This window comes from Microbacterium sp. TPD7012 (assembly GCF_003075395.1).
GTDB lineage: Bacteria > Actinomycetota > Actinomycetes > Actinomycetales > Microbacteriaceae > Microbacterium.
In genome coordinates, this window is record NZ_QDFV01000003.1 from 225999 (window position 1) to 280536 (window position 54538).

Genomic DNA, 54538 nt, shown 5'->3' on the forward strand with positions numbered 1-54538 from the left:
CATCCCTGCGCCTCTCCCCCGCCCGGGTCCTCCGCGAGATCGACGCGCTGCAGATCCCGGAACGGCACGGCGCGCTCACGGTGCTCACCCCGCCCCTCCTGCGTGCCGCGCACCGCTCCGGCGTCGAGGTGCACGTCTGGACGGTCAACGATCCGGCGGAGATGCAGCGCCTCGTGAGTCTCGGCGTCGACGGCGTCGTCTCCGATCGCGCCGACGTCGCCCTGGCCGCTCTCCACCCCGCCGAAGGCTCTCGACGCGCTCTATAACCTCCTCCGCTGGGATTACGCTGTGAATCCCGCCGGGAAACCGCCCGCGTGGAGCAGGCGCACAGGCTGGAGCGTTATACCTGACAGCGACGAGAGGACCACAAAATGGCAGATCGCAGCCTGCGCGGCATCCGACTCGGCGCCCAGAGCCTACAGAGCGAAGAGGGCGTCGTTTTCATGGAACGCCGCGAGACCCAATACTCCTGTGACACGTGCGGACACGTCACGAACCTGATGTTCGCGGCCGACGCCGAGCCGCCGCAGACCTGGGAATGCCGCTCCTGCGGAGCGGACGCCCGCCTGAACGTCGACGGCCAGGCCGTCACGCTTGAGGTCACCGACGAGAAGGCCGCTCGCACCCACTGGGACATGCTGATGGAGCGCCGCACCCGCGCCGAACTCGAGGAGCTCCTCGAGGAGCGTCTGGCCTTCATCCGTGCCCGCCGCGGTGCCGGCGAAGACCCGACCCGCGAGAAGATCGGGGCCTGACGGCCTGACTCACGAAGCAGCAGGGCTCGAACGAGTCCTGCTGCTTCTGTGTGTGAGGCGCGTGCGGGTCACACCTGTTGGTCGCGCCTCCGCGCGCGCCACCACGCCACGAGGAGCGCGACCAGCCCGCCCCAGACCAGAAGCTGCTGCACCCAGGGGCCCAGGACGACACCGGCGGTCAACCCGGTGCGCAACGAGACGTCCTCGAGCATCGCGCCCGCTTCTCCGGCATCCAGGCTCGTCATGGTCGATCCGTCGGGGCGGATGATCTGGCTCGTGCCGACCGTCGAGATGTTCACGACGCTGCGACCGGTCTCGATCGCACGCATCCGCGCGAAGGCCAGCTGCTGCAGATTCTCGTCGGTGCCGCGGAAGTCGGCGTTGTTCGTCTGGAACACCAGGACCTGAGCTCCGGCGTTGACCCCCTCGGTGATCACGTCGTCGTAGATCACGTCGAAGCAGATCGCGAGCCCGACGGCGACCCCGTCGACGTCGATGACAGGCGGATTCTCTCCGGGTGTGTACTCCCGTTGGATGAGCCCGATCAGGTCGGGGGCCAGGGCGTTGAAGAAGGCTCGATCCGGCACGTACTCGCCGAAGGGCACCGGATGACGCTTGTCGTGGAGCTGCGTCGCTCCCCCGGCATCCGTCCACAGCATCGACGTGTTGAAGTAGCGCTCATTCCGCCCGGTCGCCGCGTTCGCGAGCAGCGGCGCATCGATCCGGGTCGTGATGAGCGTCATCCGTCGGGCCAGCGCCTCGTTCTGGAACGGATCGGTGTCGAGCGACCCCTCCGGCCAGACCAGCAGGTCGACGTCCTCGCCGTAGAGCGGTGTGGTGGCATCGGTCTGCGCGTCGATCACCGAGAAGGGCTCGCGTTGATCGAAGTAGCCCGTGGGCCCGTTCCCCTGCACGGCGGCGATGCGCATCGAGCCGGCATCCGTCGTCGGGAAGAGCGGAGTGAAGAAGAGGACGATCACGAGCGCGGCTGGCACGAGGAGTCGGAGCGGAGTCCGCCATGCCCGCAGCCGCACGATCTCGACCAGCATCGCCACCAGGAGCACCATGAGGAATCCGAGGCCGCTGACGCCGAGCCACGACGACAGCGGGGCCAGCGGGCTCTCCGCCTGGCTCATGCCGATGCGGGCCCACGGGAAGCCTCCGTAGGGGAAGGACCCGACGAAGACCTCGCGGCCGACCCAGAGGGCAGCGACCACCACCGGGACGCCCACCAGGCGTCCCGCGGTCCCCGGGAACGCTCGGGGCATCCAGCGGTACGCCAGCGCCGTCAGGATCAGGGCCACCGCCGTGAGCCCTCCCTCGACCACGCTCAGCGCCGCCCAGGGTATCGGACCCAGATAGCGCGAGGTGAAGGACACCAGGAGACCGAACAGCACGATCCCGTAGACGAGGCCGACCAGCAGGGCTCCTCCGGGACGCCGGCCGATGAGTGCGACGAGCAGAAGAGCAGTGGCAGGGAACGCGAGGGTCCAGATCGCGGTCTCCGGGTAGGCCAGATTCATCAGGAACGCCGAGAGCGCCGCAGCGATCACAGCCACCCAGAGCGGCAGGAGAGGGCGCTGACGCGCAGGGGATTCAGACATCCCTCTCATTCTCACATCGACGAGTAGGCGACGATTCCGCGCCGGACGCCGTCGAGCGCCGTGCGGGCCGTCCGTGCGAGCGCGCCGTCCTCCGCGACGATCGACAGCTGGTCGAGAAGATCGATCGTCTGCTTCGCCCAGCGCACGAAGTCGCCGGCCGCCATGTCGGCATCGACGAGCACCCGATCGAGCATTCCGCCGCGGGCCCAGGAGTGCATCGCGCCGGCGAGGCCGGCGGCAAGAGGTTCCGAACCGGGCAGGTGATGATCCTTCTCGAGATCGTTGAGTTCAGCCCAGAGCGTCGTGGTCTTCTCATACGCCGCGCGGAACGCACCGCGTGGCAGTCCCCGCTCCCCCGAGTTCGCCTCGTCGCGTCGGGGCTCGTACACCAGGCAGCAGGCCATGGCGGCGAGCGAAGGGGCGTCGAGTCCGTTCCACAGCCCCTGGCGCAGCGACTCGGCGACGAGCAGATCGCGCTCCCCGTAAATGCGCCGCATCGTGCGCCCGGCCTCGGTCAACGCAGTCTCCCCGGATTCCTCGGAGAGGTAGTCCAGTGTCTCGAGAACCTCCACTACGCGGTCGAACACGCGCGCGACGGTCCCGGTGCGCGTCTCGATCTGACGCCGGATGCGGTCGGTCTGGCGCTTGAGCTTCCAATAGCGCTCGGCCCAGCGGGCGTGCGCCTCCCGATCGGGGCAGCGGTGGCAGGGATGCCGCTGCATGACGGTGCGCAGCGACTGGATGCGCTTCATCCGCTTGTCGCGGGAGGCACGCGGTGCACCGGAGTCCTGACGGTTCTTCTTCTCGAGGTCGCTGAGCTCGCGCCGGATCGCCGCATACTCGGGGAAATCTCCGTGCTCGCACGCCATCGACTTCTGATACCCGGCGAGGGAATCCTCGGCTTCCCGCACCTGACGTGCCAACCCGACGACCGAGCGGTCGGCCTGGAACTGGGCGAACGACGACTCGAGGATCTGCCGAGCGCGCGCTTTGCCGAACAGGTCGATCAGGTTGACCGCCATGTTGTACGTCGGGCGGAAGCTGGAGTTCAGCGGGTACGTACGACGCGATGCCAGAGCCGCCACGGCCTGGGGATCCATGCCCTCGGTCCACTGGACGACCGCGTGGCCCTCGACGTCGATCCCGCGACGGCCGGCGCGTCCGGTGAGCTGCGTGTACTCGCCCGAGGTGATCGCGACACGGGCCTCGCCATTGAACTTCTCCATCTTCTCAAGCACCACGGTGCGCGCGGGCATGTTGATGCCCAGCGCCAGCGTCTCCGTGGCGAAGACGACCTTGACGAGCTTGAGACGGTAGAGCTCCTCGACGACCTCCTTGAAGGCAGGCAGGAGTCCGGCGTGGTGGGCGGCGACGCCCCGCTCCAGGTTCTCCAGCCAGTCCCAGTAGCCGAGGACGCCGAGATCCTCTTCCTGCAGCGACCGGGTGCGCTCCTCGACGATGGCGCGGATCTCCGCCTTCTCCTCCGGCGAGGTCAGCCGGATGCCCGATCGGCGCACCTGCTGCACCGCGGCGTCGCAGCCCACGCGGCTGAAGATGAAGAAGATCGCGGGCAGCAGGTTCGCCCGCTCGAGGAGCTTGATCACATCGGGGCGATCCATCCGCTCGATGCGGCGGACGTTCGAGGGACGCACCGGGCGCTGGCCGCCACGCGGCGGTCGCTTCGCCTGTCGACCGGCATGCCTGTTGCTGACGTACGCCTGCGTCCGGCGATTGTTCTCGTAGTTCGAACCCGTGAAGGAGCGGATCCGCATCAGCTCCTGATTCACCTGCGCGGTCGCGATACCCGCGCGATCGTCGAAGAGCGGCAGCAGATCGTCCCGGACGAGCACGTGCTGTTCGAGCGGGACGGGCCGGATCTCCGAGACGATCACCTCGGTGTCGCCGCGCACGGTGTCGAGCCAGTCGCCGAACTCCTCGGCGTTCGACACCGTGGCGCTCAGCGAGACGAGCCGCACATGCTGCGGCAGGTGGATGATGACCTCTTCCCACACCGCGCCGCGGAACCGGTCGGCGAGATAGTGGACTTCGTCCATCACGACGTAGCGCAGATCGCGGAGCGCCGCCGAGTCGGCGTAGATCATGTTGCGGAGCACTTCGGTGGTCATCACCACGATGCGAGCGTTGCCGTTGATGTTCGTGTCACCGGTGAGCAGGCCGACCTCGTCGGGGCCGTACACCTCGACGAGCTCTCGGAACTTCTGGTTCGACAGCGCCTTCATCGGCGTCGTGTAGAACGCCTTGTCGCTCGGCGTCTGCATCGCGAGGTGGATCGCGAACTCGCCGACGATGGTCTTCCCCGCGCCGGTCGGCGCCGCGACGAGCACGCTGCGGCCGGCCTCCAGAGCATGACAGCCGGCGACCTGGAACGGGTCAAGCTCGAACCTCTGACGCGCGGCGAACGCGTTCGTCGCCGGGTGCTCAGCGGCCTCTCGTGCGGCCGCGTAACGCTCGGACGGCGAACTCATACCGGGTCCGGCAGAAGCCCCGCTGCGGCGTCGCGCTTGCGCTTTCGGCGATCGAAGAGCAGGGAGAGCCCCGCGGCCGCGAAGAACAGGACGATGAGGATGCCGGCCAGCATCAGCATGCTGATCACGTCGGCTGCCGGAGTCGCCAGCGCCGCGAAGACCGTCGCGATGATGATCGCGATGCGCCATCCCTTGAGGATGGCTCGCCCGGACATCACACCGGCGAAGTTCAGCGCGACCAGGAAGACCGGGAGCACGAACGAGACGCCGATCACGATCATCAGCTTGAAGATGAAGTCGTAGTACTCCTGCGCCTGGTAGAAATTCGTGCCGCCCTCGGGCGTGAATCCCCACATCAGCTCGATCACGTGCGGCATGATCACGATGCCGAGGTAGCACCCGGCGAAGAAGAGCGGTACGGCGGCGGCGATGAAGCCGATCGTGTACTTGATCTCCTTGCGGGTGAGCCCGGGCATGATGAACGCCCAGATCTGCCACAGCCACACGGGCGCGGAGATGAACAGGCCGATCGAGAAGGCGATCCGCATGCGCATGTCGAAAGCGGCGGTCACGGTGCCGAAGTTCAGCGCGCTGAAGTTGTCACCGCGCTTGTCCATGATGACGCGGATGGGTTCCGTGATCAGATGGATGACCGGATCGGCGATGATGAACGCGACCACCATGCCGACGACGAGCGCGAGCGCCGCGTACATCAGACGCTTGCGCAGTTCGACGAGATGTGCGCCCAGCGACATCCGCCGATCCCGATCCGCCTTCTGCTTCACGGTCGGTTCGATGGTTGCCACGGTCGGTCAGGCGCGAGGCGGAGTCTCAGGGTCGACGCCGGAGTCCTTCACCGTGGTGGGCTCGGCGACGACGGCGTCGGTGCGCGTCGCGTCCTCGTCCTTCATGGCCTTCATCTCGCCCTTGAAGACGCGGGCCGACTGGCCCATGCTCTTCGCGAGCGCCGGCAGCTTCGCAGCACCGAACAGAAGGAGGATCACGGCGAGCACGATGAGCAGGTGCCAGCCTTGCATTCCAGCGAACATGTCAGGATTCCCGTCTTCGGTAAGCTTTCGCCCCAGTCTACAGATCAATCCTCGTGATCGGGGCGGTGATAGAGCGCGAGTCCGGATGCCGCCCATTCGCGGGTCGACGACCGTGCCACTCCGGGTTCCAGAACCTCCATGGCGCCGCCGAACCGTGCGGCGAGGCGCTTGATGCCACGCGGATCGGCCAGATGCACGTGCGCGGTGACCGAGCCGTCGACGGCTTCGAGCGTCGTGGCAGGCAGGAATCCGTTGAGCAGCGGGGCGAACCTCTCGGAGACGCGCACCGTCACCTCGCGCTCGTCGTCGAGACCGGCGAAGGGCTCGGGAACCTGATCCCCGCCGTGGGTGATCGGGATATCCGTGAGCTGGGGCTCGCTCACGCGATCCAGGTGGAACGTGCGCATCGCCTGGCGCAGATGGCACCAGCCCTGCAGGTACCACTGCGCGTTGGTGATCAGGATCTGCACCGGATCGACCGTGCGCGTCGTCGGCGCCGCATCCGGCGCCTGGTACGTGAACGAGATGGCGACGCCGTCCTGCAGCCCGCGTGCCACGACCTCACGCACCTCGTCGACCGCGCTCGGGGCCACCACGACATCGGCGGGCGCGTCGGCTGCGCCGCGCGACAGCTTGGAGATCAGCCCTGCGACGAGCCCGGAGTCGGAGACCGCGGGAACGGCCGCGACCATCTGCAGCCCGGCGAGCAGCGCCGCGGCCTCGCGCGCCGTGAATCGGGGCACCCGGCGGAGCGCGACATCGTTCGTGATCTCGATGACGTCCTCGAGATCGAGGAGGTCCCAGTTGATGTCGAACATCTCCTGCGGCTGCTGCCAGTATCCGGATTCGCCGGGCAGTCCGATGACCGTGAGCTTCTCGACCATGCCGCGCATCTCCTGCGGCGTGACGCCGAACTCCTCCGATGCCTCGGCGAGCGACACCTGGCCGTGCTCGAGCAGGTAGGGCACGAGGGTCAGGTAGAGCCGCACGCGATCAGCGGCGAGCAGGGGCTTGGGCTGGGCGCTCATCGTGCCTCCTCGCGATCGGCGTGGGCGTCGACGACGGCCTGAAGACGCGCGATGACGGCATCCCGCAGCGTCGCCGGCTCGACCACGCGCACCTCGGGCCCGTACGAGGCGAGCTCGTCGGCGAGGATGTGCAGGTCGACGAACGGCACCGTGATGCCCTGCGCAGCCGGCGTCGCACGCCGACCGAGCCGCAGGGCGGCCTCGGTGCCCGGCGTGACCTCCAGCAGCGCGGCGTTCTCCGCCGCGACACGGTCGAGTCCCGCGAGCGCACGCTCCCCCGCACCGTCGCGCAGCGACGGGTCGAAGGTGGTCGTCGTCACCTTCACATCGCCGACGATGCGGCTGAGCAGGAACATCCGGTCCTCGTCGATGTCGACATCCACGCCGAAGACGTGCCAGCGCGCTTCGTAGTCGACGAGCGCCAGCGGACGGATGCTGCGCCGACGCGGCACCGCCTCACCGGGCTTGAGGTAGTCGAAGACGACGACCCTGCTCTTCTCGATGGCGTCCTGCAGCGGCGCGAAGGCCGCATCGCGGGCGGTGATCCGAGGTGCGAACCCGATGATCGGCTCATCACCGTCGATGCCCAGTGCCCGGATCTTGCGCACGCCGGACTGCGCGTCACCGGACGCGGACTCGGCGCTCCAGACACTGCCCGCGAGACGGAGGACGGCCAGTTCGGCCGGGGTGAACTCGATGTCGGCGGGCAGATCGTATTCCGCCTGCGGAATGCGATAGCGCGCCTCGCGGAGGTCGTTCGGGTCGGCGGCGTCGCCGATCGTCTCGATCGGCACCCCGAGTGAACGCAGCTCCTCCTTGTCGCGCTCGAACATCTTCTCGAGGGCGTCCGACCGCGTGCCGGCATCGGCGCGCTGACGGTATCCCGAGACGTTGTCGAGGATCTGCTGCTTCGTGAGCCCGATCTCCGTGGCCATCAGCGCCACGACGAGATTCGTCAGGCGCTCCTCCGCGGGGATCCGGGCGGCCATCACTGCGTGGGCGCCGTCACTGCGCCCAGGATGTCGATGACGTAGACGATGGCCGCTGCACCCTCGGCGCCCGGGGTCACCACGAGGAGCTGGGAGCCGACGGTCTTGCCGACGAGCTCCTCGGCGACGGTCGGCACCGTTGATGCGAGGTCGCCGCTCGGGCCCTGTCCCCATGTGCTGTTGACGACGCTCTTGTCGTCCCAGTTCACCGCGGTCACGTTGACGAGCGGGATCTGATCGGCACCGACCTTCTCGCCGTCGCCCTTGATGAGGGTCTGCACGACCTGCTCCTTCGGCGCCGCGCTGTCGGGGACGATGATCCCCGGAGTGCCGTCGGCGGCGCGGACCACGGTCGGCATGCCCTGGGCGTCGTTGAACTGGAGCGAACCCTCGGCCTTGGACAGGAACACGTCGAGCACGTCGATGACGAACACCATGTTGTCGTCGTCGGACAGGCCGAGGCCGGACAGCGCCTCCTTGCCGAAGTCCTCCGGCGTGAGACCGGCGACGATGCGCGAACCCTCGGTCGCGCACTCGAATGCCTTGGCGAGCCCGGGCGACTGCGATGCCCAGTAGTCGGCGTTGGAGACCTGGCCCTTGTCCTCGTCGTAAGCGGTCGCGTAGACCTTCTCGCCGGTCTCCCCGCTGAAGATCGAGAGCTCGACGGTGAGGGCCTGCTGGCCGTTGACGATCGTGCGGCCGTCTCCGACGGTGATGTCGGCGTAGGACGACTTCTTCAGGTGCAGCGGCGAGAAGACAGAGACGTCGGGGGCCGCGCCGAAGTCGCCTTCGACGGTGACCGCGTCCTGGATGTCGTTCGCGTCGGCGCTGCGATCGCACGCAGCGCCGTCGTAGGAGGCCGACGCGGTGCAGCCCGTCAGGGCGAGGACGGCGAGGCTGAGGGAGGCCAGAACGGCGGACGTTTTACGCACGCGCTCCAGTCTATTCCGTCGCGTGCTCCGATTCGCGCGCAGCAGCAGCAAGGCGCGCCCCCTCGGCCGCCTTGCCCGCCTCTCTGGCGCGCTTGCGCAGATTCTTGTCGTTGATCTCGCGGTCGCCGACGGCACCAGGGGTCCAGGCCTCCACGTCGTGGTCGCCGTAGCTGCTCTTCGACGCGCGGCGCTTGACCGACGGGGCCACCGCGCCGGGAGCGAGACGGCGGGCGGTCAGCAGGAAGCCGGTGTGCGCGACCATCCGGTGGTCCGGGCGCACCGCGAGCCCTTCGACGTGCCAGCCGCGCACCATGGTCTCGGACGCATCGGGGTCGGTGAAGAGCCCGGTTCCCCGGATGTACTCGGCGACGCGCGAGAGCTGGGTGGCCGTCGCGATGTAGCAGAGCACGACGCCACCGGGCGTCAGCGCCTCCGCCACGGCGTCGATGCACTCCCAGGGGGCGAGCATGTCGAGCACGACGCGGTCGACGGTTCCCGCCGGGGCCTCGGCGGGCAGTGATTCCACGAGGTCGCCGACGACGACGCGCCAGGTGTCGGGATGCTCGCCGAAGAACGTCTCGACATTGCCGCGGGCGACGTCGGCGAAGTCGTCGCGTCGCTCGAACGAGATCAGCTGCCCGACCGGCCCGATCGCGCGGAGGAGCGACAGCGACAGCGCCCCGGAGCCGACCCCGGCCTCGACGACCGTGGCGCCGGGGAAGATGTCCGCCTGCATGACGATCTGCGCGGCATCCTTCGGATACACGATCGCGGCGCCGCGCGGCATCGACATCGCGAAGTCCCGCAGCAGCGGACGCAGGGCGAGATAGTCGTGCCCCGAGCTGTTCGCCACCACCGAGCCGTCCGGAAGACCGATGAGATCACGGTGACGGAGCACACCCTGGTGCGTGTGCAGCTCGCCGTCCTCGCGGAGGGTCACGGTGTGGAGACGGCCCTTCGGACCCGTCAGCTGGACGCGATCACCCACGCGGAAGGGCCCACTCGGTCGCTGGGCAGCGGAATCCGTCATCGGGTGACCTCCGTCATCGCGCTCTTGGCGTCGAACAGGTCGCCGAGGTCCGACACGCCTCGCCCGGCGAGCGTCGGCCAGAGCTCGTGGGCTCCGAGATCGTCCAGCGGGACGATGTGCGGCACGCCGAGCGTCACGGCGCCGGAGGCGAGGCCCGCGCGCACTCCCGTCGGAGAATCCTCGATCACGACGACCTCGGTGATGTCGACGTCGAGAAGGGCGGCGGCCTGCAGGTACGGCTCGGGGTGCGGCTTGGGATTGTCGACGTCGTCTCCGGCGACGACGATGTCGAACGCCTCGAAGTCGATCAGGTCGACGACGTTCAGCGCCATCCTGCGGAGGGACATCGTGACCAGCCCGGTGGGGATGCCGGCGTCCCTGAGCTCAGCGAGAAGCTCGCGCGCGCCCGGTCGGAACGGGACGCCCTGGGTGCGCAGCGACTCCTGCACCACATCGGTCAGATGAGCGACGATCGCCTCCGGCTCCATCGCGACGCCCGCGTTCTGCAGGATGATCGCGCTGTCGATGAGGCCGCTTCCCACCAGTTGCAGAGCATCTTCATGGGTCCACGACCCGCCGAAGGACTCCACCAGCGACGTCTCCGCCGCCATCCAGTACGGCTCGGTGTCGACCAGTGTTCCATCCATGTCCCAGAGGACTGCGCGGGGCTTTCTGCTCACTGAACCCATGCTAGCCCGGTGCCGCCCACATCCCGCCGCCGCGGACTAGCCTGGAGGGATACGTCCTCGATCTCGAAGGGAGCCCATGATGGATGTTCTCGGTTCACGCATCGTCATCGCCGCCTTCGACGGCTGGAACGACGCGGGCGAAGCAGCCAGTGGCGCCGTCGAGGCGCTGCGTTCGTCGTCGGAGTACGAGCTCGTGCATTCCGTCGACCCCGAGCTGTATTTCGACTACCAGTACACGCGACCGTCGACGCAGATGGATGCGGAGGGGCGCCGACAGCTCAAGTGGCCGGAGGCCGGCCTCTGGCGGCCGCGCGACCCCGGCCCCGGTCCCGAGTTCTGGCTGCTCACCGGCGTGGAGCCGGCGCGCACATGGCAGGCGTTCGCCTCGGAGTTCATCGACATCGCCCTGCGCGACGACATCACCGGACTCGTGACAATGGGCGCCATGCTGGCGGATGTTCCGCACACCCGCCCGATCTCGATCTTCGCCTCGAGCCAGAACGAGCAGGTGCGGGAGGCTCATGGCCTCGAGCGCTCGCTCTACGAGGGGCCGGTCGGCATCCTCAGCGTCTTCGAGCACTTCGCCGAGAGCGCGGGAATCCCGACCGCTGGTCTGTGGGCGAGCGTGCCCCACTACGTCGCCTCGGCCACGCCCTCCCCCAAGGTCACCCTCGCGCTCCTCGATCGCCTCGAGGAGCTCACCGGCGTCGACGTCGACCGACAGCACCTGCGCACGGAGGCGGCCACGTGGGAGGCGTCGATCGATGCCGCCGCATCCGAGGACGAGGACATGGCCGAGTACATCCGCCAGCTCGAGCGCACCCGCGACACCTGGGACTCCCCCGAGGCATCCGGCGATGCGATCGCGCAGGCGTTCGAACGCTACCTGCGCCGCCGGGGCGACGCCCCCGGCGATCACAAGCGCTGACGCGGCTCAGGCCGCGATCACCCCGGTGCCGAGCAGGATCAGCAGCACCGTGCCGAGCAGGATCCGGTAGATCACGAACGGCAGGAAGCTGCGCTTCGAGATGAAGTTCATGAAGAACGCGATGACGCCGAGCGCGACGACGAACGCGATGCCGGTCGCGGCCAGCGTGTCGCCGAACGAGAAGAACGAGGGCTCTCCCCAGCTCTTGAACACCTGATAGAAGCCGCTGCCGAAGACCGCCGGGATCGCGAGCAGGAAGGCGTATCGAGCCGCTGCGGCGCGCTCGTATCCGAGGAAGAGTCCCATCGTGATCGTGCCGCCGGAGCGGGAGACGCCGGGGATCAGAGCGAGAGCCTGCGCGAATCCGAACGCGATGCCGTGCGGGTAGGTCAGGTCGCCGAGCTTGCGACGCTTGGCCCCGACGTGGTCGGCGACGCCGAGCAGGATGCCGAACACGATGAGCATGATCGCCACGATCCAGAGCGAGCGGAACACGGTCTCGATCTGATCCTGGAAGAACAGGCCGAGCACGACGATCGGGATGCTGCCGATGATGATCATCCAGCCCATCCGCGCGTCCGGGTCGCTGCGCGGAACGCGTCCCGCGAGCGAGCGGAACCACTGCGAGATGATGCGCACGATGTCACGCCAGAAGAAGACCACGACGGCTGCCTCGGTGCCGATCTGGGTGATCGCGGTGAACGCCGCCCCCGGGTCCTCCCCCGACGGCAGGAACGTGCCGAGGATGCGCAGGTGGGCGCTGGAGGAGATGGGCAGGAACTCGGTGAGTCCCTGGACGATGCCGAGGATGAGGGCTTCGAGCAGGTGCATGGAGGGCCTTCTGGTGAGGGGAGGGCGCGGAAGCGGGCGGGCTGCGGTCAGTACGTGCGCAGCAGATCGGCCAGCACCCGCTGGCCGAAGACAAGCGATTCTACGGGCACACGCTCGTCGACGCCGTGGAACATGCCCGTGAAGTCGAGGTCGGCCGGCAGCTTCAGCGGAGCGAACCCGTATCCCGTGATGCCGAGGTAGGCCAGCGCCTTGTTGTCGGTTCCGGCCCCCAGCAGATACGGGATCACGGGGACGCCGGGGTCGTGGCGGCCGATGCTCGCGACCATGGCCTCGACGAGCTCGCCCTCGAAGGGCGTCTCCATGCCGATGTCGCGCACGACCGTCTCGATGACAATCTCGTCGCCGACGATCTGCTGCAGCTCGGCCAGGACGTCGTCCTCGGTGCCGGGGATCACGCGCACGTCGATCAGCGCCTCGGCGCGCTCGGGGATCACGTTGTGCTTGTACCCCGCCGTCAGGGCCGTGGGGTTGGACGTGGTCCGGAAGGACGAGCGCAGGAAGGCCTCGGCGGGCCCGGCGGCGGCCGCGAGGGCATCCGGGTCCTCGGCGCTGCGGCCCGTCAGGGCGCTGAGACCCGCGAGGAGAGCCTCGGTCGTCGGTGTGAGGCGGAGAGGCCACCGTGTGCGTCCGATGGCGGCGACCGCCTCGGCGAGCTTCGTGACCGCGTTGTCGTCGTGCAGACGGCTGCCGTGCCCCGCACGCCCCTTGGCCACAAGGCGAATCCAGATGAGGGCCTTCTCCCCCACCTGCAGCAGATAGGCGCGGCGGTCGTCGACCGTGATCGAGTAGCCACCGACCTCGCTGATGGCCGTGGTGGCGCCTTCGAACCACTCCGGACGGTTCTGCACGACCAGGGCCGACCCCTCGACGCCGCCGTTCTCCTCGTCGGCGAAGAACGCCAGCACGAGATCGCGCTCCGGCCGCTCCCCCGCTCGCAGGATGTCGGCGACGGCCGTGAGGATCATCGCGTTCATGTTCTTCATGTCGACGGCACCTCGGCCCCACAGCATCCCGTCCTGCACGAGGCCGGCGAACGGATCGACGCTCCAGTCCTCGGCCATCGCGGGAACGACGTCCAGGTGACCGTGCACGACCAGGGCGGGCTTGCTGCTGTCGCGGCCCGGCACCCGCGCCATGACGTTGGTGCGGCGCGGGATCGGCTCGTAGTACTCGACCTCCAGCCCCAGAGCCTGGAGGTACGCGCCGACGTACTCCGCCGCCTCCCGCTCCCCCTTGGCGTTGCCGCCGCCGAAGTTCGACGTGTCGAACCGGATCAGGTCGCTCGCGATGCGGACGACCTCGGGCAGAGAGGGATCGGTCATGACTCCCAGGCTACCGAAACGGCGAGCCACGCCCGGGCGTACGGCTCGGTTCGAAGCGCGCCGGATTACGTGCTAATCTCATTCTTCGGTCGGCAACGATCATCCAAAACCTGCGCGGGTGGCGGAATGGTAGACGCGCTACGTTGAGGTCGTAGTGCCCGTAAGGGCGTGGGGGTTCAAGTCCCCCTCCGCGCACAGGTAAGAAGAAGGCCCCTGATCCACGGATCAGGGGCCTTCTTCGCATCCCGGGGACGGGCAGGACGGCGTCACACCGCCCCGACGCCGAACACGAGCCCGAGGATGTACGTGACCGCTGCGGCGCCGAAGCCGATCGCCAGCTGACGCAGCGCGCGGCGCAGCGGCGGGCCGCCGGAGAGGACGCCGACCATGGCGCCCGTGCTCAGCAGGGCGATGCCCACGAGCACCAGGGCGAGGATGACGGCTGCGGCACCCTGCAGCCCGAAGATCCACGGCAGCACCGGGATGATCGCGCCGGATGCGAAGAGCAGGAAGCTCGAGATCGCGGCCGTCCAGTCGCTGCCGACGATCTCGTGGTCGCTCCCCGGCACGCGCACGGGCCCTGTCGCCGCGCGACGAGCGCCGGCTTTCGCTGCCTCGACGATGCGATGCGCACGGACCAGTGCCTCCTCCTGCTCCATGCCGCGTGCTCGGTAGACGAGCGCCAGCTCGTTCTCGTCGATGTCGAGATCGCCTGCGGCATCCGCTGCGTCCTCGTTGGCCTCGGTCGCGGCCAGCAGCTCGCGCTGGGACCGCACCGACACGAACTCCCCCGCACCCATCGAGAGCGCGCCGGCGAGCAGACCTGCGATTCCGCTGAAGAGCACGAATCCGGAGCTCACCCCGGTCGCGCCGATGCCGAGCACGAGGGCGAGATTGCTGACCAGGCCGTCGTTGGCGCCGAAGACCGCGGCACGGAACGAGCCGGACAGACGTCGACGTCCTCGAGCGGCAAGCCCACGCACCACCTCGTAGTGGATCTTCTCGTCGGCGCGCATCGCGGGAGTCGCGTACTGCTCGGAGTCGTACGGCGACCGGGCTTCCGCGCTCTGCGCGAGGGCGAGCACGAAGATCGAGCCGAAGCGACCCGCCATCCAGCCCAGGAGGCGGGAGCGGATGCCGGCATGCGGCAGCCGCTTCGGCTCACCACCGAGAAGGTCGAGCCAGTGCTGCTCATGGCGCCGCTCGGCATCCGCGAGCCGGAGCAGGATCTCCTGTTCCTCTCCCGTGCGACGGGCGGCGAGCTTCTGGTACACCGCCCCCTCGGCGCGCTCCTCGACGAGGTAGCGCGCCCATCGGCGGTGATCAGCGGGTGTCGGCTCTGCGGCGGCAGGCGCTGTCATGGATCCTCCAGGCGTCACGAAGCCCGAGTGCGCGGGCAACCGTTCCACGCTAGCCGCGCGGGTGCGCGCGAACCCTGCTGAGACGAGGATTGCCAGCATTTCGGGGATCCGAACCCTTCGACAGGCTCAGGGACCGCCCTTCGACAGGCTCAGGGACCGCCCTCGACAGGCTCAGGGACCGCGGGGCGATCAGGAGCGGACGCGCTTGCGCAGCACGTCGATGCGCGACTGCAGCTGGGTCACCGTGGCCTGCGCGACGGCGGGGCCACCGCAGATGCGGCGGAGCTCGGCATGCACGGCGCCGTGGGGCTCCCCCTTCTGCCGCGCGTACAGCCCGACGAGGCTGTTCAGAAGCTGGCGCTGCTCCTTGAGCGTGCGGTGGAGAGGGGCGGGGAGCGTCGTCGTCTCGGTGGGGCCCGCAGCGGCCTCACGAGCCTCGCGCAGGCGGGACTGGCGGCTCTGACGCTGCATGAGGAGCTCGTGCACGTGCTCGGGCTCGAGGAGACCGGGGAACCCGATGAACTCCTCCTCCTCCGGGGTACCGGGCTCGGCGAGCTGACCGAACTCCTGGCCCTCGAACACCACGCGGTCGAAGTGGGCGACCGAGGAGAGCGCCTGGTAGCTGAACTCCTGGGCCAGAGCTTCCGAGGCCTCGTCCTCGCGATTGGCGCTCTCGAGCAGGGAGTCCTCGAGCCCGTCGTCGTCCTTCGACTGGCGGTCGAGAGCGTGGTCCCGCTCCTTGTCCATCTCGCCGGCGAGCCCCATGAGCACAGGGACCTGCGGAAGGAAGACGCTCGCCGCCTCACCCCGACGACGCGCTCGCACGAAACGTCCGATGGCCTGGGCGAAGAAGAGCGGGGTCGACGACGAGGTGGCGTACACGCCGACGGCGAGCCGCGGCACGTCGACGCCCTCGGACACCATGCGCACCGCGACCATCCAGCGCTGGTCGCCCGCGCTGAACTTCTCGATGCGCTCCGACGCGGTCGCGTCGTCGGAGAGGACGACGGTCGGCTGCTGCCCGGTGATGCTGTGGAGGATCTTCGCGTAGGCGCGCGCCACGGTCTGATCCGTCGCGAGCACGAGACCGCCGGCATCCGGCACGTGGTGTCGGATCTCCGTGAGGCGCCGGTCCGCCGCCGACAGCACCGCCGGCATCCACTCCCCTTCGGGATCGAGCGCCGTGCGCCACGCCTGCGAGGTGACGTCCTTGGTGTTGTCCTGGCCGAGGTGGGTCTCGAGCTCGTCGCCCGACGTCGTCCGCCAGCGCATCTTGCCGGCGTACATGTGGAACAGCACCGGACGCACGACGCCGTCGGCGAGGGCGCGTCCGTAGCCGTAGTTGTAGTCGGTGCGGGAGATGCGCGCTCCGGACTCGTCGGGGTGGTATTCGACGAACGGGATGGGCGCGGTGTCGCTGCGGAACGGCGTCCCCGACAGCAGCAGCCGTCGCTTCGCCGGCCCGTACGCGTCGCGGATCGCGTCCCCCCAGCTGAGCGCGTCGCCACCGTGATGCACCTCGTCGAGGATCACGAGCGTCTTCGCGTCTTCGGTCAGGTGTCGATGCACCGACGACTTCGCCGCGACCTGCGCATACGTCACCACGGCGCCGTGATAGTGCCGCGCCGGCGCCCAGTCGCTGTTGCGGAACCGGGGGTCGAGGCGGATGTGCACGCGCGCGGCCGCGTCGGCCCACTGCGTCTTGAGATGCTCGGTGGGGGCGACCACGATGATGCGGTTGACCTCGCCCATGCGCATCATCTCGACTGCGAGGGTCAGGGCGAATGTCGTCTTGCCGGCGCCGGGTGTCGCGGCGACGAGGAAGTCGCGCTGGTCGGCTTCGAAGTACTGCTCCAGGGCCTCCTGCTGCCACGCCCGCAGCTTGTTCGCCGTTCCCCACGGGGCGCGCTGAGGAAAGGACGGAGAGAGCATCGAGTCCACGATAATCGCTCCCGCCGACACTGCGGCGCACGGGGCGCGCCGCTCCCGTCACCCCTGCCGCGACGCGCCGTCGCCGGGTAGGCTCGTTCACTGCGCTGCGGCCACCGCCCGGCGCACCCGTTCGCGAAGGAGAGCTGGATGACCGACCAGGATTCGACTCGGACCCCCTACGTCCCCAACGAGAGCGTGCACCCCTGGCGACGGTTCGTGGCCGTGGGCGACTCGTTCACCGAGGGCATCGGCGACCCCGACCCGAGCGCACCGGGCGGCCACCGCGGGTGGGCCGATCGGGTCGCCGAGGTGCTCGGCCAGCAGGTCGACGACTTCGCCTACGCGAACCTCGCGGTTCGGGGGAAGCTCATCGCGCAGATCGTCGCCGACCAGATCGAACCCGCCGTCGCCCTGCACCCCGATCTCGTCTCCATCTGCGCCGGCGGGAACGACGTCATCCGTCCGGGAACCGATCCTGACGCGATCGCCGCGCAGTTGGAGGATGCCGTCGCGCGGCTATCCTCCACGGGCGCCGCGGTGCTCCTGTTCACCGGCATCGACACCGGATTCACCCCCGTGTTCCGCGCGTTCCGCGGCAAGGTCGCGATCTACAACGAGAACGTGCGGGCAATCGCCGAGCGGCACGACTGCATCGTCGCGGACCAGTGGGCGCTCAAGGTCGTCCAGGACATGCGTTTCTTCGACGACGATCGTCTGCACTACAACGCGCTCGGCCACCACGAGGTCGCGCGCATGGCCCTGCGCGCACTGAACGTGCCGAACGAGCTCGAGGCCATGCAGCCCGAGCCTCTGCCGGTGCGGACATGGCGGGAGGCCCGCTCCGAGGACTTCGGCTGGGCGCGCGAGCACTTCGTGCCCTGGGTCCTTCGACGGCTGCGTCACCAGTCCTCCGGCGATCACGTCGCGGCGAAGCGTCCCGAGGCGGCGCCGATGATCCGGCTCGATCAGGACTGATCCGCGGGCGGACTCAGCGTCGCAGGGCCCAGAGCGCGACCGCCGCGGCGGAGGCGACGTTGAGCGAGTCCACTCCCCCGCTCATCGGGATCGTCACGACGTGATCGGCGCTGGCGATCGCGGTGCGGGAGAGGCCGTCGCCCTCGGCCCCCATCACGACGGCGACGCGCTCCGGATGGATGTCGACGTACGCGTCCAGTGTGATGGCGTCGTCTTCGAGTGCCAGGGCGGCGATATCGAAGCCTTCTGAATGCAGGTCCGTCACGGTCTGCGCCCAGTCCGTCATCCGGGTCCAGGGCACCTGGAAGACCGTCCCCATGCTCACCCGCACGCTGCGGCGATACAGCGGGTCGGCGCCGCCGGGCGACACCAGCACGGCGTCGGCGCCCAGGCCGGCCGCCGCACGGAACGCGGCGCCGACGTTCGTGTGGTCGCCGATGTTCTCGAGGATCAGCACGAGACCGGCGCCCTGGATGACCTCGCGGACGGTCGGAAGCTGCGGGCGGTGCATCGACGCGATCGTCCCGCGGTGCACGGCGAACCCGGTGACCGCTTCGGCCACCTCATCCGGCACGACGTAGACCGGCACATCGAGGGCGCCGACGATGCCTCGGATGTCGTCGATCCGGCGTTCCTGCACGAGAACGGAACGGGGGCGATGGCCGGCCGCGACCGCGCGGGCGATGACCTTCGTCGACTCGGCGATGTACAGCCCGTCCGGCGGTTCCCGCAGCGCGCGGAGAGCCGTGTCGGTGAGACCCCGGTAGTCGTCGAGTCGGGGGTCTGCGGCGTCGGCCACGGAGATGAGTTCCACGAGAGCCACTCTGCCACCCGACGGACGACTCGCGGCACGACCGACCCCTGCGACACGTCGTAGACTCGCTCGGGGAGGTCCTGTGAGCGCATCGAGCACTGCCGAGCTGTCGGCGACACTCGCCCAGGCGGCCGGGCTGCTCCGGGGCAGGCGGATCGCTCTCCTGACCGGTGCGGGTATCTCCACGGACTCCGGCATCCCCGCCTACCGCGGCGAAGGCGCCAGGACCCGCAACGATCCGATGACCATCCAGACGTACCTCGGCGACGAGGCGGCCCGGCGACGCTACTGGGTCGGCGGCCACCTCGGATGGCGCGCATTCGCACGCGCGACACCCAACCCGGGGCACGTCGCCCTCGCCGAACTGGAGTCCGCGGGAATCGTGTCGGGCGTCATCACGCAGAACGTCGATGGACTGCACCTGCGCGCCGGCAGCTCGCACGTCATCGAGGTGCACGGCACCATGCGTCGCGTGCTCTGCCTGCACTGCGGCCAGGTCTTCGACCGCCGCGACGTGGCGGTGCAGATCGAGGAGCTGAATCCCTGGATCACGGTGCCCGAGAACGTCGCGCTCGCCCCCGACGGCGACGTGCTCCCGGAGAGCACGGAGGGCTTCGTCATCCCGACCTGCACCGTGTGCGATGGGATGCTGAAGCCCGATGTCGTCTTCTTCGGCGAGTACGTTCCGCAGGATCGCTTCCGCGCAGCGGAGTCCCTGCTGCGCTCCAGCTCGGCGCTCATCGTGGCGGGCTCCTCGCTTGTGGTGAACTCGGGGGTCCGTCTCATCGAGCGTGCCCGCCGCCGCAGCATCCCTCTGATCATCGTCAATCGCGAGCCGACCCGCGCGGACGCCTGGGCCGATCTCACGATCGCCGCCGGCACCAGCGACGTGCTCCCCGCCCTTCAGGAACTTCTCTCGTGACCTTCATCACCCTCATCCGCCACGGCCAGACGGACTGGAATCTCGCCCGGCGCATCCAGGGCTCGACCGACATCCCGCTGAACGAGAAGGGGCGCGCTGACGCGCACCGGGCGGCCGGTCATCTCGCAGCGACGCCGCACCACGCGATCTACTCGAGCCCGCTGCTCCGGGCGAAGGGGACGGCCGAGATCATCGCCGCAGAGCTCGGTCTGGAGTTCGCCGGGGTCGTCCCCGACGTGCGGGAGCGCGAGTTCGGCGAGGGCGAGGGGATGCTGGTCTCCGAGTACATCTCGAAGTACGGCGACTGGCACGCCGAGGTTCCTGGCGCGGAGTCCCTGCACGAGGTCGGCGTGCGAGCCATCGCGGCCCTCCACGCGATCGCGCGCGAGTCGCGGCGCAGGTCTGCCCCACTGGCCGAATCCGTGCTGGTGGTGGCGCACGGCGGCGTCATCCGGTCGGTGATCGATCAGGTCTCCGGCGGCACGCTGCCGCGAGAGGGAGAGGTCATCGCGAACGGCTCGGCGCACCGCTTCGAGGCGTCGCCGGGTTCCCTCCGACTCCTCGAGGAGTCGCTGGTCATCTGATCAGCGGACGCGGCCCACGACGGACCGCGCGTGCCGCAGCACGGGCTCGTCCACCATCCGGCCCTCGAAGCGGAAGACACCGCGTTCGCTCTCCGCGGCGAGCAGGACTGCTCTCGCCCACGTGACGGTCGCCTCATCCGGGAGGTACGCCGCGCGGATCACGGCGACCTGGTTCGGATGGATGCACGCCGTGGCACGGAACCCGGAGGCCGCGGCATCCGTCGCCTCCTCCTCGAGGCCCTGCACGTCGTCGATGTCGATGTGCACCGCGTCGATCGCCGCCTTGCCGTGCGCGCCCGACTCGAGGAGCACGCGCGAGCGGGCGTAGCGGGCGATCTCGCGGTAGGCGCCGCCCACCGTGCGAGAGGAAGTGCCGCCGAGCGAGGCCACGAGGTCCTCCGCCCCCCACATCATCGCCGAGACGAGCGGATGCGCGGCGATCTCGGCGGCCGCGTGGATGCCGAGAGCCGTCTCGCACAGCGCGACGAGCGAGAACCGGTCGTCGAACGCGGACAGGCCGTCGGCGCCCTCGGTCTTCGCCACCATGACGGTGCGGAAGTCGGTGCGCTCGAGAGCCTCGAGGTCGGCGGCGAAGTGCTCGCTGTTCGGTGCATTCACCCGCACGATCACACGATCGGGATCGATCGCGGCGCTGATTAGGTTGGTGCGCGCCGCCGCCTTCGCGTCAGGGAGCACGGCATCCTCGAGGTCGAGGATCACCGCGTCCGCCCTCTCCAGCGCGGTGCGGAAGCGCTCGGGGCGGTCGGCGGGGCAGAACAGCAGCGCCGGGCCCAGGTCGAACGTCGTCATGCGGACGCCTCCGGCCGGCAGTGCACGAGGGCGCTTCTCGTGGCCGTGGCGACCACGGTGCCGTCCTGATTGCGTCCGGTGTGCGCGATCTGCACGATGCCCTGCCCCGGTCGTGACGACGACAGCCGCTTGTCGACGATCACGCTCTCGGTGTAGAGCGTGTCGCCCGCGAACAGCGGATGAGGGAACGTGATGTCGCCGAAGCCGAGCTGAGCCACCAGCGTGCCCTGCGTCAGCTGAGCGACGGATGCGCCGACCATCGTCGACAGCGTCCACATGGAGTTCATCAGCCGTGCGTGAAACGGAGCCTGGGCGTCGGCGAACGCCGCATCGAGGTGCAGCGCCTGCGTGTTCATGGTCAGCGTCGTGAAGAGCACGTTGTCGGCCTCGGTCGCCGTGCGTCCCGGTCGGTGCAGATACCGGGCGTCCGTCACGAACTCCTCGTAGTAGAGGCCGCGTTGGATGATGTCCTCTGGCATGTCGCCCACGCTACCCGGCGAGACCGAGCCCGCGGGCGATGACGAGGAGCTGCACCTCGGTGGTGCCCTCGCCGATCTCGAGGATCTTCGAGTCGCGGTAGTGCCGTGCCACGGGGAACTCGTTCATGAATCCGTTCCCGCCGAAGATCTGGGTGGCGTCCCTGGCGTTGTCCATCGCGGCTTCGCCCGCGACGAGCTTGGCGATCGCGGCGGCCTCGGCGAACGGCTTGTCGGCGTCGCGCAGTCGCGCCGCGTGATGCCAGGCGAGTCGTGCCGTGTGCACCCGCGCACGCATCCGTGCCAGCGTGAACTGCGCGTTCTGACGAGTGCTCAGCGCGCTGCCGAAGATCGTGCGGCTCTTCGCGTAGTCGACCGCGGCTTCCAGGCACCCTTCCGCGGCACCCGTGGACAGAGCGGCGATCGCGATGCGCCCCTCGTCGAGGATGCTGAGGAAGTTCTTGAATCCGCGTCCGCGTTCGCCCAGCAGGTTCGCTGCCGGGACTCGTGCGCCCTGGAAGCTCAGCGGGTGCGTGTCGGACGCGTTCCAGCCGACCTTGTCATAGGGCGGCTCGACGGTGAACCCTGGCGTGCCGTTGGGAACGATGATCGTCGAGATCTCCTTGCGGCCGTTCTCGACGCCGGTGACCGCGGTCACGGTCACGAACCGCGTGATCGGCGTGCCGGAGTTCGTGATGAACTGCTTGGAGCCCTCGATCACCCATTCGTCGCCCTCCAGCCGGGCCGTGGTGCGCGTCGCCCCCGCGTCGCTGCCGGCTTCCGGCTCGGTGAGACCGAAGCCCGCGAGAGCACGACCGGCGAGGAGGTCGGGAAGCAGCTCCTGGCGCTGCTCCTCGGTGCCGAAGCGGAAGATCGGCATGGCGCCGAGGCTGACCCCCGCCTCGAGCGTGATGGCGATGGACTGGTCGACCCGGCCGAGCGCTTCGATCGCGATGCCGAGTGCCATGTAGTCGCCGCCCTGGCCGCCGTACTCCTCGGGGAACGGCAGGCCGAACAGGCCGAGGTCGCCCATCTGCGCCACGACGTCCATCGACAGGGTGTGCGTGCGGTCCGCCTCGTACGACTGGGGCGCGACGACGGTCTCGGCGAACTCGCGCACCATGGCGGCGAGCTCGCGCTCCTCTTCGGACAGGTCTTCCATCTTCAGCTCTCTTCTGTCGTCACTCGCGCGACCGGCTGGTCGCGTCGAACCTGATCGCCCACGGCGACCAGCAGCTGCACCGCGCCGTCGTGCGGCGCGAGCACGGGGTGCTCCATCTTCATCGCCTCGATGGCGATCAGCGGGGTGCCCGCGGAGACGGACGCGCCGTCCTCCACGTGCACGGCGACGACGCTCCCCGGCATCGGCGCGCGCGCCTCCGGCTCGGTCGCCGCAGCGCCACGATCGTGCGCGGCGTGCCGACGTCGCATCCGCTGACGTCGGTCGAGCGGACGCAGACGAGCGGTCCTGCCGTCTTCCGAGACCCAGACGGCCCCGTCGGCATCGACAGCAGCGCGTGCCGTCGTCCCGGGTGTCACGTCGTCGCCGGCCGGCACCTCGATGAGCTCGTCGTCGTCGGTGAGCAGCGCGAAGGTCGCGTGCGCAGCAGGTCCCGCCCCCAGACGCCAGCCGGGGAGCTCGCGCCAGAGCGCGCTCGTCCTGACGGGCTCCGCCGCCGTCGGTGCCGCGGCACGGGCGGCCGAGAGCATCGCCGCCGACGGCGCCTCCGCGCTCACCGGCAGCAGCGTGTCGATGAGCCCGGTGTCGAGATCGCCGGCGATGACGCGGGCGTCGTTGCAGAGCTGACGCAGGAACGCGATGTTCGTGTCGACGCCCAGCACTACCGTCTTCGCCAGCGCCTCGTCGAGGCGTCGCAGTGCCGTCGTGCGGTCCTCGGCGAACGCGATGATCTTCGCGATCATGGGGTCGTAGAACCCCGTCACCTCGCTGCCGGTCGCGATCGCCGCGTCCACGCGGACGCCCGTGGGAGGGTCGAAGAGCAGCACGGTCCCCGTCGAGGGAAGGAAGCCGCGTTCCGGAGACTCCGCGTACACGCGCGCTTCGACGGCGTGACCGCTGATCGTCGGCGTGACATCCAGCGGCAGACCGGCGGCGGCGCGCAGCTGCAGCGCGACCAGGTCGAGCCCGGTGACCTCCTCGGTGACCGGATGCTCCACCTGCAGCCGCGTGTTCATCTCGATGAAGAAGACGTCCTCCGGCGAATCCGCGTCGACGAGGAACTCGACGGTCCCGGCACCGACGTAGGACACGCTCTCGCCGGCGTGGACGGCGGCGGAGAGGAGTCGCTCCCTCGTCTCCGCTGGGATCCCGGCCGAGGGCGCTTCTTCGATCACCTTCTGGTGTCGGCGCTGCAGCGTGCACTCGCGCTCGCCGAGCGCGACCACGGTTCCGTGGGCATCTCCGAAGACCTGCACCTCGATGTGCCGAGGGCGCCGGATCAGTCGCTCGAGGATCAGGGAGTCGTCGCCGAACGCGGCTGCCGCGACGCGTCGAGCCGACGCCAGCGCGCCGCCGAGGCCGGCCGCATCCGCGACGACCTCCATGCCCTTCCCGCCCCCACCTGCGCTGGGCTTGACCAGCAGCGGGAAGCCGACGCGGTGCGCCTCCTCTGCGATCTCGCCGTCGGAGAGCCCTCTGGCGTCGAAGCCCGGCACGACCGGCACGCCGTAGCGCATGACGTGGTCGCGCGCCCGCGCCTTGTCTCCCATGATCTGCAGGGCCTCGACGGACGGTCCGATGAAGACGATCCCGCTCTCCGCACAGGCTTCCGCGAGGCCCACGCTCTCCGAGAGGAAGCCGTAGCCGGGATGGATGGCCTGGGCACCCGTGGCACGAGCCGCGGCGATGACGGCATCGATGTCGAGATAGGACTCCGCGGCCGGCGCCGGTCCGATGCGCACAGCGGCGTCCGCCTCGCGGACATGCGGCGCGTCGGCATCGGCGTCGCTGTAGACCGCGACGCTGCGGATGCCGAGATCACGCAGCGTGCGGATCACGCGGCGCGCGATCTCTCCACGGTTCGCGACGAGGACGGTGTCGTAGTACATGGCACTCACATCCGGAAGACGCCGAAGCGCGGTTCGGGCAGCGGACTGCGGGCGACGACGTCGAGGGCGAGGCCCAGGAGGTCACGGGTCTGTGCCGGGTCGACGATGCCGTCGTCCCAGATGCGGGCGGTCGCGTAGTACGGCTCGCCCTGCTGCTCGTACTGCTCGCGGATCGGCGCCTCGAACGACGCTCGGTCCTCGGGGGTCCATTCGTCGCCGCGCGCGGAGAGCTGATCCTCTTTGACGGTCGCGAGGACGGATGCCGCCTGTGCACCGCCCATGACCGAGATGCGGCTGGCCGGCCACGTCCACAGGAAGCGGGGCGAGTAGGCGCGACCGCACATGGAGTAGTTGCCGGCACCGAAGGATCCGCCGATGATGACCGTGAGCTTGGGGACGCGGGTGCTGGCGACGGCGGTGACCATCTTGGCCCCGTCCTTCGCGATGCCGCCGGCCTCGGCATCCGATCCGACCATGAATCCGGTGATGTTCTGCAGGAAGAGCAGCGGGATGCCGCGCTGGTCGCACAGTTCGATGAAGTGCGCGCCCTTGAGTGCGGACTCGCTGAACAGCACGCCGTTGTTGGCGACGATCCCGATCGGATGCCCGTGCAGCCGGGCGAAGCCGGTCACCAGGGTCGTGCCGTACTCGGCCTTGAACTCGCGGAAGCTGTCGCCGTCGACCAGCCGGGAGATGACCTCGCGGACGTCGTACGCCGCGTTCACGTCGACGGGGACGACGTCGTAGAGGGAGGACAGCTCGGACGGCGGCCGGCTGTCGTGCACCTCCCAGGCGGGTGCCTGCGACGGGGGCAGCGTGGCGACGATGTCACGAAGGATCTCGAGAGCGTGCTCGTCGTCCTCCGCGAGATGGTCGACGACGCCGCTGCGGCGGGCGTGCAGCTCCCCGCCGCCCAGCTCCTCCGCCGTCACGATCTCGCCGATCGCGGCCTTCACGAGGGGCGGACCGCCAAGGAAGATCGTGCCCTGACCGCGGACGATGACCGTCTCATCGCTCATCGCGGGGACGTAGGCGCCGCCTGCCGTGCAGGAGCCGAGGACGGCGGCGAGCTGCGGGATCCGCTCCGCGGACATCCGCGCCTGGTTGAAGAAGATCCGCCCGAAGTGCTCGCGGTCGGGGAACACCTCGTCCTGCTTCGGCAGGAATGCGCCGCCCGAATCGACGAGGTAGAGGCACGGCAGCCGGTTCTCGAGGGCGATCTCCTGGGCGCGGAGGTGCTTCTTCACCGTCAGGGGGAAGTACGTGCCGCCTTTGACCGTCGCGTCGTTGCAGACCACCATCACGTGACGGCCGTGGACGAGCCCGATCCCCGCGATGACGCCGGCGCCCGGCGCCTCTCCCCCGTACAGTCCGTCGGCCGCGAGCGGGGCGACCTCGAGGAACGGGCTGCCCTCGTCGAGGAGCCGCGCCACGCGGTCCCGCGGGAGCAGCTTCCCTCGCGCCAGATGACGTTCGCGCGAGGCCTCGGGGCCTCCGCGCGCCGCCGTCGCAAGGCGCTCCCGCAGCTCGTCGGCGAGCGACTCCTGGGTTGCCGGCATCGTGATGTCCTCCTCGACCCACGTCGCGCCCGTCGATGACCCTGGCGCGGTGCATGCATTCTCGGTTAGTGTTCACTAACCCGTTGATTCAGGTTAGCGAGGATTAACTGAGATGACAAGCCCGGTCACCGCCCGAGACCGCGCCAAGGCCGAGCGCTCCGACGCGATCCTTCACGCCGCCGCTCGGCTCTTCGCCGAGCGCGGCTACACCGGCGTGAGCCTCGAGGACATCGGTGCCGCGGTCGGCGTGTCAGGACCGGCGGTCTATCGCCATTTCGCCGGCAAGCAGGCGCTGCTCGGGGCGGTCCTGGTGAAGGTCAGCCAGTACCTGATCCACGGCGGCCAGCGGGTCGCGGACGGCGCGGAGACACCCGATGAGCGGATGCAGACGCTGATCCGCTTCCACGTGGACTTCGCGCTCGGGAACGCCGAGGTGATCCAGGTGCAGGATCGCGATGTCGCCCACCTCTCCGAGACGGATCGGGCTGAGGTCCGACGACTCCAGCGCGCCTACATCGAACTCTGGATGGACGTGCTGGAGCCGCTCCATCCCACCCGCGACGACTCCCCCGCTCACCGGGATGAGCTCCGGCTCCGCGTGCAGGCCTGCTTCGGCCTGATCAACTCGACGCCGCACAGCACTCGTGCCGCCGCGCGGCGGCATGCCGCCACCGCGAGCGTTCTCGTCGCGATGGCGGATGCCGCTCTGCGAGCCGCTATCTGAAGAGCATCGCGCGGCCGGGCTCCTGAAGGACGTCGGCGACGTCCTTCAGGAATCGCGCACCCTCCGCCCCGTCGACCAGCCGGTGGTCGAACGAAAGGCTGAGCGTCATCATCTGACGCAGCGCGATCTCACCGCGGTACTCCCACGGCTGCCGGCGCACCGCACCGACGGCGAGGATGCCGGACTGACCCGGCGGGAGGATGGGCGTACCCGCGTCGACGCCGAACACGCCGATGTTGGAGATCGAGAACGTGCCGCCGGCGAGCTCCGCGGGTGACGTCTTGCCCGCGCGTGCCGTCTCGGCGAGAGCCTTCAGCGCCCCCGCCAGTCCCGTGAGGCTCAGCTGATCCGCGTCGCGGATGTTCGGGACGATGAGGCCGCGATCCGTCGCTGCCGCGATGCCGAGGTCGACGAAGTTGTACTGGACGATCTCGCCCGCCGCCTCGTCCCAGCGCGAGTTGAGGCCCGGTGCACGGCCGAGCGCGAGGCAGACCGCCTTCGCGATGACCGCGAGCGGGCCGATGCGATGCTCGGCGAGAGACCGGTCTTCACGGAGACTCGACAGGAGGTCCATGGTCGCCGTCACGTCGACCGTGTGGAAGACGGTGACGTGCGGCGCGGTGAAGGCGCTCTGCACCATGGCGGCCGCGGTGTGCTTGCGGACGCCGCGGATGGGGATGCGGGTCTCGCGCTCCTCGTGCTGCGCCGTCGCGAACAGCGCGGCGGGCGTGACAGGCGCGGCATCGACGGGCGACGCTGTCGCGGTGGTCGGGGCGGGGACTGCTCCGACACGCTCGGCGTAGGCGTCGACATCGTTGCGGGTGATCAGCCGATCCCCCACCTCTGCCGCGACCAGGACCAGATCGATGCCGAGACGCTTGGCGTGCGCACGGACAGGCGGGGTGGACCGAGGGCGCTCGATCACCGTGCGGGGGCTCGCCGTGGGTGTGGCGTCATGCGGCGCCGCCTCGAGAACGGCGGTGTCCGAGACCGCCGCGGCTGCGCTCGCGCGACGCGCGCGACGAGCAGGACGACCCGCCGTCGTCGGCGCCGCGCCGTAGCCGACGAGGTTCGGCTGCGCCTTCTCCCCCGGGTCGTCCGTCGGGATCGGGTCTTCCTCGCCCTCCACGTCGAAGGCGATCAGCGGTGCGCCGACGGCGACGGTCTCTCCCGCCTCCGCGTGCAGCGTCGAGACGGTCCCCTCGTAGGGCGATGGCAGCTCGACGATGGCCTTGGCCGTCTCGACCTCGGCGAGAGTCTGGTTCAGAGCGACCACGTCTCCCGGCGCGACGAGCCACTGCACGACCTCTGCCTCGGTGAGACCTTCACCGAGGTCCGGCAGGCGGAACTCCGCATTCATGCGTCTGCTCCCGTCAGGCTGTTGGGTCGGTCCAGCACGCGATCCACCGCGTCGAGGAGCCGGTCGAGATCCGGCAGGTGGTACTTCTCGAGCTTCGCGGGCGGATAGGGGATGTCGTGCCCGGTGACGCGCAGAGGCGCGGACTCGAGGTATTCGAAGCAGCGCTCGGTGATGCTGGCGATCACCTCGGCGGCGACCCCCGCTTCGCGCGAGGCCTCGTGCGCGACCACGACCCGTCCGGTCTTGCGCACCGACGCGGCGACCGAGTCGTAGTCGATCGGAGACAGCGAGCGCAGGTCGATGACCTCGAGCGAGATCCCCTCGTCCTCGGCGGCGTCGGCCGCCTGGAGGGCCGTGGACACCATGGCCCCGTATGTGATGAGCGTGGCATCGGTACCGGTCCGCATGACACGGGCGAGCCCCATCGGCGACGCATCGGCGAGAGGCGCCGCGAGGTCGACCTCGCCCTTGTGGTGGTACAGCCGCTTGGGCTCGAAGAAGATCACGGGGTCATCGCTGGCGATGGCCTGACGCAGGCTGCGGTAGGCGTCCTCCGGGTTGGAGACGGCGACGACGCGGAGCCCGGCGGTGTGCACGAAATACGCCTCCGGCGATTCCGAGTGGTGCTCGGCCGCGCCGATCCCGCCCGCCCACGGGATCCGGATCGTGATCGGCATCTTCGCACGGCCCTGCGTGCGGTAGTGGAGCTTCGCGACCTGCGCGACGATCTGGTCGAACGCCGGGTACACGAAGCCGTCGAACTGGATCTCGACGACCGGACGGTAGCCGCGGAACGCGAGCCCGACGGCCATGCCGACGATGCCCGACTCCGCGAGCGGTGTGTCGATCACGCGGGAGGCGCCGAACTCGTCCAGCAGTCCGTCGGTGATGCGGAACACGCCGCCGAGCTTGCCGATGTCCTCGCCCAGGAGGACCACCTTCTCGTCGTCGCGCATGGCCTGGCGGAGTCCTGCTCCGAGGGCCTTGCCGAGGGTCATCTCCGTCATGGTCACGCCTCGACTTCGAACGACGCGAGGTACGCGGCGTACTCGTCGCGCTGGCGCTCGAGTCCGGTGTGGGGCTCGGCGTACACGCCGTCGAACACGGCGAGCGGCGGCCGGGTGACCATGCCGAGGCACGCGGCGCGCATGTCCTTGGCGACCGCGTCGGCGGCGGCCTGGGTCTCGGCGACGTGGGTGTCGGTGAGTTCGCCGGCGTTTCGCAGATGCTGCTCGAGGCGTGCGATGGGATCGCGGCGGCGCCAGGATTCCAGTTCCGCGTCGTCACGGTAGCGCGTGGGGTCGTCCGCGGTCGTGTGCGGGCCCATCCGATAGGTCACGGCCTCGATGTACGCAGGCCCCTTGCCGGAGCGCGCGTGGTCGAGCGCCCAGCGCATCGCGGCCATGCACGCGAGCACGTCGTTGCCGTCGACGCGCAGGCTCGGGATGCCGAAGCCCGGCGCACGTCCCGCGATCGGGAACTGGGACTGCACCGCCACCGGCTCGGAGATCGCCCAGTGGTTGTTCTGGCAGACGAAGACGACGGGCGCCTGGTACGAGGAGGCGAAGATCATCGCCTCATTGACGTCTCCCTGGCTCGTCGCGCCGTCGCCGAAGTACGTCACGGCGACCTCGTCCGCACCCTCGTGACGGATGCCCAGGGCGTAGCCCACGGCGTGCAGCGTCTGCGCACCGATGATGATCTGCAGCGGAACGACGCGAAGAGCCTCCGGATCGTGTCCCGCGCCCTCCTCGCCGCGCCACATGCGCACGTAGTCGCCGGGCTGCGCCCCGCGGGCGTAGATGACGCCGGTCTCGCGGTAGCTGGGGAAGACGTAGTCCTGCGGGGCCAGGGCCCGCGCTGTGCCGATCTGCGTCGCCTCCTGCCCCTGGCACGGGGCCCAGAGACCGAGCTGCCCCTGGCGCTGGAGGGCGACGCCCTCCGCGTCGATGCGCCGGAGGATCACCATGTCACGATGCAGGGCGCGCAGCTGCTCGGCATCCACGTCGGCCACGAAGGCGTCCAGCCGGGGGTTCGCGATGCGCGATCCGTCCGGAGCCAGGATGCGCTCGGAGAGCTCCAGATCCTGGGCGGTGTCAGCGATGGGCGTGATCTGCGGTGACATCATCGTCCTCCAAGTCCTCAGCGGCCCTCGTGGGGTGCTCGCGGCGGCACCGGCGACATCACCGGCCTGCTCTGAGGCTACGTCCGCTCAACACCTCGCTCAAGCAATTGCAATGCGCTTGAGCATGTTGCTCAATTTCGGCGATCCGCGTCCTGCTAAGGTTTGGCACTATGTCTGGACTGGACCGCATCGATCTCGAACTCCTCGCCGCTCTGGCGGCCGATCCGCGCATCACGGTCGTCGCGCTCGCAGAGAACCTCAAGCTCTCGCGCAACACGATCCAGGCCCGGATGGCACGCCTCGAGCAGACGGGGGTCTTCCTCTCGTACGAGCGATCCTTCTCCCCCGATGTGCTCGGCTTCCCGCTGCAGGCGTTCGTCAACATCGGCGTCCGGCAGCCCGAGCTGCCTCGGATCATCAACGAGCTCGCGCGCATCCCCGAGATCGTCCAGGCTCACGGGCTGAGCGGTTCGATCGATCTACTCGCTCGCGTCGCCTGCCGTGACGCCAGGCACCTGTTCGACACCGACGCCCGGATCCTGTCGATCGAAGGCGTCGAGAGGACCGAGACCTCGCTCGCGATGGGCGAGGTGATCCCGTTCCGGGTCGCCGGACTCATCGGCCTCGCGAGACGGGAATCCTGAGGAACCGACGAACCGCCCCGGCGGCCTCCGCCGGCGTCTCGTAGTGGATGAGATGCCCGACGTGGGCGATCTCGACCAGAGTGGCGTCGTCGAAGAGCGCGGCGAGCGTCCGCTCGGCCTCGATGGGGGTGATGTCGTCGCGCTCGGCGGCGACCAGGAGCGTCGGGACGTCGATGTCCGAGGCGAACTCCCGGACGTCGTGCGACACGCTCGCGACGAACGCGTCGCGCAGCACGTCCCGATCGGAGAACCGTGAGAAGTACGTGTCGTGCTGGTCGTGGATGAAGCGTCGGAGCGATGCGTCCTTCGTCTTCGCCATCGTGATGCTCATCACCCGCACGATGACCCGGTTCCGCAGCAGCGCCGTCCCGAGCCGCTCCGGTAGACGCGCCCCGAGTGCGTAGTACAGCACAGCCAGCCGCGTCATGAGTCCCTTGGGCCCCTCCAGCGCGGGGGCGCCGATCGGGTTGAGCAGGATCATCCGCGGCGTCGCGAGGCCGCCGGCGACCGCGGCGGCCGTGACGATCGATCCGAAGGAGTGGCCGAGGATGACGGCTCCCGGCGCGACGGCGGCGGTGAAGTCGGTGAGCCAGGCCGCGTACTCGTCGAGGTCGTGCGTGCGTCCGGGAAGGGGCGCGGACTCGCCGAACCCCGGAAGATCCGGCGCGATCACCCTGACCTCGGGGAGATAGGCGAGCACGGGCTCGAGGCCGTGATGCTCACCCCGGAAGCCGTGCACCGCAACGACCGTGGTCTCGGCATCCGTCGGTCCGTACTCCCAGTACGCGGTGACGCCGCCGCGAACGGGGACCTCGTGTCGCTGCACCGGCAGTCGGCGGAGTCGGTCGGCGTAGGGAGAAGGCACCGTCATGCTCCGAGTCTACGAGCCGCAGTGCGCCTTCTCCTGAATGTCCGACGGCGGCTCTACGGTGAGGGCATGTCACCCGGTCCTGCGCTTCCCGCCTGGCTCACCCGCGTCGCGGTGTTCGACCTCGAGACGACCGGCATCGACGTCGCTTCCGACCGTGTGGTCAGCGCGCACGTGGGGGTCCTCGACGCCGAGGGCCGTCAGATCGCGGCGCGCACCTGGCTCGCCGATCCCGGCATCGCGATCCCGGACGGCGCGACGGCGGTGCACGGCATCACGACCGGATACGCGCGCGAGCACGGTCGGCCGGCGCCCGATGTGATCGCCGAGGTCACGGCCGCCCTGCGCTCCCTCCTCGGGCAGGGGGTTCCTGTCGTCGCCTACAACGCCGCCTACGACTTCTCCCTGCTCGCCCACGAAGCCACCAGGCACGGGATCGAGCCGCTCGTCGACCCCGCCCCCGTCATCGATCCGTTCGTCATCGACAAGGCCTACGACCGGTACCGCCGCGGCAAGCGAACCCTCGAGGTCGTCGCCGAGCACTACGCGGTCCCTCTCGACGATGCACATGAGGCGTCGGCCGACGCGATCGCCGCCGGCCGCGTGGCTCAGGCGCTGGCACGCCAGTTCTCCCTCCCTCCGACGCTCACCGAGCTCCACACCCGTCAGATCGGCTGGGCTCGATCGCAGGCTGCAAGCCTCACGGAGTACTTCATCAGCGTCGGGCGTCTCGACCCGGAACAGCGCCTCGACGGCGCCTGGCCCGTGCGCACGTCGCCGCCCACGACGGACTGACCGCCAGCCGCGACTTCTCCCGACGCCGTCGATTCGACTACTCTCCACAATGGCGCCCATGTCGTGCAGTGCGAGGAGGAAGCAGGCGATGCGGTTCACGTCCAGGAACGTCGATGACGTGGAGTCCACATGGCAGCAGTTCGTGCCGTCCGCGGCGCTGCAGAAGGTGGACCCTGAGCGGTTCCGTTTCGACTGGCGATCCGCCGATCTCGGGAGCGCGACGCTCGTCCGATACGACCTCGCGGCGCAGGTCCGCTCCGCCGCCGAACCGCACGACCAGCTCCTGGTGTGTCGCGTCGACTCCCCCGACGTCCACGTCTGGTCGGAAGGCCGGACACTCGACGCCCGCCTGCCCTGGTTGACCGACGGCGCTCAGGTTCACGCGCAGTGGAGCCGTTCGGCGCGCGTCAGGGCGCTCGTGTTCGACCGCGAGGCGGCGCAGGAACGCGCCAGGCAGTTGACAGGCGACGACGGCATCGAGTTGCGCGCCCTCGGCCTCGCCCCCCGCTCGGCAGCCGCGGCAGCGCAGTGGGAGCGGATGTTCCATTACCTCGACTCCTCCCTGGGAGACGAGCCCGGCGACGACCGCATCCTCCTGTCCGAGTTCGAGCGGCACGCGCTCATGATGACGCTGTCCACGTTCCCCACGACACTGGCGGAGTCGATGCGTCGGCCCCCGCAGCGCTCCGGTGCGCCGGTGACGGTGCGGCGCGCGCTCTCCTACATCGAGGAGAACGCGCATCTGCCGATCACCGTCGATGACGTCGCGAACGCGTCCTTCATCTCGACGAGAGGCCTCCAGTACGCGTTCCGTCGCGCCCTGGACATCACTCCGACCGACGCCCTGCGACGCGCTCGTCTCGACGGTGCTCGTCGGGATCTCGAACGGGGCGAGGGCGTGTCCGTCCGGGCGATCGCTCGACGCTGGGGCTTCAGTCATCCGTCTCGTTTCACGGCGGCGTACCGTGAGGCTTACGGCGAGACCCCCGTCGTGATCGCCGATTCCGCCCGCCGCGTGACACCAGGCGAAGATTCTGTTCGTCCGTGACGGCGGGTTCCGGACTGCGGCGAACCGGGGCTCATCCGTTCGATTAGAGTTCAACCATCCCCGGACCGCCGTTCGGTCGGAAACGCCGTCCCCCGAGGAGTTCCATGACCCACGCGCCCGTCGTCTCCCGAGACGCCTGCTGACCATGGGAAGCCTGTACTACGGCGACGCCCAGGACCCGATCCAGATCGAGGACCGCGCGCTCGCCCACCTGAAGGTCGTCATCGCGACGAAGCTGCGGCGCAATGAGAGCTTCACGCTGTCGTGGCGGCACCCCGAGGGCGACGCGCCGGGTCGATCGACGCTCTGGCTGCACCCCTCCATCCCGCTGCGCTTCGTCTTCCAGGAGCCGGAGACGCCGGAGCTCAGCCGCAGCTGGATCGAGGATCTCGCGCACTCCGCGAACTCCAGCGGGGGCATGATGCTCGTCGACGAGCATCTCGAGAGCGCCGCGTCCGACTGACGACATCACGAACGGTAGGGCGGGCGGGACTTGAACCCGCGATCGTTGGGTTATGAGCCCACTGCCTTAACCAGCTTGGCCACCGCCCCGTACGCGCTCCAGCCTAGCGGCCGGTCCGGGTCACACCGGAGACGCGGCGGCGTGCGTCTGCAGGTGGCCCAGGTAGATCTCGGCGTTCGCGACCAACCCGGCACGCTCCTCCTCGCTGAGCGACCGGCGCACCTTCGCGGGGACGCCGGCGACGAGGGACCCCGCCGGGATCTCCGTGCCGCCGAGCACGACGGCGCCCCCCGCGATCAGGCATCCCTCGCCGATCACAGCACCGCTGAGGATCACCGACCCCATTCCGATGAGCGAGCCGTCGCCGATGGTGCAGCCGTGCACGACCGCGTTGTGTCCGATCGACACCTTCGATCCCACGACCACGGGGTGGCCGGCATCCACGTGCATCGACACGTTGTCCTGCACATTGCTGCCCGGCCCGATGACGATCCCGGCGGAGTCACCGCGGAGCACCGCGTTGTACCAGACGCTGGCGCCGGCCGCGAGGGCGACGTCGCCGACGACGCGCGCGCCGGCCGCGACGAACGCGGAGGCGTCGATCGACGGCGTGCTGTTCGGCAGAGCGAGAACGGAGGCGTCTGAGGCGATGGTCATGAGGTGAGACTACCCTCACTTCCGCGGAATCACGCGGAAGTGAGCCGAGCCTCAGCTTGCTTGCGGAATGTCTGAGCGTGAGTAGCGTTGTCTTCAACAGATACGAGATTTCCCTCTTGAGGAGCAGAAGATGAGCAAGGCACAGACCGTTTCCACCACCGCTGTCGACCCGACCGTCGCCGCCGGCGCCGCGCAGTTCCTCTCCCCCGTCGTGCTCGGCCTCCAGGCGCTGACCGTCAACGGCAAGCAGGCCCACTGGCACGTCCGTGGCGCGAACTTCGTCGGCGTCCACGAGCTGCTCGACACGATCGTCGCCCACGCGGGTGACTTCGCCGACACCGCCGCGGAGCGCATCGTCGCCCTCGGGCTCCCGATCGACGCCCGCGTGAGCGCTGTGGCGGCGAAGGCCGGAGCGACGGGTGTCCCCGCCGGCTTCACCCAGTCGGACGAGCTCATCCGTGCCGTCATCGCCGATATCGATGCCATCCTCGTCGATGTCCGCGCCGCCGTCGACGGCCTCGACGAGGTCGACCTGACGAGCCAGGACGTCGCGATCGAGATCCAGCGCGGCCTCGACAAGGACCGCTGGTTCCTCGTCTCGCACATCGCGGCCTGACGCAGCAGCACTCGGAAGGGCGGTCCTCGGTATCACCGGGGCCCGCCCTTTCGCGTGTGCGGAGTCCGCTACTGCGCGTAGGTGACGCGTCCGCCGAGAATCGTCGCGACGACCGGCATCTCACGCAGACCCGGCGCTGTCGCCGTGCGCGGGTCCTCACCGCAGAGCACGATGTCGGCGACCTCGCCCGGTCGGAGTGCGGAACGCACGCTCGCCTCGATCGCCTGATCGACCGTCAGCGTCTCCTCGGGATGCCAGGGCGCGCGGTCGTCGTCGGTCCGGGATACGGCGGCGGATATCGCCTGCCACGGGTCGAGGTCCGCGACGGGCGCATCGGAGCCGAACCGCAGCTCCGCTCCGGCATTGCGCAACGACGCGAGCGGGTAGCTGATCGCCGTCTGCTCCGCCCAGTGCCGCGCCACGAGGTCGCGGTCGTCGAGCGCGTGCTGCGGCTGCACGCTCGCGGCGACGCCGAGCCGCGCGAACCGGGCGAGATCGGCGTGGCGCACGAGTTGCGCGTGCTCGATGGTGCCGACAGCCCCGGCGACCGTGAAGGCGTCGAGCGCCGAGGTCGTCGCGCGGTCGCCGATCGCGTGCACCGCGGCGGCCAGACCGGCGCCGGTGGCGCGGGTCAGCAGCTCCACCAGCGCGTCCGGCGAGACCGTCAGCATCCCGAAGTCGTGCGGGTCGCCGGGATAGGCGTGCGAACACGCGGCCGTCCTGGTGCCGAGCGAGCCGTCGGTGATCACCTTGAGGGAGCCCACATGGATGAGTCCGCGTCCCGCTTCCGGGCCGTCAGGGTCCTCGTGGACCTCGCCTGTCCGCAGACCGGACGCGATCGCTCGATCGAGGTCGAACGGGTAGACCGCGAACTCGACGCGATGCGCGGCGAACCCGGCGGCGACCCGTCGTGGCCAGGCGTCGGCGTTCCAGGCCATGTCGAAGTCGACGAGGCCGGTGATGCCTCGTGCGGCGGCGCGTTCACCCGCGCTCCGCACCGCCCGGTCGCCGTGCACGGGATCGGCGGCGTTGAGACGCCGGGAGATCTCGAACGCGTCCTCTTCGCGCAGCATCCCGTCCGGGCTCCGGAACCCCTCGCGGGCGAGCGCGGCGGAGTTCAGCCACACGCTGTGCACGTCGGCGTTGATGAGATAGGCGGGTACGGCTCCTGTCGCCGCATCCACGAGCTCGAGGGACGGTGCATCCGTCCAGAGCGCATCCCGGAAACCGCTGCCCACACGTCGTCCGTCCGGGAGCAGCCGCGCTTCGCTCATGAGCCGTGCTGCCGCCGCGGCCGAGCCAGCCTCTCCGAGCGGTGCGCGCTCCTCGGCCAGCGCCCACTGCACGGTGTGCACGTGATTGTCCCAGAGCCCCGGGATCGCCCAGGCGCCGCCCGCATCCACGACCTCGCCTCTGGCCGACAGCGCCCCGGTCGGCGCGATGTCGGCGATCCGACCGTCCTCGAGGAAGATGTCGACCGGTTCGTCATCGATCAGGAACTCGCGGCCGGGGCCCGCGATCCGTGCGGCTCGGACGGTACCGACGACCGTCTCCCGCTCGGTCAACGCTGTGCTCCCGTGCGCGCGTCCTGCGCGCGGCGCATCTCCGCGGCGAGTTCGCGGTTCGCGTACGGACCGTCCTCCGGCAGCGCGGAGATCACCGCCTCGATCGTCTCCGCCGGCTTGTTCTGGCTGAGCTTCCGCTTCGCGACCACCCGCGTCGGCGTCAGGCGGAAGCCCACCGTGCCCGCGGCCAGACGCTGCACGAAAGCGGGGTCGTTCGGTCGCTCCCACATCAGCCGGGGATCCGGCATCCGCTCCTCGAAGCGCTGGACCAGACGATCGAGCACCTCGAGGTTCTCCTCGTCGCTCAGGATCTCCGGCACGCCGGAGAGGTGCACGGCGGTGTAGTTCCAGGTCGGAACCGCCTGCACCTCGCCGTACCAGCCGGGCGACACGTAGCCGTGCGGCCCCTGGAAGATCACCAGAAGCTCGCGGTCCCCCATGCCATGGATCAGGTCGTCGGGGCGACCGACGTGACCCACGACCGTGAGGTCGTCCCGCGAATCGTCCAGCAGCACCACGTAGTGCGAGGCGACGAGTCCATCTTCACCTGCGCTGACGATGTTCGCCCACGGATTGGCGTCGACCACGCGACGGATCTCGGTGACGTCGGCCAGCGTGAAGCTCGGATTCTGTCGCATGAATCCAGCCTAGAGCGGGTCGGTCACGCCTGGCAGCGAGGACACCAGTACAGCTTGCGCGCGCCGATCTCCTCGAGAGCGATCTCGGTGCCGCACACGCGGCACGGCAGACCTGCACGGTGATAGACCCAGTGACGATCGTCTCGGCTCGCCATGGCGGCCCGGTACTCGTCCGGCGACAGATCATCCATCGTCATCATCTGGCCGGTCTCGACGCCGATCGCGAGCAGCCGCACCCAGTCGTGCCACAGCGCGCGGACGATCTCCTCCGGCACGTCGCGGCCGGGAGTGTGCGGGTTGAGGCGCTGTCGGTAGAGCATCTCCGCACGATAGACGTTGCCGATGCCGCTCACGACCGACTGGTCCATCAGCAGCAGCGCGATGACGGTCTGCGTCTTGCCGACGGCGCGGACGAACCGCTCCTCGTTCTCGACCGGATCTCCGACGAGCGGATCGGGGCCGAGCTTCGCGACGGTCGCCAGCATCTCGTCAGGGGTCTGGAGGACGCAGGCGGTCGGCCCGCGCAGGTCGGCCGCCGTGATGTCGGTCATCAGCCGCAGGCGCACCTGACCGACGATCGGAGGCGGCCACTGCATGCCGTCGTCGGCCAGACCCTTGGTCTGCTCCGACATCCGCACATGCACGCGCGTGCGCCGCGGGGCGCCGATCGAGGACAGGGAGTTCTCTCCGCCACCGTCGAGGATCGGTTCGTCCAGGACGGTGCCGCGCTGATTGGTCTGCCCCATCCGGCCGTTGGCAGAGGCGATCGTGGGGTCGAGGAGGATCTCCCCCGCGAAGTCCCACGCGCCGTAGAGGCCCAGGTGCACGCGCAGCCAGAGGTCGCCTTCCGCCTCGAGGAACATCTGCTTGCCCACGGCCTTGACGCTCACCGCGGCCCGACCGTCGAGAACGGCCGCGCCCTCGGCGAACCGTCCCTGCGGACTCGAGGCCCGCAGGGTCTTGCCCACGAAGTTCCGGTCGAACTGTCGGGCGATGCGGTGGACGGAATGCCCCTCAGGCATGTCAGCCCCTCGGGTCCGGGAGGAGCGAGCCGTCGCGCTCGAAGTCCGCGATCTGTCCGATCCGACGCACATGGCGCTCCTCACCGGAGAACGGCGTCGCGATGAACCGGTCGATCAGCGCGGTCACCTCCTCGTAGGTGTGCTGCCGTGCGCCGATGGAGATCACGTTGGCGTCGTTGTGCTCGCGCGCCAGCTCCGCCGTCGAGAGGTTCCACACGAGAGCCGCCCGGATGCCCTGCACCTTGTTCGCGGCGATCTGCTCGCCGTTGCCGGAGCCGCCGAACACGATCCCGAGCGCCTCCACCCCCGCCGCCTGGTCGGCGACGACCGCCTGCGCCGCTCGGATGCAGAACGCGGGGTAGTCATCGACGGCGTCGTAGACGATCGGACCGTGATCGATGACGTCATGTCCGCCGCTGCGCAGGTGGTCCTGCAGCTGCGTGGAGAAGTCGAGACCTGCGTGGTCGGTGGCGATGTGGATGCGCATGGCTCCCATCCTAGAAGCGGCGGACGCCGGACGGGATGTCAGGGTGCGACGCCCGCGGCGGCCGGCTTGAATCCCGCGCGGATGTTCTCGCAGCATCCGGGACGGCAGACGTCGAAGCCGCCCGGGAGCGCGGTGACGTGCGCGCGCTCCTCGTTGGGCCGGCCCTGGAGCCGCTCCTCGATCAGATCGACGATCCCGGCCACGAACGACGGGGAGACACCCGGCGTGGGAGTGCGCGTGAACGCGAGCCCCGCCTCTTCCGCGGCCTCGGCCGCCTCCGTGTCGAGGTCCCACAGGACCTCCATGTGATCGCTCATGAACCCGACGGGGACGACGGCCACGGCCTTGCGCCCGCGGGCGGGCAGCTCGCCGATCACGTCGCAGACGTCGGGGTCGAGCCAGGGCTGGGATGCGGGCCCGGAACGCGACTGGTACACGAGCTCCCAGGAGACGTCCGCCGCAGCAGGCACGCTCGCGCGGACGCGATCCATGACCCACGCGGCCACCGCCAGGTGCTGCGCCGCATAGGCTCCGCCCTCACCCCAGTCGATGTCACGCGCGCCCGAGCGCTCCGCGTCGGCCGTGGGGATGCTGTGCGTCGAGAAGAGGATCTGGATGTCGGAGGCGGCGATGCCCGCGGCGAAGAAGCCCTCGACGGCCTCGCGCACCCCGGTCTCGAAGGCCTCGACGAAGCCCGGGTGGTCGTAGAAGGGGCGGATCTTGTCGATCGTGACGGTCTCGCCCAGGCCGGTGTCCTCCAGGACCCGTGCGAAGTCCTCGCGGTACTGACGGCAGCTGGAGAACGAGCTGTAGGCGCTCGTCGCGAAGGCGAGGAGCGTGTTGTGCCCCTGGGCCGAGGCCTCCGTGACGACCTCGTCGAGATACGGGGCCCAGTTCCGATTGCCCCAGTAGACGGGGAGGTCGATCCCGCGAGCAGCCAGCTCCGCCTCCAGCGCCTCCTTGAGCACACGGTTCTGGCCGTTGATCGGGCTCACACCGCCGAAGTGGCGATAGTGGTGTGCGACCTCCTCCAGGCGCTCGTCCGGGATGCCACGCCCTCTCGTGACGTTGCGGAGGAACGGGATCACGTCGTCCTGCCCCTCCGGTCCCCCGAAGCCCGCCAGCAGGATGCCGTCGTAAGCGACCGGGGTCGTCACGAAGGGGGCACCGCCGGCAGCGGCAGGCGAGGCAAAGAGGACGGTGTTCGGCTCGATCGCAGTCACTCTCCCATCCTTTCACCTCTCCGGCGTGAGGGCGTCCGCTGCTCTGGCGTAGGCTGTCAGGGTTGCCGTCGGCGCCAACTGCGCCCGACTCCGGTGACATCCCCTCACCCCTGGGAGTACATCTGTGCCTGGAGAGAACCTCACCCGCATCGAAGCGCAGGAGCGCCGCGACGTCGTCGACACCCAGTCGTACGAGGTGGCCCTCGATCTGACCAAGGGTGCCGAGGTCTTCGGCTCCCGCAGCGTCGTGCGCTTCAGCGCGACCCCTGAGAGCTTCACCTTCATCGATCTGATCGCGCGCGAGGTCCGCGAGATCTCCCTCAACGGCGAGCAGCTCGATCCCGACGAGGTCTTCGCCGATTCGCGCATCGCCCTCACGGGGCTCCAGGCGGAGAACGTGCTGGTCGTCGACGCGGACTGCCTGTACACGAACACCGGGGAGGGACTGCACCGCTTCGTCGATCCGGTCGACGACGAGGTCTACCTCTACTCCCAGTTCGAGGTCCCGGACTCCCGTCGCGTGTTCGCGGTCTTCGAGCAGCCCGATCTGAAGGCCACGTTCCAGTTCACGATCACGGCGCCTTCGGCGTGGAAGGTCGTGTCCAACTCGCCGACGCCCGAGCCGATCGTCCACGACGACGACTCGATCGCGACCTGGGGCTTCGAGCCCACTCCCCGCATCTCCTCGTACATCACGGCGCTCGTCGCAGGGCCTTACGAGTCGACATTCTCGGAGCTGACGAGCGCGTCCGGCCGGGTCATCCCCCTCGGCGTCTACGGCCGCAAGAGCCTGTGGCAGCACCTCGACGCGGACTACATCTTCGACAAGACCCGCGAGGGCTTCGCATACTACGAGTCGAAGTTCGGCGTGCCGTATCCGTTCGCGAAGTACGACCAGCTCTTCGTGCCCGAGTTCAACGCCGGCGCGATGGAGAACGCGGGCGCCGTCACGTTCACCGAGACCTACGTGTTCCGCAGCAAGGTGACCGACGCCGTCAAGGAGCGCCGTGTCGTCACGATCCTGCATGAGCTGGCGCACATGTGGTTCGGCGACCTGGTCACCATGAAGTGGTGGAACGACCTCTGGCTCAACGAGTCGTTCGCCGAGTGGGCGTCGACCATCGCCACCGCCGAGGCCACCGAGTGGACCGAGGCATGGACCACGTTCAACGCCATGGAGAAGACCTGGGCGTACCGCCAGGACCAGCTTCCCTCCACGCATCCGATCGTCGCCGAGATCAACGACCTCGAGGACGTGCAGGTCAACTTCGACGGGATCACCTACGCCAAGGGCGGCTCCGTCCTCAAGCAGCTCGCCGCCTGGGTCGGGATCGAGGCGTTCTTCGGCGGCGTCTCGCAGTACTTCCAGAAGCACTCCTGGGGCAACACCGAGCTGAGCGACCTGCTCTCCGAACTCGAGGCCACGAGCGGTCGCGACCTCAGCACCTGGTCGAAGAAGTGGCTCGAGACCGCGGGCGTCAACACCCTGGAGCCGGTCATCGCCGAAGGCGGCGACGGCACCATCTCGCGGTTCGCCGTCACCCAGACGGCACCGGCGGACTACCCGACGATCCGTCCGCACCGCCTCGGCATCGGCTTCTACACGCTGGCCGACGGATCGCTCACGCGCACGCACTACGTCGAGGTCGACGTCGACGGAGACCGCACGGAGGTGCCAGAGCTGCAGGGCATCAAGCGCCCCGATCTGGTGCTTCTCAACGACAACGATCTCGCCTACGCCAAGATCCGTCTCGACGAGAAGTCGCTGGCCACGGCGATCGCCCACCTCGCCGACATCCATGACCCGCTGGCCCGCTCGCTGGTATGGGGCGCGGCCTGGGATCAGACGCGCGACGCCGAGACCCCGGCATCCGACTACATCGACCTCGTGCTGGGCAACATCGGCCGCGAGACGGAGTCCACGACCGTCCGCACCACGCTCGGGCAGCTGCGGACCGCGGCGACGCTCTACGTGGCACCCGCCGACCGCGAGGCCGCTCGCCTGAAGGTCGCCGACGGCATCTGGGCCCTCGCCGAGGCCGCCCAGCCCGGCAGCGACAGCCAGCTGCAGTTCGTCACCGCCTTCGCGAACGCCCTCGTCACGCCCGAGCACGCCGGGATCGTCGGGCGCCTGCGCTCCGGCGAGGAGACCCTCCCCGGGCTCGAGATCGACGCCGACCTGAACTGGCAGCTGCTCGTCGGCCTCGCCACCATCGGTGCGACGGATGCCGGGTCCATCGATGCCGCCCTTGCCGCGGACAACACCGCCAAGGGTGGCGAGTTCGCGGCCCAGGCCCGTGCCGCCCTCCCCGACGCGGCGTCCAAGAAGGCCGCGTGGGCCTCGCTCGTCGAACGCGACGATGCTCCCAACACGATCGTCCGATCGGCAGCGCTCGGCTTCGTCCACCCCGCCGGAGCCGCGGCCCTGCGCGAGTTCGTGCCGGCGTACTTCGACATGCTGCTCCCCGTCTGGGAGTCGCGCTCGTACCAGATCGCGCAGTACCTCGTCGTCGGGCTGTTCCCGACGGCACTCGCGGACATCGCATTGCGTGACGCCACGCGCGCCTGGCTCGCCGGGAACCAGGATGCCGCGCCGGCGCTGCGTCGGCTCGTCCTGGAGAACCTGGCCGACGTCGAGCGCGCGCTGGCCGCGCAGTCGCGCGACGCGGACGACTGATCACCGTACAGCCTCAGCGTCCGGCAGCGGGCGCTGAGGCTGTTCGGCATCCAGCCCGCGCAGAGGCCCGATCGCTAGGATCGGAGTGATGATGATCCCCTTCGAGAACGCACCCCCGACGACGCCGGAAGAGCTCCCGGAGTGGTGGAAGCAGACCCTCCTCGTGCTCGGCGACGTCGGCATGAAGGCGCTCGCCGTGGCGCTCATCCTCGTCAGCTGCATCGTGATCGGGCTCATCCTGCGCGTCGTCATCCGTCGCGTGGTGCATCGCATCGTCGACACCGCCAAGAACAAGGCGGCCGTCGACGACACGCAGGCGCTCGAGCGCTCGCCGCTGTCGGACATGCGACTCGTGCAGCGCACGCGCACGCTCGGGACGATCCTGCAGAACATCGTGAACGTGATGCTCGTCGTGATCGCGCTCGTCCTCGTCGTCAGCGCCCTCTCCCCCGGCCTCCTCGGCTCTCTGACGCTGCTCACGGCCGCTGTCGGCGCGGGTCTCGGCTTCGGCGCGCAGAACATCGTCAAGGACGTGCTCAACGGCATCTTCATCGTCGCAGAGGACCAGATCGGCATCGGGGATGTCGTCGACCTCGGCCTCGCGAGCGGCGTGGTCGAGTACGTCAGCGTGCGCATCACCCAGATCCGCGACGTGAACGGGACGCTCTGGTACGTGCGCAACGGCGAAGTGACCCGCATCGGCAACATGTCGCAGGGCTGGGCGCGGGCGATCATCGATCTCGGCGTACCGGCGGATTCCGACCTGGAACAGGTCGAGCACACGATGCTGGAGACCGCGCAGGGGCTCGCCAAGGATCCCAAGTGGCGCACCCGCATCATCGAGAAGCCCGAGCTCTGGGGCCTCGAGTCGATCGGCGGTGACGCGCTCGTCGTGCGCATCGTGATCAAGGCGCGGGCCAACGCGAAGGACGACGTCGCGCAGGAGCTCCGCCGTCGCCTTCGCGCTGCGCTGGCCGAGAAGGAGATCGCGGTGCCGAGCATGGTCGAGGTCGCCCCGACGGGACTCGACGGAGCGCGTCGCGTCCGCGGAGCGAATCCACCCCGGACCCGCCCCAACGCCGTGACCGGAGTCCCGGTCATCCCGGATCGCGGGATCTGGCGGCGCAAGAAGCCGACCGACGACGGGAGCCCCCAGAAGTGACGTTCTACGACGAGGTCGGCGGACACGAGACGTTCGCGAAGATCGTCTCGGTGTTCTACCGCGAGGTGGCACTCGATCCCGTGCTCAAGCCGATGTACCCCGAGGAGGATCTCGGGCCCGCCGAGCAGCGGCTGCTGATGTTCCTCGAGCAGTACTGGGGCGGCCCGACGACCTATGGCGAGACGCGAGGGCACCCACGCCTGCGCATGCGGCACATGCCGTTCCACGTGGATCCCGACGCGCGGGATCGTTGGCTCCGTCACATGCGGACCGCCGTGGACGAGGCGCAGTTGTCGCCCCTGCACGAATCCACGCTCTGGGACTACCTGGAGCGGGCCGCCTATGCCATGGTGAACACACTCGAGCCGTCGGGGATCGGCACCGCCACGGGCGGGCGTCCCACGCTCGAGACCCGATCACGTCAGGAATCAACGGAGAACTCATGACGAAGACGCCCCTGTCCACTGATGTCCTGGTGATCGGATGGGGGCTGTCCGGGCTGGTCGCCGCCGCCGAGGCCCTCGCGGCCGGGCGCCGCGTGATCCTGATCGACCAGGAGCCGCGGACGAATCTCGGCGGACAGGCGTGGTGGTCCTTCGGCGGGCTCTTCTTCATCGACTCGCCGGAGCAGCGGCGGCTCGGCATCAAGGACTCGCTCGAACTCGCGACGCAGGACTGGTTCGGCAACGCGGGCTTCGATCGCCCGGAGGACGAATGGCCGAGGCGATGGGCGGAGGCCTATCTGCAGTTCGCGGCCGGCGAGAAGCGCGCCTGGCTGCGCGAGCGCGGGGTCGGGTTCTTCCCCGTCGTCGGCTGGGCGGAACGAGGAGGCTACGGGGCCCTCGGGCCGGGCAACTCGGTTCCGCGCTTCCACATCACATGGGGAACCGGGCCGGGGGTCGTCGCGCCGTTCGCCGCCGCGATCGAACAGGGAGAGCGCGAGGGGCATCTCACGGTGCTCCCGCGCCATCGCGTGGCCGAGCTGATCGTCACCGACGGGGTCGTCACAGGTGCACGGGGTGAGGTGCTGGCGACGAGCGGCGCGCGTCGCGGCGCCGAGTCCTCGCGCGAGGTCATCGGCGCTTTCGAGATCTCTGCCGGCGCCACGATCGTCTCGTCCGGCGGTATCGGAGGGAACCACGACCTCGTGCGGGCCGCCTGGCCCTCGCGCCTGGGCACGCCGCCCGAACACATGCTCACCGGGGTTCCCGCGTACGTCGACGGCTCGATGCAGGCCGTCAGCGAGGCCGCCGGCGCCCGCCTGATCAACGGCGACCGGATGTGGCACTACGTCGAGGGCATCACGAACTGGGATCCGGTCTGGCCGTCGCACGGCATCCGGATCCTCCCCGGCCCGTCCTCCCTCTGGCTCGATGCGACCGGCAAGCGGCTTCCGGTGCCGCTGTTCCCCGGGTTCGACACGCTCGGCACCCTCGCGCATCTGCGCACGACCGGTCACGACCACTCCTGGTTCGTGACCTCGCGGAGCATCGTCGAGAAGGAGTTCGCGCTCTCGGGCAGCGAGCAGAATCCGGATCTCACCGGCAAGGACGTCGGTCTGCTGCTCAAGTCCCGTCTCGCGAAGGGTCCGACCGGTCCCGTCCAGGCGTTCCTCGACGAAGGCGAGGACTTCATCGTCGAGGGCGATCTCGAATCCCTGCTCGAGCAGATGCAGCGGCATCCGGGCGGCGAGGCTCTCGACATCGACGCGGTCCGCCGCGAGGTCGTCGCCCGCGACCTCGAGATGGACAACGACTTCACCAAGGACGCGCAGATCGGCATGCTGCGATCGATGCGCAGCTACCGCGGCGACAAGCTGATCCGCACCGCGGCGCCGCATCGCCTGCAGGATCCGGCGGCCGGTCCCCTCATCGCGGTCAAACTGCATGTGCTCACGCGGAAGTCGCTGGGTGGCATCAACACCGATCTCGACGGGCGGGCGCTCGATGCCTCAGGAGTCCCCATCCCCGGACTGTACGCGGCCGGAGAGGCCAGCGGCTTCGGGGGCGGCGGGGTCCACGGGTACCGCGCGCTGGAGGGAACCTTCCTCGGCGGATGCCTGTTCTCCGGTCGCCAGGCGGGACGCGCCGCCTCTCGCTGAAGTACTTCCGGCCCGTGAACAGTCGGGAAGAACGTCGGAGGGCGGCTCTAGCCGGCGCTGCCCGTATCGCGGACGGCGGTCAGACCGGATGCGACCGGTCCGCGAGCGAGCACGTGCCCGCGCCGGAACGCCAGGCGGGTCCACCGTCCCGACTGCATCACGGGCACGTCCTCCTCGCCCGAGATGAAGCCCAGGGCGTCTGCGGCGAAGGCGATCCCGCGGGGCAGGCCGCCGAGATCCTCGTCGGGTTCGCCCCAGATCGCGGCCCGCAGCGCACGGACGGCCTCCTCGCCCGAGCCCGGTGTCGCTCCTCGCGCGACGGCGGAGATGCCCCACTGCGCGCGTTGAGCGATCATCGACGCCGGCAGCGTCGCCGCCGGCGTCCAGTCCCCGCGCGGCGGTGCCACTCCGGCCCACGCGGGCGAGAGCCCGGTCTCCGGGAGCGTCAGCTGCAGGGGATCGTCGGTCGCGGCGAGTTGATCGACCACGATGTCGCATTCGAGTTCGGGGTCGGCGTGCACGATGCGCATCGCGAGGACGGTCGGCGTGCTGTCGAAGAGCCCGTGCGGAGCCAGAGCCGCCGTGGTCAGCGCGAGGACTCCCCTCGACGCCTGCAGCCGCACACCGTCGTCGGTGATCCTCGTCGCCCGCCCCACGAACGTGAGGACGTCCTTCGCAGTGTCGGGGTCGGCGAGGAGAAGCTGATGCGGCACGAGCTCTAAACTACCAACGGACCGGTGCCCGCGGTCGCGGAGAGGAAAGAATGAGCCCCGAAGACCACGCCGCCCAGACGGTCGAGCGACTGCTCGATGTCCTCGATCTCGAGGTGACGCAGGCGCGAACCACCGAGGACATCTTCACCGGAGCATCTCATCCGATGCCGACCGGCCGGATCTACGGCGGGCAGGTGCTGGCACAGAGCCTCATCGCCGCCGAGCGCACCCTCCCCGAGGACCGTGCCGTCCACTCGATGCACGGCTACTTCCTTCGGCCGGGGGACGCGAGCCAGGGCATCACGATCGCGGTCGACCGCATCCACGACGGCAGGTCGTTCTCGACGCGGCGCTCCCAGGCCTACCAGAACGGCGTGCCGATCTTCTCGATGATCGCGTCCTTCCAAGATGCCGATCCGGGTGTCGAGCATGCGGAGCCGATGCCGGAGGATGTGCCGGCGCCCGAGGATCTCTCGCCGGACGAGGACCGCGTGGCGGGGCTCCCCGGCGGGACAGCACGGATGCTGAGCGAACGAGCCGCAGATATCCGCCATGTCGACTCGCCCCTCTATCTGCCGAGCGACGATCCGCATGTGGCCAGGCAGGCGGTGTGGATGCGCATGCGCGCACCGCTCCCCGACGATCAGCGGCTGCACCGCGCCGCGCTCGCTTACCTGAGCGACATGACGATCCAGGAGTCGATCCTGCGGGCGCACGGTGTGTACTGGGCGATGCCGGGACTCAAGGTCGCGAGCCTCGACCACGCGATGTGGTGGCACCGCCCGGCACGGGTGGACGAGTGGCTCCTGTACGTGCAGGAGTCACCGAACGCACGGGGCGGTCGAGGACTCGCCACCGGACGGATCTACTCCCGCGAGGGCGGTCTCGTCGCCAGCGTCGCGCAGGAGATCATGATCCGCGTCCCCGCCGACTAGTCCGCGGTGAGCGTGGGCAGGATCTCGGCGTAGCGGACGAGGAAGGCGCGCTCGTCGAGCCTCTTGCGGCGCAGCCACCCGGTGACCTCGCTGTTGCTCTTGCTCGCGTTGCAGGACGCGCAGGCGGGGACGACGTTCTCGAGCGTGTAGCGTCCGCCCCGCGAGATCGGCATGATGCAGTCGCGCTGGAGCCCGTCACCCTGGGCTCCGCAGTACGCGCACCCGCCCCAGGCCGCAACGAGATCGGCCCACTGCGACGCGGTGAGGTCGTTGGTCACCTTGTCGAGCCGGCGCTGTCGTCGCTTCGCGTAGCGGGCACGCGCGGCCGCTGACGTGGTGGCGGGGAATCGTCGGCGTGAGGGCACACGACGACGGTACCGCGCCGGCGGGCGGAATCCGGTCAGCGGTGCGCGTACTCGATCGACGATCCCACGTAGGGCTCCCAGGCGTCGCGCATCTCCTGCGTCAGGCGAGTCGGACGACCGCTCGCGGCGTCCACCAGGACGATCACGGCCGTCGAGCGGGCATAGATCATCCGCGGCTGAGCCTCAGGGTCGTTGTGCACCTCGTAGCAGACCTCGATGCTCGAGCCGCCGAGCTTTCCGAACCACATCTGCACCTCGAGCGGGCGACGCTGATACGGCACCGGAGCGAGGTACTCGATCTCCTGCCGGGCGATGAGGGTGAGGATCCCCTCCTCGATGCCGGAGTCGAGGACAGCCGTCGGCGGCGCCTCCTCCCCCGGTCCCGCACGCCAGAAGGCCCGGACCCGCGCCTCCTCGAGCAGCTTGAGCATCGAGGTGTTGTTGACGTGGTTGAAGGCATCCAGATCACCCCAGCGCAGGTGGATCGGGATGTGCAGGCGAGGCGATGACATCAGTCGCGCGTGAGCTTGCGGTGCGTGGAGCGGTGCGGCTTCGCGGCATCCGGTCCGAGACGCTCGATCTTGTTCTCCTCGTAGGACTCGAAGTTGCCCTCGAACCAGTACCACTGGTCGGGCTTCTCGTCGGTGCCCTCGTACGCCAGGATGTGCGTCGCGATGCGGTCGAGGAACCACCGGTCGTGAGTGATGACCACGGCGCAGCCGGGAAACTCGAGAAGCGCGTTCTCGAGCGAGCTCAGCGTCTCGACGTCGAGGTCGTTGGTGGGCTCGTCGAGGAGCAGGAGGTTGCCGCCCTCCTTGAGCGTGAGCGCGAGGTTGAGGCGGTTGCGCTCTCCACCCGAGAGCACGCCGGCCTTCTTCTGCTGGTCCGGCCCCTTGAAACCGAACTTCGACACGTAGGCGCGCGACGGGATCTCGGTCTTGCCGACCGTGATGTAGTCGAGGCCGTCGGAGACGACCTCCCACAGGGTCTTGTTCGGGTCGATGTTCGACCGCGACTGATCGACGTAGCTGATCTTGACGGTCTCGCCGATCTTGAGGTCGCCGCCGTCGAGAGGCTCGAGACCCACGATCGTCTTGAACAGGGTCGTCTTTCCGACGCCGTTGGGGCCGATGACGCCGACGATGCCGTTCGGCGGCAGGCTGAAGCTGAGGCCGTCGATGAGCGAGCGCTCGTCGAAGCCCTTCTTGAGCTTCTTGGCCTCGATCACGACGCTTCCGAGACGCGGACCCGCGGGGATCTGGATCTCCTCGAAGTCGAGCTTCCTCGTCCGCTCCGCCTCCGACGCCATCTCCTCGTACCGGGCGAGACGGGCCTTCGACTTCGTCTGCCGCCCCTTGGCGCTGGAGCGCACCCACTCCAGCTCCTCCTTGAGGCGCTTGGCGAGCTTCGCATCCTTCTTGCCCTGGATCTCGAGCCGCTCGCCCTTCTTCTCGAGGTAGGTCGAGTAATTGCCCTCGTAGCCGATGAGGCGGCCGCGGTCGACCTCGGCGATCCACTCGGCGACATGGTCGAGGAAGTACCGGTCGTGGGTGATGGCGATCACGGCACCCTTGTACGCCTGAAGGTGCTGCTCGAGCCACAGGACGCTCTCGGCGTCGAGGTGGTTGGTGGGCTCGTCGAGGAGCAGCAGGTCGGGCTTCTGGAGCAGGAGCTTGGCCAGCGCCACACGGCGCTTCTCACCGCCCGAGAGCGGGGCGATCGCCGCGTCGCCGGGCGGTGTGCGCAGGGCGTCCATGGCCTGCTCGAGCTGCGAGTCGAGATCCCAGCCGTCCGCGGCGTCGATCTCCTCCTGCAGCGTGCCCATCTCGGCGAGGAGAGCGTCGAAGTCGGCGTCCGGGTCGGCCATGAGGGCCGAGATCTCGTTGAAGCGGTCGACCTTCGCCTTGATCGCGATCCCGTCCTGGATGTTCTCGATCACGGTCTTCGACTCGTCGAGCTCCGGCTCCTGCATGAGGATGCCGACAGAGAAACCGGGCGAGAGCTTCGCCTCGCCGTTCGACGGCGTGTCGAGCCCCGCCATGATCTTGAGGATCGTCGACTTTCCGGCGCCGTTCGGACCCACCATGCCGATCTTGGCGCCGGGAAGGAATGCCATGGTGACGTCGTCGAGGATGAGCTTCTCGCCCACTGCCTTGCGTGCACGCACCATCGAGTAGATGTACTCAGCCACCGAAAACCGCTCCTTCTGTTGGCGTCGAAGATCGACACTCCAGCCTACCGGCCCGTGGCTGTGTCACCAGTCGATCGGGCGAGTCGTGCCGACGAGGCAGCGCCCTTCCGCCAGCTGAGGCATCACGGCCGTGACGACCTGTCCCGTCGACGGACCGACCTGCCCGATCAGGCATTCGTCATCGCCCCAGCGCACCGAGAACTGCAGGCTCTCCGCCGTGTTGCCGACCGTCGTGAGGTCTTGCGTGACCTGCATCGCTGCGCGGTCGAACCCGGCGGCGATGAGAGCGTCGATGTACGCGCGACCCGACCCCTGCTGATCCGTAGTCCAGATGCTCTCCGAGACACGCGTGAACACGGGGAGGTTGTCCTCGGCGGTGCCGTCCGGCACCAGCACCGGATCTGGCGCCGCCTCGGAGTCCGGTGCGGGCGAAGTCTCGGCGGTTGGCGACGCGACCGGCTCGGCACCGGGCCCGCAGGCGGAGAGGACGAACAGCCCGGCAACGAGAGCCAGGGCGGAGGCGGCCTTCAGCGGCGCCGCAGAGACCGGTCGACGAAGCACGTGCTGAGTCTACGGGCAGCGACCGTGATGACCGCGCCGCCGACCGGTCCCGATCCTCTCCCTTCGTCGCGCTCAGTGCGAGGCGACGCGATCAGCTGTGGCGCCCGCCGGCACCTCTGCCCACGAGATGTCCAGATCGGGCAGTTCTCGGTCGCCGTCGGGCTCGTCGGTTGCGCCGGGGTCGGTGTCGACTCGCTGATCGGCAGCCGTCGGTCCTTCCGCGGCCCCGTGCACGCCGGCATCCGTCGGCGTCGCTCGGCTGCGGGCGAGGAACGCGCTGGTCCCCCACCGCAGATCGTGCCCGATCGCGTCGGCGATGATGTCGACGCTGGTGCCCTGCTTGCCGTTGCTCTCCCAGCTGCGGATCCGGAGCCGACCCGTGACGATGACGCTGTCTCCGGTTCGCAGCGACGCCTTGGAGTGCTCGCCCAGCTGCCGGAATGCGGCGACCGAGAACCAGTTGGTCTCCGAATCGACCCATGCCTGGGTCACGGTGTCGAACCGACGGTGCGTGCTGGCGAGTCGGAAGTTCGTGACCGGAGCCCCTCCTGTCGTCTGTCCCTGCGTCGGATCGGTGGCGACCCTTCCGATGATGGTGACGGTGTCGATCATTCTCAGTCCTCTCGATGACCGGGTCCAACGCCCGGATCGCACCAGCGTGCGGCATCCCGCTGCGCCCCGAACTCGCAGAAGACGGGATCGGTGGACACTCCGCGCCAGATTCGGTGTGTGCAGGACAGCTTTCGGAGCCCCTGTCGGCGACGGCGACCGAATGTCGGTGGTCGGTCATATGTTCGAATCAGAAAGGAGTTCCGATGTCCGACAGCTTGACCACCTATCTGCCCGAGGTTCCCTACGCGACGCCTCGGCTCTCCTCCGCGCGCGAGCACCTGGTCCGGGCGGCCGATCATCTGTGGCGCGTTCAGGACCGCACGGAGCGCGTCCTCGGCCATCTGCGGATCGTCGCCGACCCACTGGGCCTTCGCTACCGCGCCGAGCGTCTTCACCTCGCGACCGGCACGTTCCGCATCGTCGGCGAGTTCTGGCGGGCCGACGACGCGGTCGCCGCGCTGCGCTACTCCTGAGCGGGCTTGAGATGCCCAGCACCGGCGAGCGTCTTCGCGCGATGCAGGCGTGGCATCGTCACCAGAATTTCCTCCGGATGATCGCTTACCTGCAGGACCATCCCTGTCTCGACTGCGGCGAGTCGGACCCCGTCGTGCTGGACTTCGATCACCTTCCCGGAGTCGAGAAGCGGTTCGAGATCGCACGGGCGGTGAACGCATCGACGCGCGCCTGGTCGACGATCCTCAAGGAGATCGCGAAGTGCGAGGTCGTCTGCGCCAATTGTCACAGGCGGAGGACGGCTCTTCGGTCGAGCAGTCGCAAACACCTGGTGTCCCAGGGCATAGTCCCCCCGGCTCCCCTCCGCCTTCCTCGTCAACGTGCGGAGGTGCCGCACGGAGGTGGGGCGAAAGGGCGACGCGGATGCACGTGCGAGCCGTGTCGGTCCCGCAGGAATGCCTACGCGCGTGAACTGCGTGCAGCAGCTTCTGCGGCGGCCGAACGTCCTCGGGCTGATGAGGACTGACCGAACGACATCGATGGATGCTGAAGTTTCGATAGTCTGAAGTCCTACCCCCAGTAGCTCAGTGGATAGAGCATCGATCTTCTAAGTCGCCGGCCGCAGGTTCGAATCCTGCCTGGGGGGCAAGGCCGATGTCGGGCCCGTCGATAGTATGGCGGCATGGTATCTGCGTCCGAGAACGATCGTCTCGTATGGATCGACTGCGAGATGACGGGACTCGATCTGGCGGTCGACGAGCTCGTCGAGATCGCCGTCGTCATCACCGATTTCGAGCTCCGTCCCATCGATCCGGGGTTCCAGGTGGTGATCCGCCCGAGTGATGCGGCCCTCGCGAACATGAACGACTTCGTCACCAAGATGCATGAGACATCGGGGCTGATCGAGGAGATCCCGCACGGCGTCACCCTGGAAGAGGCGGAAGCCCAGACGCTCGCCTACATCCGACGATTCGTCCCGCTCGAGCGCAAGGCTCCCCTCGCGGGCAACACGATCGGCACCGACCGCATGTTCCTCGCGAAGTACATGCCACAGGTCGATCAGTGGCTGCACTACCGGAACGTCGACGTCTCGAGCATCAAAGAGCTGTCCCGTCGCTGGTACCCGCGGGTGTTCTTCCAGGCTCCGTCCAAGGACGGCGGCCACCGTGCCCTCGCCGACATCCTCGAGTCGATCCGCGAGCTGCGCTACTACCGCGAGGCCGTCTTCGTCGCGGAGCCGGGACCGTCCAGCGACGACGCGCGCGACATCGCGACGCGCACCGTGTCGGAGTTCACCTCGAACATGTAATAGACTCATCTGGTTGCCCGCTCCGGTGGGCACATGGTGGGTATAGCTCAGCTGGTAGAGCGCTGGCTTGTGGTGCCGGATGTCGCGGGTTCGAGTCCCGTTACTCACCCCAGTGAAGAGGCCCGAATCGTACTGATTCGGGCCTCTTCTGCGTCTCCGGGGCATGCCCGCCGGGCTCTAGACTGACGGGGTGTCACTCGCGGTCTGGTTCTCCCTTCTCACGGCCTCGGTGGTCATCAGCTTCACGCCCGGCGCAGGCGCGATCAACACGATGTCGAACGCACTCAACCAGGGGTGGCGCCGCTCGATCTGGGGCATCGTCGGACAGCAGATCGCCCTCATCGTCCATGTGGCGATCGTCGCCGCAGGCGTCGGGCTCCTGGTGTCGCGCTCCGAGTTCCTCTTCAACGCGATCCGCTACGCGGGCGCCGCGTATCTCGTCTTCCTCGGCATCCGCCTCATCCTTGCGAAACCCGAGGTCGTCGTCGCGGACGACGAGATCTCACCGGTCGACTCCCGTGAGGGGCACTGGTCGATGATCCGGCGGGGGTTCTGGGTCAACCTCCTAAACCCGAAGGCGATCGTCTTCTTCCTCGCCTTCATCCCCCAGTTCATCCGACTCGACGAGCCGCCCCTCCCCCAGTACCTCACCCTCGTCGCGACCGTGATCATCGTCGATGTCATCGTGATGTGGGGCTTCTTCGCCGCAGCAGCCCGCCCTTTCCGCCGGCTGACACGCTCCGCACGCGGCCAGCGCATCCTCAACACCGTCTTCGGCGTTCTGTTCATCGCCGTCGCGGCGCTCCTCGTCTTCCTGCATTGACGCCGACGCGCGTTCCCACCCCCGCCCCTAGGCTGGAGCGGATGGAGATGGATGCCGCAGCCTTCGAGGCGCTCGTGATCGACGAGCTCGACCAGCTGCCCGACGACATGGTCGACGGGCTGGAGAACGTCGTGTTCGTGGTCGAGGACCGTCCCGAGGACGGCACCCTCGATCTGCTGGGCCTGTACGACGGGCTGGCTCTGACGGAACGGACGCAGTACGGCATGGGTGAGCT

56 protein-coding genes and 4 tRNA genes (2 of these 60 only partly in view) are annotated in these 54538 nt (G+C 69.1%); 24 read left to right on the forward strand and 36 right to left on the reverse strand.

Features of this window, described 5'->3' with window-relative positions:
* Positions 1-266, forward strand: partial view of a glycerophosphodiester phosphodiesterase family protein gene (locus DC434_RS09150; protein WP_116634982.1) — the 3' portion only. 532 nt of this gene lie to the left of the window's left edge; only the last 266 of its 798 coding nucleotides appear in the window; its start codon lies beyond the left edge, outside the window; its stop codon occupies positions 264-266.
* A 105-nt stretch (positions 267-371) separates the two neighbouring features.
* Positions 372-755: an RNA polymerase-binding protein RbpA gene (locus DC434_RS09155; protein WP_116634983.1), complete on the forward strand. Its 384-nt coding sequence runs from the start codon at positions 372-374 to the stop codon at positions 753-755.
* 68 nt (positions 756-823) lie between these two features.
* On the opposite strand, the gene lnt is transcribed toward DC434_RS09155, so the two are convergent.
* The 9 genes from lnt to DC434_RS09200 are packed head-to-tail and all read right to left on the reverse strand — an operon-like array spanning position 824 to position 10553.
* Entirely contained in the window at positions 824-2359 is a 1536-nt protein-coding gene (gene lnt / locus DC434_RS09160) for an apolipoprotein N-acyltransferase (RefSeq protein WP_116634984.1), read from the reverse strand.
* A gap of 11 nt (positions 2360-2370) precedes the next feature.
* Positions 2371-4845 (reverse strand): DEAD/DEAH box helicase, encoded by a 2475-nt coding sequence (locus tag DC434_RS09165; RefSeq protein ID WP_116634985.1) that lies wholly within the window; start codon positions 4843-4845, stop codon positions 2371-2373.
* Complete coding sequence (gene tatC / locus DC434_RS09170) at positions 4842-5600, reverse strand: twin-arginine translocase subunit TatC (protein ID WP_116635401.1); 759 nt, start codon at positions 5598-5600, stop codon at positions 4842-4844. Before tatC ends, DC434_RS09165 begins: the two co-directional genes overlap by 4 nt.
* 57 nt (positions 5601-5657) lie before the next feature.
* Positions 5658-5894, reverse strand: a complete 237-nt coding sequence (gene tatA, locus DC434_RS09175) for a twin-arginine translocase TatA/TatE family subunit (RefSeq protein ID WP_116634986.1) — start codon at positions 5892-5894, stop codon at positions 5658-5660.
* Between the two features lie 44 nt (positions 5895-5938).
* Positions 5939-6922, reverse strand: coding sequence for a WYL domain-containing protein (locus tag DC434_RS09180; RefSeq protein WP_116634987.1), 984 nt, complete (start codon positions 6920-6922; stop codon positions 5939-5941).
* The gene (locus tag DC434_RS09185; protein WP_116634988.1) at positions 6919-7911 is read right to left on the reverse strand and encodes a WYL domain-containing protein; all 993 of its coding nucleotides are present in this window, start codon (positions 7909-7911) and stop codon (positions 6919-6921) included. The genes DC434_RS09180 and DC434_RS09185 overlap by 4 nt, the downstream gene beginning before the upstream one ends.
* The gene (locus DC434_RS09190; RefSeq protein WP_116634989.1) at positions 7911-8843 is read right to left on the reverse strand and encodes a hypothetical protein; all 933 of its coding nucleotides are present in this window, start codon (positions 8841-8843) and stop codon (positions 7911-7913) included. Before DC434_RS09190 ends, DC434_RS09185 begins: the two co-directional genes overlap by 1 nt.
* Positions 8844-8853: 10 nt before the next feature.
* Entirely contained in the window at positions 8854-9873 is a 1020-nt protein-coding gene (locus DC434_RS09195; RefSeq protein WP_116634990.1) for a tRNA (adenine-N1)-methyltransferase, read from the reverse strand.
* Entirely contained in the window at positions 9870-10553 is a 684-nt protein-coding gene (locus tag DC434_RS09200) for an HAD family phosphatase (RefSeq protein ID WP_279303206.1), read from the reverse strand. The genes DC434_RS09195 and DC434_RS09200 overlap by 4 nt, the downstream gene beginning before the upstream one ends.
* Before the next feature lie 88 nt (positions 10554-10641).
* On the opposite strand from DC434_RS09200, the gene DC434_RS09205 reads away from it, so the two are divergent.
* A complete protein-coding gene (locus tag DC434_RS09205) occupies positions 10642-11490 on the forward strand; it encodes a PAC2 family protein (RefSeq protein ID WP_116635402.1) in 849 nt (282 codons plus the stop codon).
* 6 nt (positions 11491-11496) lie between these two features.
* Here DC434_RS09205 and DC434_RS09210 read toward each other — a convergent pair whose 3' ends face one another.
* Positions 11497-12321: an undecaprenyl-diphosphate phosphatase gene (locus DC434_RS09210; RefSeq protein WP_116634992.1), complete on the reverse strand. Its 825-nt coding sequence runs from the start codon at positions 12319-12321 to the stop codon at positions 11497-11499.
* 47 nt (positions 12322-12368) lie between these two features.
* Positions 12369-13664 carry a M20/M25/M40 family metallo-hydrolase gene (locus DC434_RS09215; RefSeq protein ID WP_116634993.1) on the reverse strand — a complete coding sequence of 432 codons (1296 nt, stop codon included), beginning with the start codon at positions 13662-13664 and terminating at the stop codon, positions 12369-12371.
* Positions 13665-13776: 112 nt separating this feature from the next.
* Between DC434_RS09215 and DC434_RS09220 the strand changes: the two genes are divergently transcribed.
* Positions 13777-13859, forward strand: a tRNA-Leu gene (locus DC434_RS09220).
* Positions 13860-13930: 71 nt separating this feature from the next.
* Here DC434_RS09220 and DC434_RS09225 read toward each other — a convergent pair.
* Positions 13931-15025 (reverse strand): VIT1/CCC1 family protein, encoded by a 1095-nt coding sequence (locus DC434_RS09225; protein WP_116634994.1) that lies wholly within the window; start codon positions 15023-15025, stop codon positions 13931-13933.
* Positions 15026-15214: 189 nt separating this feature from the next.
* Entirely contained in the window at positions 15215-16957 is a 1743-nt protein-coding gene (locus DC434_RS09230) for a DEAD/DEAH box helicase (RefSeq protein ID WP_116635403.1), read from the reverse strand.
* A 147-nt stretch (positions 16958-17104) separates the two neighbouring features.
* On the opposite strand from DC434_RS09230, the gene DC434_RS09235 reads away from it, so the two are divergent.
* The gene (locus DC434_RS09235) at positions 17105-17932 is read left to right on the forward strand and encodes an SGNH/GDSL hydrolase family protein (RefSeq protein WP_116634995.1); all 828 of its coding nucleotides are present in this window, start codon (positions 17105-17107) and stop codon (positions 17930-17932) included.
* 13 nt (positions 17933-17945) lie between these two features.
* Here DC434_RS09235 and DC434_RS09240 read toward each other — a convergent pair whose 3' ends face one another.
* Positions 17946-18746, reverse strand: a complete 801-nt coding sequence (locus DC434_RS09240) for an RNA methyltransferase (RefSeq protein WP_116635404.1) — start codon at positions 18744-18746, stop codon at positions 17946-17948.
* A gap of 82 nt (positions 18747-18828) precedes the next feature.
* Here DC434_RS09240 and DC434_RS09245 point away from each other — a divergent pair, with 82 nt between their 5' ends.
* Entirely contained in the window at positions 18829-19668 is an 840-nt protein-coding gene (locus tag DC434_RS09245) for a Sir2 family NAD-dependent protein deacetylase (RefSeq protein ID WP_116634996.1), read from the forward strand.
* The gene (locus DC434_RS09250; RefSeq protein ID WP_116634997.1) at positions 19665-20252 is read left to right on the forward strand and encodes a histidine phosphatase family protein; all 588 of its coding nucleotides are present in this window, start codon (positions 19665-19667) and stop codon (positions 20250-20252) included. Before DC434_RS09245 ends, DC434_RS09250 begins: the two co-directional genes overlap by 4 nt.
* Here the strand turns inward: DC434_RS09250 and DC434_RS09255 are convergent, their stop codons facing one another.
* Genes DC434_RS09255 through DC434_RS09275 form a run of 5 tightly spaced genes read right to left on the reverse strand, consistent with a single transcriptional unit; the run spans position 20253 to position 26166 of the window.
* Positions 20253-21062, reverse strand: coding sequence for a CoA ester lyase (locus DC434_RS09255; protein ID WP_116634998.1), 810 nt, complete (start codon positions 21060-21062; stop codon positions 20253-20255). It lies immediately after the preceding gene.
* Complete coding sequence (locus DC434_RS09260; RefSeq protein ID WP_116634999.1) at positions 21059-21541, reverse strand: MaoC family dehydratase; 483 nt, start codon at positions 21539-21541, stop codon at positions 21059-21061. Before DC434_RS09260 ends, DC434_RS09255 begins: the two co-directional genes overlap by 4 nt.
* A 10-nt stretch (positions 21542-21551) precedes the next feature.
* Positions 21552-22700, reverse strand: coding sequence for an acyl-CoA dehydrogenase family protein (locus tag DC434_RS09265; RefSeq protein ID WP_116635000.1), 1149 nt, complete (start codon positions 22698-22700; stop codon positions 21552-21554).
* Between the two features lie 2 nt (positions 22701-22702).
* Positions 22703-24607, reverse strand: coding sequence for a biotin carboxylase N-terminal domain-containing protein (locus DC434_RS09270; protein ID WP_207769942.1), 1905 nt, complete (start codon positions 24605-24607; stop codon positions 22703-22705).
* Between the two features lie 5 nt (positions 24608-24612).
* A complete protein-coding gene (locus DC434_RS09275; RefSeq protein WP_116635002.1) occupies positions 24613-26166 on the reverse strand; it encodes a carboxyl transferase domain-containing protein in 1554 nt (517 codons plus the stop codon).
* Between the two features lie 112 nt (positions 26167-26278).
* On the opposite strand from DC434_RS09275, the gene DC434_RS09280 reads away from it, so the two are divergent.
* Positions 26279-26890: a TetR/AcrR family transcriptional regulator gene (locus DC434_RS09280; RefSeq protein WP_116635003.1), complete on the forward strand. Its 612-nt coding sequence runs from the start codon at positions 26279-26281 to the stop codon at positions 26888-26890.
* Here the strand turns inward: DC434_RS09280 and DC434_RS09285 are convergent.
* The 3 genes from DC434_RS09285 to pdhA are packed head-to-tail and all read right to left on the reverse strand — an operon-like array spanning position 26883 to position 30375.
* Positions 26883-28250, reverse strand: coding sequence for a dihydrolipoamide acetyltransferase family protein (locus DC434_RS09285; protein WP_116635004.1), 1368 nt, complete (start codon positions 28248-28250; stop codon positions 26883-26885). The genes DC434_RS09280 and DC434_RS09285 overlap by 8 nt on opposite strands.
* A complete protein-coding gene (locus DC434_RS09290; protein ID WP_116635005.1) occupies positions 28247-29257 on the reverse strand; it encodes an alpha-ketoacid dehydrogenase subunit beta in 1011 nt (336 codons plus the stop codon). Before DC434_RS09290 ends, DC434_RS09285 begins: the two co-directional genes overlap by 4 nt.
* 2 nt (positions 29258-29259) lie before the next feature.
* Positions 29260-30375, reverse strand: coding sequence for a pyruvate dehydrogenase (acetyl-transferring) E1 component subunit alpha (pdhA, locus tag DC434_RS09295; protein ID WP_116635405.1), 1116 nt, complete (start codon positions 30373-30375; stop codon positions 29260-29262).
* A 170-nt stretch (positions 30376-30545) separates the two neighbouring features.
* Between pdhA and DC434_RS09300 the strand changes: the two genes are divergently transcribed.
* The gene (locus tag DC434_RS09300) at positions 30546-31019 is read left to right on the forward strand and encodes an Lrp/AsnC family transcriptional regulator (protein WP_116635006.1); all 474 of its coding nucleotides are present in this window, start codon (positions 30546-30548) and stop codon (positions 31017-31019) included.
* Here DC434_RS09300 and DC434_RS09305 read toward each other — a convergent pair.
* Complete coding sequence (locus tag DC434_RS09305) at positions 30991-31890, reverse strand: alpha/beta hydrolase (RefSeq protein WP_116635007.1); 900 nt, start codon at positions 31888-31890, stop codon at positions 30991-30993. The genes DC434_RS09300 and DC434_RS09305 overlap by 29 nt on opposite strands.
* A 66-nt stretch (positions 31891-31956) precedes the next feature.
* On the opposite strand from DC434_RS09305, the gene DC434_RS09310 reads away from it, so the two are divergent.
* The 3 genes from DC434_RS09310 (at position 31957) to DC434_RS09320 (ending at position 34193) form a co-directional block, all read left to right on the forward strand.
* Positions 31957-32682 (forward strand): 3'-5' exonuclease, encoded by a 726-nt coding sequence (locus tag DC434_RS09310; protein WP_116635406.1) that lies wholly within the window; start codon positions 31957-31959, stop codon positions 32680-32682.
* Between the two features lie 88 nt (positions 32683-32770).
* Positions 32771-33730, forward strand: a complete 960-nt coding sequence (locus DC434_RS09315) for a helix-turn-helix transcriptional regulator (RefSeq protein ID WP_116635008.1) — start codon at positions 32771-32773, stop codon at positions 33728-33730.
* 145 nt (positions 33731-33875) lie between these two features.
* Positions 33876-34193, forward strand: a complete 318-nt coding sequence (locus tag DC434_RS09320; protein ID WP_116635009.1) for a hypothetical protein — start codon at positions 33876-33878, stop codon at positions 34191-34193.
* A 15-nt stretch (positions 34194-34208) separates the two neighbouring features.
* Here DC434_RS09320 and DC434_RS09325 read toward each other — a convergent pair.
* Positions 34209-34282, reverse strand: a tRNA-Ile gene (locus tag DC434_RS09325).
* A 31-nt stretch (positions 34283-34313) separates the two neighbouring features.
* Positions 34314-34850 (reverse strand): gamma carbonic anhydrase family protein, encoded by a 537-nt coding sequence (locus DC434_RS09330; RefSeq protein WP_116635010.1) that lies wholly within the window; start codon positions 34848-34850, stop codon positions 34314-34316.
* 130 nt (positions 34851-34980) lie between these two features.
* On the opposite strand from DC434_RS09330, the gene DC434_RS09335 reads away from it, so the two are divergent.
* Complete coding sequence (locus DC434_RS09335) at positions 34981-35466, forward strand: DNA starvation/stationary phase protection protein (RefSeq protein ID WP_116635011.1); 486 nt, start codon at positions 34981-34983, stop codon at positions 35464-35466.
* 68 nt (positions 35467-35534) lie between these two features.
* Here DC434_RS09335 and DC434_RS09340 read toward each other — a convergent pair whose 3' ends face one another.
* From DC434_RS09340 to DC434_RS09360, 5 genes are read right to left on the reverse strand one after another with little or no spacing between them, the layout of a single operon-like run.
* The gene (locus DC434_RS09340; RefSeq protein ID WP_243408902.1) at positions 35535-36986 is read right to left on the reverse strand and encodes an amidohydrolase family protein; all 1452 of its coding nucleotides are present in this window, start codon (positions 36984-36986) and stop codon (positions 35535-35537) included.
* Positions 36987-37027: 41 nt separating this feature from the next.
* On the reverse strand, positions 37028-37669 hold the full coding sequence (locus DC434_RS09345; RefSeq protein ID WP_116635013.1) for an FMN-binding negative transcriptional regulator: 642 nt from the start codon (positions 37667-37669) through the stop codon (positions 37028-37030).
* Between the two features lie 23 nt (positions 37670-37692).
* Positions 37693-38691, reverse strand: coding sequence for a DNA-formamidopyrimidine glycosylase family protein (locus DC434_RS09350; RefSeq protein WP_116635014.1), 999 nt, complete (start codon positions 38689-38691; stop codon positions 37693-37695).
* Position 38692: 1 nt separating this feature from the next.
* On the reverse strand, positions 38693-39178 hold the full coding sequence (locus DC434_RS09355) for a ribose-5-phosphate isomerase (RefSeq protein ID WP_116635015.1): 486 nt from the start codon (positions 39176-39178) through the stop codon (positions 38693-38695).
* A gap of 38 nt (positions 39179-39216) precedes the next feature.
* Positions 39217-40401: a ferrochelatase gene (locus DC434_RS09360; protein ID WP_116635016.1), complete on the reverse strand. Its 1185-nt coding sequence runs from the start codon at positions 40399-40401 to the stop codon at positions 39217-39219.
* Between the two features lie 124 nt (positions 40402-40525).
* Here DC434_RS09360 and pepN point away from each other — a divergent pair, with 124 nt between their 5' ends.
* The 4 genes from pepN (at position 40526) to DC434_RS09380 (ending at position 46341) form a co-directional block, all read left to right on the forward strand.
* Positions 40526-43078, forward strand: a complete 2553-nt coding sequence (gene pepN, locus DC434_RS09365; protein ID WP_116635017.1) for an aminopeptidase N — start codon at positions 40526-40528, stop codon at positions 43076-43078.
* Positions 43079-43166: 88 nt separating this feature from the next.
* A complete protein-coding gene (locus tag DC434_RS09370) occupies positions 43167-44240 on the forward strand; it encodes a mechanosensitive ion channel domain-containing protein (protein WP_116635018.1) in 1074 nt (357 codons plus the stop codon).
* The gene (locus tag DC434_RS09375; protein WP_279303208.1) at positions 44195-44686 is read left to right on the forward strand and encodes a globin; all 492 of its coding nucleotides are present in this window, start codon (positions 44195-44197) and stop codon (positions 44684-44686) included. Before DC434_RS09370 ends, DC434_RS09375 begins: the two co-directional genes overlap by 46 nt.
* Positions 44683-46341 carry an FAD-binding dehydrogenase gene (locus DC434_RS09380; protein WP_116635020.1) on the forward strand — a complete coding sequence of 553 codons (1659 nt, stop codon included), beginning with the start codon at positions 44683-44685 and terminating at the stop codon, positions 46339-46341. Before DC434_RS09375 ends, DC434_RS09380 begins: the two co-directional genes overlap by 4 nt.
* 47 nt (positions 46342-46388) lie before the next feature.
* Here the strand turns inward: DC434_RS09380 and DC434_RS09385 are convergent, their stop codons facing one another.
* Complete coding sequence (locus DC434_RS09385) at positions 46389-47054, reverse strand: hypothetical protein (protein ID WP_116635021.1); 666 nt, start codon at positions 47052-47054, stop codon at positions 46389-46391.
* Between the two features lie 50 nt (positions 47055-47104).
* Here DC434_RS09385 and DC434_RS09390 point away from each other — a divergent pair, with 50 nt between their 5' ends.
* The gene (locus tag DC434_RS09390) at positions 47105-47989 is read left to right on the forward strand and encodes an acyl-CoA thioesterase II (protein WP_116635022.1); all 885 of its coding nucleotides are present in this window, start codon (positions 47105-47107) and stop codon (positions 47987-47989) included.
* Here DC434_RS09390 and DC434_RS09395 read toward each other — a convergent pair.
* The 5 genes from DC434_RS09395 to DC434_RS09415 form a co-directional block, all read right to left on the reverse strand.
* Positions 47986-48354: an HNH endonuclease signature motif containing protein gene (locus tag DC434_RS09395; RefSeq protein ID WP_116635023.1), complete on the reverse strand. Its 369-nt coding sequence runs from the start codon at positions 48352-48354 to the stop codon at positions 47986-47988. The two genes, DC434_RS09390 and DC434_RS09395, sit on opposite strands and share 4 nt — an antisense overlap.
* Positions 48355-48389: 35 nt before the next feature.
* The gene (locus DC434_RS09400) at positions 48390-48866 is read right to left on the reverse strand and encodes a thioesterase family protein (protein ID WP_116635024.1); all 477 of its coding nucleotides are present in this window, start codon (positions 48864-48866) and stop codon (positions 48390-48392) included.
* On the reverse strand, positions 48866-50545 hold the full coding sequence (gene ettA / locus DC434_RS09405) for an energy-dependent translational throttle protein EttA (protein WP_116635025.1): 1680 nt from the start codon (positions 50543-50545) through the stop codon (positions 48866-48868). The genes DC434_RS09400 and ettA overlap by 1 nt, the downstream gene beginning before the upstream one ends.
* Before the next feature lie 63 nt (positions 50546-50608).
* Positions 50609-51106, reverse strand: a complete 498-nt coding sequence (locus tag DC434_RS20260) for a hypothetical protein (protein WP_207769943.1) — start codon at positions 51104-51106, stop codon at positions 50609-50611.
* A gap of 72 nt (positions 51107-51178) precedes the next feature.
* Complete coding sequence (locus DC434_RS09415) at positions 51179-51718, reverse strand: single-stranded DNA-binding protein (protein WP_116635026.1); 540 nt, start codon at positions 51716-51718, stop codon at positions 51179-51181.
* Between the two features lie 203 nt (positions 51719-51921).
* On the opposite strand from DC434_RS09415, the gene DC434_RS09420 reads away from it, so the two are divergent.
* The 6 genes from DC434_RS09420 to DC434_RS09445 form a co-directional block, all read left to right on the forward strand.
* Positions 51922-52191 (forward strand): hypothetical protein, encoded by a 270-nt coding sequence (locus DC434_RS09420; RefSeq protein ID WP_116635027.1) that lies wholly within the window; start codon positions 51922-51924, stop codon positions 52189-52191.
* A 553-nt stretch (positions 52192-52744) separates the two neighbouring features.
* Positions 52745-52817, forward strand: a tRNA-Arg gene (locus tag DC434_RS09425).
* 36 nt (positions 52818-52853) lie between these two features.
* Positions 52854-53480 (forward strand): oligoribonuclease, encoded by a 627-nt coding sequence (gene orn / locus DC434_RS09430; RefSeq protein WP_116635028.1) that lies wholly within the window; start codon positions 52854-52856, stop codon positions 53478-53480.
* Between the two features lie 36 nt (positions 53481-53516).
* A tRNA-His gene (locus DC434_RS09435) sits at positions 53517-53592 on the forward strand.
* A 78-nt stretch (positions 53593-53670) separates the two neighbouring features.
* The gene (locus tag DC434_RS09440; protein WP_116635029.1) at positions 53671-54303 is read left to right on the forward strand and encodes a LysE family transporter; all 633 of its coding nucleotides are present in this window, start codon (positions 53671-53673) and stop codon (positions 54301-54303) included.
* 41 nt (positions 54304-54344) lie between these two features.
* Positions 54345-54538, forward strand: partial view of a metallopeptidase family protein gene (locus DC434_RS09445; RefSeq protein WP_116635030.1) — the 5' portion only. The gene runs 154 nt beyond the window's last position; only the first 194 of its 348 coding nucleotides appear in the window; the start codon lies at positions 54345-54347; the stop codon falls past the right edge of the window.

Excerpts from the sequence above, each read along its gene's own strand:
- DC434_RS09155 (WP_116634983.1), top strand. The coding sequence starts at position 372 with ATGGCAGATCGCAGCCTGCGCGGCATCCGACTCGGCGCCCAGAGCCTA.
- lnt (WP_116634984.1), bottom strand. The coding sequence starts at position 2,359 with ATGTCTGAATCCCCTGCGCGTCAGCGCCCTCTCCTGCCGCTCTGGGTG.
- DC434_RS09165 (WP_116634985.1), bottom strand. The coding sequence starts at position 4,845 with ATGAGTTCGCCGTCCGAGCGTTACGCGGCCGCACGAGAGGCCGCTGAG.
- tatC (WP_116635401.1), bottom strand. The coding sequence starts at position 5,600 with ATGTCGCTGGGCGCACATCTCGTCGAACTGCGCAAGCGTCTGATGTAC.
- tatA (WP_116634986.1), bottom strand. The coding sequence starts at position 5,894 with ATGTTCGCTGGAATGCAAGGCTGGCACCTGCTCATCGTGCTCGCCGTG.
- DC434_RS09180 (WP_116634987.1), bottom strand. The coding sequence starts at position 6,922 with ATGAGCGCCCAGCCCAAGCCCCTGCTCGCCGCTGATCGCGTGCGGCTC.
- DC434_RS09185 (WP_116634988.1), bottom strand. The coding sequence starts at position 7,911 with ATGGCCGCCCGGATCCCCGCGGAGGAGCGCCTGACGAATCTCGTCGTG.
- DC434_RS09195 (WP_116634990.1), bottom strand. The coding sequence starts at position 9,873 with ATGACGGATTCCGCTGCCCAGCGACCGAGTGGGCCCTTCCGCGTGGGT.
- DC434_RS09205 (WP_116635402.1), top strand. The coding sequence starts at position 10,642 with ATGGATGTTCTCGGTTCACGCATCGTCATCGCCGCCTTCGACGGCTGG.
- DC434_RS09210 (WP_116634992.1), bottom strand. The coding sequence starts at position 12,321 with ATGCACCTGCTCGAAGCCCTCATCCTCGGCATCGTCCAGGGACTCACC.
- DC434_RS09215 (WP_116634993.1), bottom strand. The coding sequence starts at position 13,664 with ATGACCGATCCCTCTCTGCCCGAGGTCGTCCGCATCGCGAGCGACCTG.
- DC434_RS09225 (WP_116634994.1), bottom strand. The coding sequence starts at position 15,025 with ATGACAGCGCCTGCCGCCGCAGAGCCGACACCCGCTGATCACCGCCGA.
- DC434_RS09230 (WP_116635403.1), bottom strand. The coding sequence starts at position 16,957 with ATGCTCTCTCCGTCCTTTCCTCAGCGCGCCCCGTGGGGAACGGCGAAC.
- DC434_RS09235 (WP_116634995.1), top strand. The coding sequence starts at position 17,105 with ATGACCGACCAGGATTCGACTCGGACCCCCTACGTCCCCAACGAGAGC.
- DC434_RS09255 (WP_116634998.1), bottom strand. The coding sequence starts at position 21,062 with ATGACGACGTTCGACCTGGGCCCGGCGCTGCTGTTCTGCCCCGCCGAC.
- DC434_RS09260 (WP_116634999.1), bottom strand. The coding sequence starts at position 21,541 with ATGCCAGAGGACATCATCCAACGCGGCCTCTACTACGAGGAGTTCGTG.
- DC434_RS09265 (WP_116635000.1), bottom strand. The coding sequence starts at position 22,700 with ATGGAAGACCTGTCCGAAGAGGAGCGCGAGCTCGCCGCCATGGTGCGC.
- DC434_RS09270 (WP_207769942.1), bottom strand. The coding sequence starts at position 24,607 with ATGTACTACGACACCGTCCTCGTCGCGAACCGTGGAGAGATCGCGCGC.
- DC434_RS09275 (WP_116635002.1), bottom strand. The coding sequence starts at position 26,166 with ATGCCGGCAACCCAGGAGTCGCTCGCCGACGAGCTGCGGGAGCGCCTT.
- DC434_RS09280 (WP_116635003.1), top strand. The coding sequence starts at position 26,279 with ATGACAAGCCCGGTCACCGCCCGAGACCGCGCCAAGGCCGAGCGCTCC.
- DC434_RS09285 (WP_116635004.1), bottom strand. The coding sequence starts at position 28,250 with ATGAATGCGGAGTTCCGCCTGCCGGACCTCGGTGAAGGTCTCACCGAG.
- DC434_RS09290 (WP_116635005.1), bottom strand. The coding sequence starts at position 29,257 with ATGACGGAGATGACCCTCGGCAAGGCCCTCGGAGCAGGACTCCGCCAG.
- pdhA (WP_116635405.1), bottom strand. The coding sequence starts at position 30,375 with ATGTCACCGCAGATCACGCCCATCGCTGACACCGCCCAGGATCTGGAG.
- DC434_RS09300 (WP_116635006.1), top strand. The coding sequence starts at position 30,546 with ATGTCTGGACTGGACCGCATCGATCTCGAACTCCTCGCCGCTCTGGCG.
- DC434_RS09305 (WP_116635007.1), bottom strand. The coding sequence starts at position 31,890 with ATGACGGTGCCTTCTCCCTACGCCGACCGACTCCGCCGACTGCCGGTG.
- DC434_RS09310 (WP_116635406.1), top strand. The coding sequence starts at position 31,957 with ATGTCACCCGGTCCTGCGCTTCCCGCCTGGCTCACCCGCGTCGCGGTG.
- DC434_RS09315 (WP_116635008.1), top strand. The coding sequence starts at position 32,771 with ATGCGGTTCACGTCCAGGAACGTCGATGACGTGGAGTCCACATGGCAG.
- DC434_RS09320 (WP_116635009.1), top strand. The coding sequence starts at position 33,876 with ATGGGAAGCCTGTACTACGGCGACGCCCAGGACCCGATCCAGATCGAG.
- DC434_RS09330 (WP_116635010.1), bottom strand. The coding sequence starts at position 34,850 with ATGACCATCGCCTCAGACGCCTCCGTTCTCGCTCTGCCGAACAGCACG.
- DC434_RS09335 (WP_116635011.1), top strand. The coding sequence starts at position 34,981 with ATGAGCAAGGCACAGACCGTTTCCACCACCGCTGTCGACCCGACCGTC.
- DC434_RS09345 (WP_116635013.1), bottom strand. The coding sequence starts at position 37,669 with ATGCGACAGAATCCGAGCTTCACGCTGGCCGACGTCACCGAGATCCGT.
- DC434_RS09350 (WP_116635014.1), bottom strand. The coding sequence starts at position 38,691 with ATGCCTGAGGGGCATTCCGTCCACCGCATCGCCCGACAGTTCGACCGG.
- DC434_RS09355 (WP_116635015.1), bottom strand. The coding sequence starts at position 39,178 with ATGCGCATCCACATCGCCACCGACCACGCAGGTCTCGACTTCTCCACG.
- DC434_RS09370 (WP_116635018.1), top strand. The coding sequence starts at position 43,167 with ATGATGATCCCCTTCGAGAACGCACCCCCGACGACGCCGGAAGAGCTC.
- DC434_RS09380 (WP_116635020.1), top strand. The coding sequence starts at position 44,683 with ATGACGAAGACGCCCCTGTCCACTGATGTCCTGGTGATCGGATGGGGG.
- DC434_RS09390 (WP_116635022.1), top strand. The coding sequence starts at position 47,105 with ATGAGCCCCGAAGACCACGCCGCCCAGACGGTCGAGCGACTGCTCGAT.
- DC434_RS09400 (WP_116635024.1), bottom strand. The coding sequence starts at position 48,866 with ATGTCATCGCCTCGCCTGCACATCCCGATCCACCTGCGCTGGGGTGAT.
- DC434_RS09415 (WP_116635026.1), bottom strand. The coding sequence starts at position 51,718 with ATGATCGACACCGTCACCATCATCGGAAGGGTCGCCACCGATCCGACG.
- DC434_RS09420 (WP_116635027.1), top strand. The coding sequence starts at position 51,922 with ATGTCCGACAGCTTGACCACCTATCTGCCCGAGGTTCCCTACGCGACG.
- orn (WP_116635028.1), top strand. The coding sequence starts at position 52,854 with ATGGTATCTGCGTCCGAGAACGATCGTCTCGTATGGATCGACTGCGAG.